This is a genomic window from Thiogranum sp. (assembly GCF_058323355.1).
The window spans coordinates 1-57,032 of sequence record NZ_JBTTIO010000002.1 but is presented as its reverse complement, the minus strand read 5'-3'; the positions used below and the strand labels follow the sequence as shown (position 1 = coordinate 57,032).

The 57,032-nt window shown below is 58.0% G+C and carries 62 protein-coding genes and 1 tRNA gene (1 of these 63 running past the window's edge); 25 read left to right on the top strand and 38 right to left on the bottom strand.

The features are described 5' to 3' along the window. The 4 genes in view from ACW81B_RS00480 to ACW81B_RS00465 are tightly spaced (at most 53 nt apart) and all read left to right on the top strand, a layout consistent with a single transcriptional unit that may run on beyond the window. Positions 1-545 carry the 3' portion of an HvfX family Cu-binding RiPP maturation protein gene (locus ACW81B_RS00480; RefSeq protein ID WP_491578227.1) on the top strand. The gene continues 46 nt to the left of window position 1, outside the view, so only the last 545 of its 591 coding nucleotides appear in the window; the start codon falls outside the window, past its left edge; it ends in the stop codon at positions 543-545. A 47-nt stretch (positions 546-592) separates the two neighbouring features. Continuing rightward, the gene (gene gnd, locus ACW81B_RS00475; RefSeq protein ID WP_491578226.1) at positions 593-1,609 is read left to right on the top strand and encodes a phosphogluconate dehydrogenase (NAD(+)-dependent, decarboxylating); all 1,017 of its coding nucleotides are present in this window, start codon (positions 593-595) and stop codon (positions 1,607-1,609) included. A 53-nt stretch (positions 1,610-1,662) separates the two neighbouring features. Then, complete coding sequence (locus tag ACW81B_RS00470; protein ID WP_491578225.1) at positions 1,663-2,571, top strand: phosphate/phosphite/phosphonate ABC transporter substrate-binding protein; 909 nt, start codon at positions 1,663-1,665, stop codon at positions 2,569-2,571. A gap of 2 nt (positions 2,572-2,573) precedes the next feature. Beyond that, the gene (locus tag ACW81B_RS00465; RefSeq protein WP_491578224.1) at positions 2,574-4,031 is read left to right on the top strand and encodes a sensor histidine kinase; all 1,458 of its coding nucleotides are present in this window, start codon (positions 2,574-2,576) and stop codon (positions 4,029-4,031) included. A 101-nt stretch (positions 4,032-4,132) separates the two neighbouring features. Here the strand turns inward: ACW81B_RS00465 and ACW81B_RS00460 are convergent, their stop codons facing one another. From ACW81B_RS00460 to aroC, 3 genes are all read right to left on the bottom strand, one after another. Next, positions 4,133-5,320 (bottom strand): hypothetical protein, encoded by a 1,188-nt coding sequence (locus ACW81B_RS00460; RefSeq protein ID WP_491578223.1) that lies wholly within the window; start codon positions 5,318-5,320, stop codon positions 4,133-4,135. 126 nt (positions 5,321-5,446) lie between these two features. After that, positions 5,447-6,592 carry an MFS transporter gene (locus tag ACW81B_RS00455; RefSeq protein WP_491578222.1) on the bottom strand — a complete coding sequence of 382 codons (1,146 nt, stop codon included), beginning with the start codon at positions 6,590-6,592 and terminating at the stop codon, positions 5,447-5,449. A gap of 30 nt (positions 6,593-6,622) precedes the next feature. Then, the gene (gene aroC, locus ACW81B_RS00450; RefSeq protein ID WP_491578221.1) at positions 6,623-7,723 is read right to left on the bottom strand and encodes a chorismate synthase; all 1,101 of its coding nucleotides are present in this window, start codon (positions 7,721-7,723) and stop codon (positions 6,623-6,625) included. Between the two features lie 140 nt (positions 7,724-7,863). On the opposite strand from aroC, the gene ACW81B_RS00445 reads away from it, so the two are divergent. Then, positions 7,864-8,052 (top strand): hypothetical protein, encoded by a 189-nt coding sequence (locus ACW81B_RS00445; protein WP_491578220.1) that lies wholly within the window; start codon positions 7,864-7,866, stop codon positions 8,050-8,052. A 134-nt stretch (positions 8,053-8,186) separates the two neighbouring features. Here the strand turns inward: ACW81B_RS00445 and hemN are convergent, their stop codons facing one another. From hemN to prmB, 3 genes are all read right to left on the bottom strand, one after another. Further along, a complete protein-coding gene (gene hemN, locus ACW81B_RS00440) occupies positions 8,187-9,566 on the bottom strand; it encodes an oxygen-independent coproporphyrinogen III oxidase (RefSeq protein ID WP_491578219.1) in 1,380 nt (459 codons plus the stop codon). An 88-nt stretch (positions 9,567-9,654) separates the two neighbouring features. Next, on the bottom strand, positions 9,655-9,966 hold the full coding sequence (locus tag ACW81B_RS00435) for a hypothetical protein (protein WP_491578218.1): 312 nt from the start codon (positions 9,964-9,966) through the stop codon (positions 9,655-9,657). 16 nt (positions 9,967-9,982) lie between these two features. After that, complete coding sequence (gene prmB / locus ACW81B_RS00430) at positions 9,983-10,903, bottom strand: 50S ribosomal protein L3 N(5)-glutamine methyltransferase (RefSeq protein WP_491578217.1); 921 nt, start codon at positions 10,901-10,903, stop codon at positions 9,983-9,985. A gap of 49 nt (positions 10,904-10,952) precedes the next feature. On the opposite strand from prmB, the gene ACW81B_RS00425 reads away from it, so the two are divergent. From ACW81B_RS00425 to ACW81B_RS00380, 10 genes are all read left to right on the top strand, one after another. Further along, the gene (locus tag ACW81B_RS00425) at positions 10,953-11,588 is read left to right on the top strand and encodes an SCO family protein (RefSeq protein ID WP_491578216.1); all 636 of its coding nucleotides are present in this window, start codon (positions 10,953-10,955) and stop codon (positions 11,586-11,588) included. A gap of 41 nt (positions 11,589-11,629) precedes the next feature. Further along, positions 11,630-12,055, top strand: coding sequence for a copper chaperone PCu(A)C (locus ACW81B_RS00420; protein ID WP_491578215.1), 426 nt, complete (start codon positions 11,630-11,632; stop codon positions 12,053-12,055). Between the two features lie 5 nt (positions 12,056-12,060). Further along, positions 12,061-12,936: an archaetidylserine decarboxylase gene (asd, locus tag ACW81B_RS00415; RefSeq protein WP_491578214.1), complete on the top strand. Its 876-nt coding sequence runs from the start codon at positions 12,061-12,063 to the stop codon at positions 12,934-12,936. Positions 12,937-13,002: 66 nt separating this feature from the next. Continuing rightward, positions 13,003-13,398, top strand: coding sequence for a hypothetical protein (locus ACW81B_RS00410; RefSeq protein WP_491578213.1), 396 nt, complete (start codon positions 13,003-13,005; stop codon positions 13,396-13,398). Continuing rightward, positions 13,310-14,065, top strand: a complete 756-nt coding sequence (locus ACW81B_RS00405) for a sigma-70 family RNA polymerase sigma factor (protein WP_491578212.1) — start codon at positions 13,310-13,312, stop codon at positions 14,063-14,065. Before ACW81B_RS00410 ends, ACW81B_RS00405 begins: the two co-directional genes overlap by 89 nt. Continuing rightward, entirely contained in the window at positions 14,052-14,495 is a 444-nt protein-coding gene (locus tag ACW81B_RS00400) for a hypothetical protein (protein WP_491578211.1), read from the top strand. Before ACW81B_RS00405 ends, ACW81B_RS00400 begins: the two co-directional genes overlap by 14 nt. An 8-nt stretch (positions 14,496-14,503) precedes the next feature. Further along, a complete protein-coding gene (locus tag ACW81B_RS00395; RefSeq protein ID WP_491578210.1) occupies positions 14,504-14,851 on the top strand; it encodes a DUF3106 domain-containing protein in 348 nt (115 codons plus the stop codon). A gap of 79 nt (positions 14,852-14,930) precedes the next feature. Then, entirely contained in the window at positions 14,931-15,731 is an 801-nt protein-coding gene (gene suhB / locus ACW81B_RS00390; RefSeq protein WP_491578209.1) for an inositol-1-monophosphatase, read from the top strand. A 141-nt stretch (positions 15,732-15,872) separates the two neighbouring features. Beyond that, positions 15,873-16,082 (top strand): hypothetical protein, encoded by a 210-nt coding sequence (locus ACW81B_RS00385; protein ID WP_491578208.1) that lies wholly within the window; start codon positions 15,873-15,875, stop codon positions 16,080-16,082. A 167-nt stretch (positions 16,083-16,249) separates the two neighbouring features. Further along, on the top strand, positions 16,250-16,588 hold the full coding sequence (locus ACW81B_RS00380; protein WP_491578207.1) for a hypothetical protein: 339 nt from the start codon (positions 16,250-16,252) through the stop codon (positions 16,586-16,588). A 23-nt stretch (positions 16,589-16,611) separates the two neighbouring features. On the opposite strand, the gene secF is transcribed toward ACW81B_RS00380, so the two are convergent. The 5 genes from secF to queA form a co-directional block, all read right to left on the bottom strand. Then, positions 16,612-17,550 carry a protein translocase subunit SecF gene (secF, locus tag ACW81B_RS00375; RefSeq protein ID WP_491578206.1) on the bottom strand — a complete coding sequence of 313 codons (939 nt, stop codon included), beginning with the start codon at positions 17,548-17,550 and terminating at the stop codon, positions 16,612-16,614. Between the two features lie 21 nt (positions 17,551-17,571). After that, positions 17,572-19,422, bottom strand: coding sequence for a protein translocase subunit SecD (gene secD, locus ACW81B_RS00370; protein WP_491578205.1), 1,851 nt, complete (start codon positions 19,420-19,422; stop codon positions 17,572-17,574). A gap of 31 nt (positions 19,423-19,453) precedes the next feature. After that, positions 19,454-19,780, bottom strand: coding sequence for a preprotein translocase subunit YajC (gene yajC / locus ACW81B_RS00365; protein ID WP_491578204.1), 327 nt, complete (start codon positions 19,778-19,780; stop codon positions 19,454-19,456). Between the two features lie 89 nt (positions 19,781-19,869). Beyond that, a complete protein-coding gene (gene tgt / locus ACW81B_RS00360) occupies positions 19,870-20,985 on the bottom strand; it encodes a tRNA guanosine(34) transglycosylase Tgt (RefSeq protein ID WP_491578203.1) in 1,116 nt (371 codons plus the stop codon). A 22-nt stretch (positions 20,986-21,007) separates the two neighbouring features. Then, on the bottom strand, positions 21,008-22,042 hold the full coding sequence (gene queA, locus ACW81B_RS00355; RefSeq protein ID WP_491578202.1) for a tRNA preQ1(34) S-adenosylmethionine ribosyltransferase-isomerase QueA: 1,035 nt from the start codon (positions 22,040-22,042) through the stop codon (positions 21,008-21,010). Positions 22,043-22,108: 66 nt separating this feature from the next. Between queA and ACW81B_RS00350 the strand changes: the two genes are divergently transcribed. After that, positions 22,109-22,195: transfer RNA gene (locus tag ACW81B_RS00350), tRNA-Leu, on the top strand. A 24-nt stretch (positions 22,196-22,219) separates the two neighbouring features. Next, a complete protein-coding gene (gene glgP / locus ACW81B_RS00345; RefSeq protein ID WP_491578201.1) occupies positions 22,220-24,778 on the top strand; it encodes an alpha-glucan family phosphorylase in 2,559 nt (852 codons plus the stop codon). 9 nt (positions 24,779-24,787) lie between these two features. Here glgP and ACW81B_RS00340 read toward each other — a convergent pair whose 3' ends face one another. From ACW81B_RS00340 to glgC, 4 genes are all read right to left on the bottom strand, one after another. Continuing rightward, a complete protein-coding gene (locus tag ACW81B_RS00340; RefSeq protein WP_491578200.1) occupies positions 24,788-25,153 on the bottom strand; it encodes a DUF6455 family protein in 366 nt (121 codons plus the stop codon). A 114-nt stretch (positions 25,154-25,267) separates the two neighbouring features. Further along, positions 25,268-26,734 carry a 4-alpha-glucanotransferase gene (malQ, locus tag ACW81B_RS00335; protein ID WP_491578199.1) on the bottom strand — a complete coding sequence of 489 codons (1,467 nt, stop codon included), beginning with the start codon at positions 26,732-26,734 and terminating at the stop codon, positions 25,268-25,270. A gap of 21 nt (positions 26,735-26,755) precedes the next feature. Then, positions 26,756-28,471 carry a glycoside hydrolase family 57 protein gene (locus tag ACW81B_RS00330; RefSeq protein WP_491578198.1) on the bottom strand — a complete coding sequence of 572 codons (1,716 nt, stop codon included), beginning with the start codon at positions 28,469-28,471 and terminating at the stop codon, positions 26,756-26,758. Then, positions 28,461-29,729: a glucose-1-phosphate adenylyltransferase gene (gene glgC / locus ACW81B_RS00325; RefSeq protein WP_491578197.1), complete on the bottom strand. Its 1,269-nt coding sequence runs from the start codon at positions 29,727-29,729 to the stop codon at positions 28,461-28,463. Before glgC ends, ACW81B_RS00330 begins: the two co-directional genes overlap by 11 nt. Before the next feature lie 99 nt (positions 29,730-29,828). Here glgC and glgB point away from each other — a divergent pair, with 99 nt between their 5' ends. The 5 genes from glgB (at position 29,829) to amrA (ending at position 35,884) form a co-directional block, all read left to right on the top strand. Then, positions 29,829-32,027 carry a 1,4-alpha-glucan branching protein GlgB gene (gene glgB, locus ACW81B_RS00320; RefSeq protein ID WP_491578196.1) on the top strand — a complete coding sequence of 733 codons (2,199 nt, stop codon included), beginning with the start codon at positions 29,829-29,831 and terminating at the stop codon, positions 32,025-32,027. Positions 32,028-32,194: 167 nt separating this feature from the next. Then, a complete protein-coding gene (locus ACW81B_RS00315; protein ID WP_491578195.1) occupies positions 32,195-32,962 on the top strand; it encodes a phosphate/phosphite/phosphonate ABC transporter substrate-binding protein in 768 nt (255 codons plus the stop codon). A 71-nt stretch (positions 32,963-33,033) separates the two neighbouring features. Continuing rightward, positions 33,034-34,410, top strand: a complete 1,377-nt coding sequence (locus ACW81B_RS00310; RefSeq protein WP_491578194.1) for a sensor histidine kinase — start codon at positions 33,034-33,036, stop codon at positions 34,408-34,410. 110 nt (positions 34,411-34,520) lie between these two features. Then, positions 34,521-35,309, top strand: a complete 789-nt coding sequence (amrB, locus tag ACW81B_RS00305; protein ID WP_491578193.1) for an AmmeMemoRadiSam system protein B — start codon at positions 34,521-34,523, stop codon at positions 35,307-35,309. Positions 35,310-35,320: 11 nt separating this feature from the next. Further along, a complete protein-coding gene (gene amrA / locus ACW81B_RS00300; protein ID WP_491578192.1) occupies positions 35,321-35,884 on the top strand; it encodes an AmmeMemoRadiSam system protein A in 564 nt (187 codons plus the stop codon). A 12-nt stretch (positions 35,885-35,896) separates the two neighbouring features. On the opposite strand, the gene ACW81B_RS00295 is transcribed toward amrA, so the two are convergent. Further along, positions 35,897-36,817, bottom strand: coding sequence for a pentapeptide repeat-containing protein (locus ACW81B_RS00295; protein ID WP_491578191.1), 921 nt, complete (start codon positions 36,815-36,817; stop codon positions 35,897-35,899). A 92-nt stretch (positions 36,818-36,909) separates the two neighbouring features. Here ACW81B_RS00295 and fliK point away from each other — a divergent pair, with 92 nt between their 5' ends. Both fliK and ACW81B_RS00285 read left to right on the top strand, forming a co-directional pair. Then, positions 36,910-38,454 carry a flagellar hook-length control protein FliK gene (gene fliK / locus ACW81B_RS00290; RefSeq protein WP_491578190.1) on the top strand — a complete coding sequence of 515 codons (1,545 nt, stop codon included), beginning with the start codon at positions 36,910-36,912 and terminating at the stop codon, positions 38,452-38,454. Then, on the top strand, positions 38,451-38,738 hold the full coding sequence (locus ACW81B_RS00285; RefSeq protein WP_491578189.1) for an EscU/YscU/HrcU family type III secretion system export apparatus switch protein: 288 nt from the start codon (positions 38,451-38,453) through the stop codon (positions 38,736-38,738). The genes fliK and ACW81B_RS00285 overlap by 4 nt, the downstream gene beginning before the upstream one ends. Before the next feature lie 6 nt (positions 38,739-38,744). On the opposite strand, the gene ACW81B_RS00280 is transcribed toward ACW81B_RS00285, so the two are convergent. From ACW81B_RS00280 to ACW81B_RS00175, 22 genes are all read right to left on the bottom strand, one after another. Then, positions 38,745-39,140, bottom strand: coding sequence for a DUF2802 domain-containing protein (locus ACW81B_RS00280; protein WP_491578188.1), 396 nt, complete (start codon positions 39,138-39,140; stop codon positions 38,745-38,747). 9 nt (positions 39,141-39,149) lie between these two features. Next, complete coding sequence (locus tag ACW81B_RS00275; RefSeq protein ID WP_491578187.1) at positions 39,150-39,326, bottom strand: hypothetical protein; 177 nt, start codon at positions 39,324-39,326, stop codon at positions 39,150-39,152. A 36-nt stretch (positions 39,327-39,362) separates the two neighbouring features. Further along, a complete protein-coding gene (locus ACW81B_RS00270; protein ID WP_491578186.1) occupies positions 39,363-39,845 on the bottom strand; it encodes a chemotaxis protein CheW in 483 nt (160 codons plus the stop codon). An 87-nt stretch (positions 39,846-39,932) separates the two neighbouring features. After that, complete coding sequence (locus ACW81B_RS00265; protein WP_491578185.1) at positions 39,933-40,589, bottom strand: chemotaxis protein CheW; 657 nt, start codon at positions 40,587-40,589, stop codon at positions 39,933-39,935. After that, a complete protein-coding gene (locus ACW81B_RS00260) occupies positions 40,586-41,386 on the bottom strand; it encodes a ParA family protein (RefSeq protein WP_491578184.1) in 801 nt (266 codons plus the stop codon). Before ACW81B_RS00260 ends, ACW81B_RS00265 begins: the two co-directional genes overlap by 4 nt. Next, positions 41,383-42,333, bottom strand: a complete 951-nt coding sequence (gene motD, locus ACW81B_RS00255; protein WP_491578183.1) for a flagellar motor protein MotD — start codon at positions 42,331-42,333, stop codon at positions 41,383-41,385. The genes ACW81B_RS00260 and motD overlap by 4 nt, the downstream gene beginning before the upstream one ends. A 15-nt stretch (positions 42,334-42,348) precedes the next feature. Beyond that, on the bottom strand, positions 42,349-43,089 hold the full coding sequence (locus ACW81B_RS00250) for a flagellar motor protein (protein WP_491578182.1): 741 nt from the start codon (positions 43,087-43,089) through the stop codon (positions 42,349-42,351). Positions 43,090-43,092: 3 nt separating this feature from the next. Continuing rightward, entirely contained in the window at positions 43,093-44,166 is a 1,074-nt protein-coding gene (locus ACW81B_RS00245; protein ID WP_491578181.1) for a protein-glutamate methylesterase/protein-glutamine glutaminase, read from the bottom strand. Between the two features lie 114 nt (positions 44,167-44,280). Next, positions 44,281-46,308, bottom strand: coding sequence for a chemotaxis protein CheA (locus tag ACW81B_RS00240; RefSeq protein WP_491578180.1), 2,028 nt, complete (start codon positions 46,306-46,308; stop codon positions 44,281-44,283). A 12-nt stretch (positions 46,309-46,320) separates the two neighbouring features. Continuing rightward, positions 46,321-47,091 carry a protein phosphatase CheZ gene (locus tag ACW81B_RS00235; protein WP_491578179.1) on the bottom strand — a complete coding sequence of 257 codons (771 nt, stop codon included), beginning with the start codon at positions 47,089-47,091 and terminating at the stop codon, positions 46,321-46,323. 4 nt (positions 47,092-47,095) lie between these two features. After that, a complete protein-coding gene (cheY, locus tag ACW81B_RS00230; protein ID WP_491578178.1) occupies positions 47,096-47,479 on the bottom strand; it encodes a chemotaxis response regulator CheY in 384 nt (127 codons plus the stop codon). 78 nt (positions 47,480-47,557) lie between these two features. Then, positions 47,558-48,289 carry an RNA polymerase sigma factor FliA gene (locus tag ACW81B_RS00225; RefSeq protein ID WP_491578177.1) on the bottom strand — a complete coding sequence of 244 codons (732 nt, stop codon included), beginning with the start codon at positions 48,287-48,289 and terminating at the stop codon, positions 47,558-47,560. Then, complete coding sequence (locus ACW81B_RS00220; RefSeq protein ID WP_491578176.1) at positions 48,286-49,173, bottom strand: MinD/ParA family protein; 888 nt, start codon at positions 49,171-49,173, stop codon at positions 48,286-48,288. Before ACW81B_RS00220 ends, ACW81B_RS00225 begins: the two co-directional genes overlap by 4 nt. Further along, positions 49,160-50,416 carry a flagellar biosynthesis GTPase FlhF gene (gene flhF / locus ACW81B_RS00215; protein ID WP_491578175.1) on the bottom strand — a complete coding sequence of 419 codons (1,257 nt, stop codon included), beginning with the start codon at positions 50,414-50,416 and terminating at the stop codon, positions 49,160-49,162. Before flhF ends, ACW81B_RS00220 begins: the two co-directional genes overlap by 14 nt. 61 nt (positions 50,417-50,477) lie before the next feature. After that, on the bottom strand, positions 50,478-52,601 hold the full coding sequence (gene flhA, locus ACW81B_RS00210) for a flagellar biosynthesis protein FlhA (protein WP_491578174.1): 2,124 nt from the start codon (positions 52,599-52,601) through the stop codon (positions 50,478-50,480). Between the two features lie 2 nt (positions 52,602-52,603). Continuing rightward, positions 52,604-53,797 (bottom strand): flagellar biosynthesis protein FlhB, encoded by a 1,194-nt coding sequence (flhB, locus tag ACW81B_RS00205; protein WP_491578173.1) that lies wholly within the window; start codon positions 53,795-53,797, stop codon positions 52,604-52,606. Position 53,798: 1 nt separating this feature from the next. Then, the gene (gene fliR / locus ACW81B_RS00200) at positions 53,799-54,578 is read right to left on the bottom strand and encodes a flagellar biosynthetic protein FliR (protein ID WP_491578172.1); all 780 of its coding nucleotides are present in this window, start codon (positions 54,576-54,578) and stop codon (positions 53,799-53,801) included. 14 nt (positions 54,579-54,592) lie between these two features. Next, a complete protein-coding gene (gene fliQ / locus ACW81B_RS00195) occupies positions 54,593-54,862 on the bottom strand; it encodes a flagellar biosynthesis protein FliQ (protein WP_491578171.1) in 270 nt (89 codons plus the stop codon). Positions 54,863-54,878: 16 nt separating this feature from the next. Then, positions 54,879-55,622 carry a flagellar type III secretion system pore protein FliP gene (fliP, locus tag ACW81B_RS00190; RefSeq protein ID WP_491578170.1) on the bottom strand — a complete coding sequence of 248 codons (744 nt, stop codon included), beginning with the start codon at positions 55,620-55,622 and terminating at the stop codon, positions 54,879-54,881. Next, positions 55,619-56,062 (bottom strand): flagellar biosynthetic protein FliO, encoded by a 444-nt coding sequence (gene fliO / locus ACW81B_RS00185; RefSeq protein ID WP_491578169.1) that lies wholly within the window; start codon positions 56,060-56,062, stop codon positions 55,619-55,621. Before fliO ends, fliP begins: the two co-directional genes overlap by 4 nt. 10 nt (positions 56,063-56,072) lie before the next feature. Continuing rightward, positions 56,073-56,489, bottom strand: coding sequence for a flagellar motor switch protein FliN (gene fliN, locus ACW81B_RS00180; RefSeq protein ID WP_491578168.1), 417 nt, complete (start codon positions 56,487-56,489; stop codon positions 56,073-56,075). A 23-nt stretch (positions 56,490-56,512) separates the two neighbouring features. After that, entirely contained in the window at positions 56,513-56,842 is a 330-nt protein-coding gene (locus ACW81B_RS00175) for a FliM/FliN family flagellar motor switch protein (protein WP_491578167.1), read from the bottom strand. 6 nt (positions 56,843-56,848) lie between these two features. Here ACW81B_RS00175 and ACW81B_RS00170 point away from each other — a divergent pair. After that, positions 56,849-57,032: hypothetical protein (locus ACW81B_RS00170; RefSeq protein WP_491578166.1), on the top strand; the 184-nt coding region annotated here is incomplete at its 3' end.

Sequence of the window (57,032 nt, the reverse complement as noted above, 5' to 3'; positions counted from 1 at the left end):
CCTTTGACTTCCTTGGACCTCTCGCACTGCGGCTGTACCTGGTGCCGATTTTCTGGATGGCGGGCAGCAAAAAACTGGCTGACATGGACAACATCATTGCCTGGTTCGGCAACCCGGACTGGGGACTCGGTCTGCCCTTCCCGGAATTCCTGGCCTGGGCAGCCGCACTCACCGAGGCAGGCGGCGCCATTCTGTTACTGATCGGCTTCGCTGTACGCTGGATTTCCATTCCGCTGATGGTCACCATGGTCGTAGCCGCCGTCTCGGTTCACCTGCAGCATGGCTGGCTGGCGATTGCCGAAGGGACAGGCCCGTTCGCCACAGAACGCACCATCGGCGCTATCGAGCGTCTCGATGTCGCCAGGGAAATTCTCCGGCAGCATGGTAACTACGAATGGCTGACAGAGAACGGTAATTTCGTGATACTGAACAACGGCATTGAATTCGCCGCTACCTACTTCATCATGTTGCTGGTACTGTTCTTCATCGGCGGCGGCCGCTATGTCAGCATGGACTACTGGGTACGTAAGGCCTTTATGCGCTGATACAGTATCATGTCGCCTGACATGCACAGCAACAAAGGGAATAGACAATGCAACTGGGAATGATCGGACTCGGGCGCATGGGCGCCAACATGGTTCGGCGATTGCTTGCCGGTGGGCACGAGTGTGTCGTGCATAACCGCAGCCGTGGTCCTGTTGAACAGATGGTCAGTGAAGGTGCGATTGGCTCCGTAGACCTCGATGACTTTCTGTCGAAACTCGACAGTCCACGTATCGTCTGGCTGATGGTGCCGGCAGCTGTCGTCGACCGGCAAATTGATGCGCTGGCTACGCGACTGGATGCCGGCGACATCATCATCGACGGCGGTAATTCGTATTACAAGGATGACATTGTCCGGGCACGTCAGTTAAGCGAAAAAGGGATTCACTATCTCGATGTCGGCACCAGCGGTGGTGTGTGGGGACTGGAACGCGGTTATTGCCTGATGATCGGCGGTGACGATACAGCCGTTAAACATCTCGACCCGGTGTTCGCCACACTGGCGCCCGGCAGCGGAACGATCGAACGTACGGCGGGACGCGAGGGTGAACGCTCCACCTCGGAACAGGGCTACCTGCACTGCGGGCCGGCCGGTGCCGGACATTTTGTAAAAATGGTTCACAATGGTATCGAATACGGACTGATGGCCGCCTACGCGGAAGGTTTCAATATTCTCAGGCACGCCGGTATTGGCAAACAAAGCCATGACATGGATGCCGAGACTTCGCCGCTGCGTAACCCGGAAGAATACCAGTACGACATTGATCTGCCCGAGGTCGCCGAGTTGTGGCGACGCGGCAGCGTGGTTTCCTCCTGGCTGCTGGATCTCACAGCCACGGCACTGCGCGACGATGCCGAGTTGAGCGACTTCAGTGGACAGGTGTCGGATTCCGGGGAGGGCCGCTGGACCAGTATCGCCGCCATCGAGGTCGGCGCTCCCGCACCACTGCTGACAACAGCCCTGTACAGCCGGTTCAACTCGCGTGGCGAAGCGGATTTTGCCGACAAGATCCTGTCCGCCATGCGTTTTCAGTTTGGCGGACACCACGAAAAAAACAGCGGCTGACCAAAACAGGATCCGGTTTCGCTCACAACAGAATATCCGGCTATACTTTGCGCATGATGACCGAAGCCTCTACCTGGGCGGCCACCAGCCGCGTGCCCTGTATCGCCAGGATATTTTTCATTGCCCTGCTCTTCCTGCTACTGGTCAGCCCGGCCAGGAGTGGCACGAACACCGCTGAGCCGATCCGCTTCGGGGTACTGTCGATCGCACCACCGGCACGCATCCTCGCAAAATGGCAGCCCTTTGCAGATTACCTTGGCGAAAAACTGAAGCAACCTGTCGAAATTGTCGTCCCGCGTGGATTCGGTCGCATGAAAAATGCGGTGCAAAAGGGGCAGATCGACTTCTTCTACATCAACTCACATGTGTTTTACCGCCTCAAACAGGCCGGCCACGCGACTGGCGTTGCCCAGATGCAGAACATCGACGGTAAAATCACCAGCCGCAGCGAGATATTTGTTCGCAGCGACAGTGATGTTTCCAGCATAGAGGACCTGAAAGGCAGGGACATCGCTTTCATCAGCCCGATGGGCGCCGGGGGCTATCTGGCGCCGCGCGCTTACCTGCGTTCGAATGGCGTCCTGAGCGGTGACGAAGTCACCGAAACCTTTACCAAAAATCTCTCTTCATCAATCCACAAGGTGTTACTGAAAGAAACCGGTGCAGCCAGCATGTGCGGCGTCAACTATCGCCTGATGAGCGAGAAGGTTGACACAGGGGAACTGAAAATTATCGCGGTCAGTGATGAGTACCCGGAAAATCTTGTTGCGGCGCGTGCGGATATTGACCCGGAATTGCTGGAACGCTTCCGCAATATCGTCGTAACCCTGCAGGACGACCCTGAAGGGTCGGCTGTGCTGGCCGCTATGACCTCCATGAAAATCAAGCGCTTCCTGCCTTATGACCCTGCCGTTGAATCCCTGACCCGGAAGCTACTGGAACAGGCCGGCCTGACCCACTGATTATGCACTGGGGATTATATCCGCGACTCGCCGCCAGTCTCGGCGCACTGCTTGTACTCGCTCTGCTCAGCCTCGGCTACATGCTGCTGTCAGATGCCGCCGAACGCCTGGAAAACGAGCGACTGATGGTCGCGCGCACCCTGGCCCGCACTCTGGCGGAAGGCAGTGTCGACGCCCTGGCATCGCAAGACTATGAACTGCTGGAGCGCTGGGTGACATCGGTACTACCGGATGACAACTATGCCTACGCCTTTCTCTCCAGACCGGACGGCGTCGTTCTGACGCACACACAACTCAGCAAAATCGGCCATCGTATAAACACCGACAAGTTCACTGAAGTTTCCCCCGGTGTGTTTCGAAGCGAATTTAGTGGCCGAACCGTGCAGGAAGTGGTGTACCCGGTAACCATCGGTGATAACAAACTGGCAGATGCTCATATTGCCTACTACCTGGAGACCACCAACCTGCTGGACAACGATATCACTGCCAGGATGCTGGGGTTGCTTGCGGTTTTCCTGCTACTGTTACTCGGCGCGACCGCACTCATTCTCCGCCGTTATACCCGTCCACTGAGCGACCTGACAGATTCCATTACCACCGTCTCCCTCGATGCCGCAGGTACAGAAAAACTGGACGCCAGGCTATTGCAAAGAACCGATGAAGTCGGCGCACTGGCACGCGAATACAATGCCATGCTGGAACGCCTGGGCGCGGCATACGTGGAACTTCAGAACGAGGAACAGCGCCTGCGCGAACGTGTGGAAGAACGCACCCACGAACTGAGCCAGTCCAACCAGGAACTGGAATCCTTCAGTTATTCCGTCTCACACGACCTTCGCGCACCACTGCGCGCCCTGGCCGGTTACAGCCAGTTGCTGCTGGAGGAGTATGAGTCGTCTATCGATGACCAGGGCAGACACGCACTGCAACGTATCCGCGACAATACCTTTCACATGGACAAGCTGATCACCGATCTGCTGGCGCTGTCGCGGGTCACTCGCCAGCAGATGCGCCTCGAACCTGTCGACCTGTCAGCCATGGCGGAAAACATCAGCCGTGAAATGCAACAACAACACCCCGAGCATAAGGTCGAAGTGCAGATCAACCCAACGCGGAGAGTCATGGGTGACCCGGGGCTGCTCCACATAGCCCTGCTGAACCTGTTCGGAAATGCCTGGAAATATACCGGCAAAACAGCATCCCCGCACATCGAGTTTGGTGAACTGGAAGAACAGCCAGGCCATTTTTATATCAGGGACAATGGCGCAGGGTTCGACATGCGCTTCGTCGACAAGATATTCGGTGTATTCCAGCGCCTGCACCGGGCCGAAGAGTTCGAGGGCACGGGGATCGGGCTGGCTACCGTGGAGCGCATCATCCACCGCCACAGAGGAACGATACGTGCAGAATCAAAACCCGGACAAGGCGCTGTCTTCACCTTTACTCTAGGGAAGCTCTGATTAATTCGAAATCGTCATTCCGGCGCAGGCCGGAATCCAGAACATTCAACACCCTGGATCCGGGCCTGCGCCGATGAGATGACGAATTAATCAGACTCTCCCTAGAAATATCGCGATAATCGCAGTGTCACATGGTTATCCTGTTTAAACGCTGACAGCACAGGACTACGACTCGTATTCAGGAACCAGCGGCTCTCCAGTTCCAGCTTCCAGCGATCCCCCAGGCGGCGCTCGGCTTCCACTGAAAACTGGTAGGCCCGGTCATTGCGGTCCACCAGCACGCCGGCCAGCAGCTCGCTGCTCTGGGTATCGTTCAACGCCAGCCGCGCCCCGGCAAAGATATCATCATCCAGCACAATCGGCGGCGCAACATCAAAGGCTTCGTCGCGACCATCACGCGAGTATTCCAGTAACAGGCCCAGATCGGCTGTGCTGTTCACAATCTGGTACAGCGTGTACTCAAAACCACCGACTGCCGCGAGAAAATGTTCACCATTTTGTGAGCGCCACAAACCTTCGAACTTCCATAACCAGCTGCCCGTGGTGTACTGGATATCCACACTGGCCTGATCGATGATGTCATAGATGGCAAAAAAGCGGGTAAATGTTGCATCGGGAATAAACCGCGGCTCACGCCCGGTACCGTGGAAAACCGACAGGCCAAAATCCCAGTCGCCAATATAATGCGAGTAGCGTGCAGCAAGATCGATATTCCGCTGCTCACGACTGTTGCTGTACAACGCTTCCCCGTCGATGACCAGCGGAAAACGAAAGCGGCCATGCTTGCCGGGAAAGGTCCGTTCCCGGAAACCCGGCAGGACAAACAGCTCCAGGTCGCCCCAATCACGCTGGAATGCCAGCCGCAGCATGGGCTGACCCAGTTTATCTTCACCGTCGATATTACCGATCTGGTCGGTCTGGTTGATGATGTCAACCAGATGATTCGACTCCGTCACGCCCCAGAACACCCGGTTCACGCCCGCCAGGAATTCCCAGTCGTCGCCGATGCGTAACCACCAGGCCTCGCGCAGGTCGGCGCGTGTACGCCGCTCATCCTGGCTGTCGAGGTGGGCAAAGGGAATAAAGCCGTACTGGTTACGCCGGTCACTGGTTTCGTAACGAAACTCCGGCTGGCCGATCAGCGCGGCCTGTATGCCGTCGAACTGGTCAGGGTAGGCCGCATTGGAGACAAACCCTGTTGCCTCGGCCGCCAGATACCCGGAAATCTGCATCTCTCCGGCCTGCACCTGAGCCGACAGGCACAGCAATAACAATAACCCTCTGTACATTTTTCCCCTTTCCCCGCTAATGACAGGAGGCCTCTTGATTAACTCCTGTTCCGTCATGCCGGCGCAAGCCGGAATCTACCATATTCAGTATTCTGGATGCCGGCCTGCGCCAGCATGACAGAGTAATCAGAAACGCTCCTGCTTTCCCGACTCATGAATACCCCGCCAGACCACGAAACCGGCGAGCAGCGCAGTCAGTGCAGCGCCGACGTACATCCACTGCGCACCGACGCCTTCCCACATATAACCGGCCAGCAGACTGCCGATGGCGCCACCGGCGCCGAAACTCAGACTGCTGTAGAGGGCCTGGCCGCGTCCCTGGTGACGACCGACAAACAGGCGGTGCACCAGATGTATCGCCACCGCATGATACACGCCGAAACTGGCGGCATGCAGTGTCTGGGCAAAAACCATCACCAGCGCCTGTTCAACAAACAGTGCCAGCAGTAACCAGCGAACCGCGGTCAGCACCGTTGCCGCCAGCAACAGGCGGCGCGCCCCGAAACGCGGCAGCCACAAGTGCATGCGCAGGAATACACCGATTTCGGCGATCACACCCAGCGCCCACAACTGGCCGATGGCCGACTCACTGTAACCGTGGTCAGCGAGATACAGGCTGTAGAAAGTGTAATAAGGCCCGTGACTGGCCTGGATCAGGAAACACACCAGCAATAGCGAAATTACCGCGGGCCGTCTCAATACATTCAGGATCGGTTCGTGGTCCATTGCCTGGTGGCCCGTCGCACGTTCCGGTACGGCAAGGCTGCTGAACCAGATCGCGGCAAACAACACGACCAGCACCGAAGGTAACAGCCCGGTGCCGGTAACGTCGAACAGGAAACCCAGCCCGGCCACCGCAACGATAAAACCGATCGAGCCCCACAGGCGGATGCTGCTGTAGCGGTGTGTTTCCTTGCCGAGATGGTTGAGCGTGGTGGCTTCGAACTGGGGCAATGCCGCGTTCCAGAAAAAACTGAACACTGTCATCACCAGCGCCAGCCAGCCGTAGCCCTGCACAAAAAACACGGCGGAAAAAGCCAGCGCTGCCAGCAGGCTTGCCACGCGAATAATCATCATGCGCTGACCGGTATGGTCGGCAATCCAGCCCCAGATATTGGGTGCGATAATCTTGGTTGCCATAATGATGGCAACCAGTTCACCGATCTGCACGGCACTGTAACCCTGCGACTTGAGGTACAGGCCCCAGTACGGGATCAACGCGCCAAGCGAGGCGAAATAGAAAAAGTAGAACCCGGAAAGTCGCCAGTACATGGCGTCAGGCAACCCGGACAGCCACCAACATCACTCGGGGGCAGCAGGAATGACAGGGGTTGCAGACTGCACGTCTGCATTCTGTGCGCGATGGCGCAGCAGGTGGTCCATCAACACAATTGCCAGCATGGCTTCAGCAATCGGCGTGGCGCGGATACCGACACAGGGATCGTGGCGGCCGGTGGTAATCACTTCAACCGGGTTGCCGTGCACATCCACCGAACGCCCGGGCAGTCGCAGGCTGGAGGTCGGCTTCAGGGCAATACTCACGAGGATATCCTGACCCGATGAAATACCGCCCAGCACGCCGCCGGCATGATTGCTGAGGAAGCCTTGCGGGGTCATCTCGTCGCGGTGTTCAGTACCCTTCTGCGCCACACTCGCAAAACCTGCGCCGATTTCAACACCCTTGACCGCGTTGATACTGACCATGGCGTGCGCAATGTCCGCGTCCAGCCGGTCGAATACCGGCTCGCCCAGGCCCGGGATCATACCGCTGGCCACCACATTCACGCGCGCACCGACCGAATCGCCGGCCTTGCGCAGTGCATCCATGTAGGTTTCGAGTTCCTGCACCCGCTCCGGGTCGGGACTGAAGAAGGGATTCCGGCCAACGGCATCCCAGTCTTTCAGTTCCAGCGTAACAGGGCCAAGCTGGGCGAGATAGCCGCGGATTTCAATACCGCAGGACTCGCGCAGATATTTCTTTGCCACTGCGCCCGCCGCGACCCGCATGGCGGTCTCGCGCGCAGACGAGCGGCCACCACCCCGGTAGTCGCGGATGCCGAATTTCTGCTGGTAGGTATAGTCCGCATGGCCGGGGCGGAAGCGGTCCATGATGTTTGAATAGTCTTTGGAACGCTGGTCGGTATTGTGGATGATCAGGCCAATCGGCGCGCCGGTGGTTTTGCCCTCGAACACACCCGACAGAATCTGCACCTCGTCGGCCTCGCGGCGCTGGGTGGTGTGACGTGAGGTGCCGGGTTTGCGGCGATCCAGGTCGGTTTGAAGATCGGCTTCCGACAGTTCCATGCCGGGCGGACAACCGTCCACGATACAGCCGATGGCCGGCCCGTGACTTTCACCAAAACTGGTGACGGTAAAGAGTTTTCCGATGCTGTTCCCCGACATGGGAGCTTATTGTACAGAACTTTAGGCGCAGGGGAATCGCGTGCCGGAAGGCGCAGAACCGGCAGGGTTAAAGGCACAGGGCGTTACGCCGTTATTCTTCCCGTAATGTTCAACCATTCCGATCAGACAAGGGGAATACAGTGAGCCACCGGGGAAACGCCATTGGCGCCTATCTAGGCAAACCGATTTTCGAATCGATTGAATTACAGGACGAGCCCTATGTGTTCGACCGCATTGCGCAGTATGAAGACGATGAATTCCCGCTCGACCGCCTGAGCGAAAATGAAGTGCTGGTGGAACCCGGCCTGATCTACCGCCACAAGGACTGACGCACTTCTTTTGCCAGGAAGGCTCTGACATTCGCCCGTCATTCTGGCGTATGCCAGAACCCAGTGGTTTCAACCAGGATGGATACCGGCCTGCGCCGGTATGACGGGCTGATCGGAAACTACCTGGATCAACTTCAGATCAACTTCGAGAAACGCCCTTCCTGATCGGCCCGGTAGCGGTCGAACACCTTGCAGATATTGCGGATCAACAGGCGGCCGCGCTCGTTGACATTGATGTGGCGTGTATCGATTTCCAGCAAACCGTCTTCCTGCATCGACTGCAACTGTGCAAGCTCGGGACGGAAGTAGTCATCGAAATCGATCCCGAACTCGCTTTCCACCCGCCGCATGTCCAGTCTGCCGTGGCAGATCAGCCGCTGGATCACTTCCGCGCGTAAACGATCATCATCGTCAATGGCCACACCGCGCGCAACCGGCAGGCGTGCTGCATCGAGATCACGGTAGTAATCCTCTACATGGGTGTGATTCTGGGTATAACCACCCGGCATGGAGCTGATGGCACTGACGCCCATGGCGATAAGATCCGATTCGGCGTGTGTTGAATAACCCTGAAAATTGCGGTGCAGGCTGCCTGTGCGTTGCGCCTGTGCCAGTTCGTCGTCACGCAGGGCGAAGTGATCCATACCGATGTACTGGTAACCGGCAGATGTCAGTCGCTCGATGGTCAGCGCCAGAATGGCCAGCTTCTCGTCGGCATCCGGCAGGTCTTCGGTGTTGATACGCCGCTGCGGTTTGAAACGCTCCGGCAGGTGCGCATAGTTGAACACCGACAGGCGTTCCGGGCGTGCGGCAATCACCGCATCCAGGGTGGCGGAAAAACTGTCCACGGTCTGTAACGGCAGCCCGTACATCAAATCCATGTTGGTGGAACGGAAACCCAGCCGGCGCGCCTCGTCGAGCACGGCCAGCGTCTCGTCCAGCGGCTGTATCCGGTGTACCGCTTTCTGTACGTCAGGATTGATGTCCTGCACACCCAGGCTGAGGCGGTTGAAACCCAGCTCCCGCAGCGTCGCCAGGGTGTCCTTGCGCAGTTCGCGCGGATCGATTTCGATGGAATATTCGCCGCTGTCATCCTCCGTGAGCTGGAAGTTCTCACGCAGCACGCCCATCAGTTCACCAAGTTCCTGCTCGTTGAGGAAAGTCGGCGTACCACCACCGAAGTGCAATTGCTCGACACGTCGCTGCGGATCGACCCGCGAGGCCTGCAGGCGAATCTCCCGGTACAGGTAATCCAGGTAGTGGCGGGCACGGCTGCGATCCGCGGTGACGATTTTGTTACAGGCACAGTAGTAGCAGACGTGGGCACAGAACGGGATATGCACATACAGCGACAACGGCCGACCGCTTTCATTACTGGCGCGCACCCAGCGGTCGTGGTCGGCCGCGCCCACCTGCGGACCAAATTCCATGGCCGTCGGGTAGGACGTATAACGCGGGCCACTGCCCGCGTAGCGCCGAATCAGGTCGGCGTCGAAATCGACCGTCTGCTGCATGTGTTTCTCCACAAGATTACCTGTCAGTGTAGGCTGCAAGCCTGTGAGTCACCTTGACCTGGGTCAAGGCCGAAGTCACACCCTGCCCTCAATCCACTTCCAGCCCCTGGCGGTGCGTTTCGTTGATTTTCAGCAGCAACTGCTTGAATGGCAGGATACGCTCATCCTGGTTCGACACCACCTTGACGAAGCGCAGATCCTCCTTGCCAAACTGGTAACTGCCATCCGCCATGGACGCCCGCAGCGCGCGCACATCGCGCTCCAGTTCTTCGAGAAACTCGGTGGCCGCACCCAGTGAATCCATATCGTACTCGGCAGCCGCGCGCAGATCCTCTATTTCAAACAATGCCTGATCAACCAGATCAACGTACTCTTCAGCGGTTTTTGGTCTTCCCAACATGGATTAACCTCCATTCCTAACTACACAAAACACTTCGAAATATTCCCTGATTTTCGCGCACCTGGCTGGCATCGAGCAGGAACACACCGTGACCACCGCGCTCAAAATCGAGCCAGATGAAGGGCACATCGGGGAAACATTCCACCAGCATATCCTGGCTGTTGCCGACCTCAACCACCAGTATCCCGTCGTCGGCCAGCCAGTCAGCCGCCTGCGCCAGCAGACGCACCACGATGGCCAGTCCGGCATGCTCGGCACGCAGGCCGAGTTCCGGCTCGTGTTGATATTCCTCCGGCAGTGTCTGCATCTCTTCGTCGGACACGTAGGGTGGATTGCTGATAATCAACTGGTAACGCACCGGTTCCAGCGCCTCGAACAGGTCGGACTCAACAACGGTCACCCAGTCCTCCAGCTCGTGGCGCTCGACATTCTGCCTGGCCACCGCCAGTGCCTCCGGGGAAATATCCACCATATCAACATCGGCATTATCAAAATGCGCGGCGCAGGCAATGCCGATACAACCGCTGCCGGTACACATATCCAGCACCCGCTCGACGTGTTCCGGCTCCAGCCAGGGGGTAAAACCCCGCTCGATCCATTCCGCCATCGGCGAGCGCGGCACCAGCACCCGCTCATCGACATAAAAGGGCATGCCGGCAAACCAGGCTTCACCCGTCAGGTAGGCGGCCGGTTTGCGTGTCCGCACGCGTTTATCCAGCAATTCCAGCACCGTGCCGCGCTCGGCTGCGGTCACACAGGCGCCAAGGTAATGGTCGGGAAACCCGACCGGCAGGTGCAGCGCATGACTGACCAGCACCAGCGCCTCGTCAAAGGCATTGTCGGTGCCATGACCGAATACCAGCCCGCTTTCACGAAAACGGCTCGCGCCCCATCGCACCAGATCCCGAATGGTTTGTAACTCTGCCTGATCGGCCATGAAAAATAATTCCTGTCGCCGGGGCCGCGCCAATGGAATAATACGCCCCATGTTAACTATAAATGTCACGACCCGCGTCGCGAGGCGCATTATACCGGTACTGGCTACCCTGTTGTTGCTGGTAGCCTGTCAGCAGCCCCCGATCCCGCAACTGGCCGGCGCCACCCTGTTACCTGCGGCCCGTGAACTGGCGCCTTTCACACTGGTCGACCATCATAACGCACCGTTTACACAGGATTCACTGCGTGGCCAGTGGAGTTTCGCCTTTTTTGGCTATACCCATTGCCCGGATGTCTGCCCCAATGCGCTGGGTATGCTGAAGCGGGTCGAAACCCTGCTGGAAGCCGCCGGTGAAACGCCGCTGCCACGGGTATTGTTCGTCAGCGTGGACCCGGAACGGGATACACCGGAGACACTGGCCAGCTATGTTTCCTACTTTCACCCGGCTTTTGTCGGTGTGACGGGTAAAGACCCGGAACTCATGCGCGTCACACGCCAGTTGGGGATTCTTTACGGGCGTTCCCCGGGCGACAACGACAAGGATTATCGGGTCGACCACAGCGCGGCAATCATCCTGTTCAATCCTGAAGGCCATTACCAGGCACTGTTTAATGTGCCGCACGACCCTGAAAAGATGGTTGCAGATTTTGTGGCTATTCGCCGCTGGTACGAGGCAAGCCAGTGACACACCGACTGAATGCTGTCACGGGCAGGAGAGGGGGTTGCGTGAGAAAGTGGTGGATACCGGTTCTCTGCGCGGCGCTGTGGGCAGGCCTGGCCCAGGCGGCAGACAACCCTGAAATCAGTAACGCCTGGATCCGTGAAGCACCACCCGGTGCCCCCATGCTGGCCGGCTACCTGTGCCTGTACAACAAAACTGACACAGCGATGACATTGCTCGGCGTGGAAAGTCCGGGCTTCGAACATATCATGATGCACCGCACGCAAATGGTCGATGGCATGGCACGCATGCAGCACCAGGACAGGGTGGTAATCCCGGCAGGGAAACAGGTCTGTTTTGAACCCGGCGGCCTGCACCTGATGATGCCTGCACCTGAACAACGCCTGGTTGCCGGTGACCGGGTCGAGCTGGATCTGCTGTTCGCCAATGGCTCACGCCAGCCAATACAGGTTCCCGTCAAGGCACCCTGATAGACATGACATCCACACGCACTGCCTGCTGGCAGGACTATCTCAAATCACTTCCCCTTTACCTGTTGCCCCATCACGCCATTTCCCGGCTGACCCTGCGCCTGACGCGGATCAGAGTGCGCTGGTTCAAAAATGCCTTTATCCGCTGGTTTGCTGAACGCTATGACATAAACCGGGAGGAATCACTGCACCGGCAGGTGGATGATTTCGAGCATTTCAATGCCTTCTTCACCCGCGAGCTGGCACCCGGCACGCGTCCTGTCGAAGGTGACGAGTGTACCGTGGTCAGCCCGGCAGACGGGCATATCAGCCAGCTCGGCGGTATCGACCACGACACAATATTCCAGGCCAAGGGCCACGGCTTCCGTGTCATCGAATTGCTCGGTGGCGATGCCGATGCAGCCCGGCTGTTCCATAACGGCAGTTTTATTACCGTCTACCTGTCACCCCGTGACTACCATCGTGTACATATGCCGCTGACCGGCAAACTGCGCAAAACGATCTACGTACCCGGCCGCCTGTTCAGCGTCGCCCCGCACACCACTCGCGTGGTACCACGGCTGTTTGCGCGTAATGAACGGCTGGTGGCCATTTTCGACACCTGCGCCGGCCCCATGGCCATGGTGCTGGTTGGCGCCATCAACGTGGCCGCCATCGAAACGGTGTGGGCCGGACTGGTGACACCGCCGCACCGCCGCCAGGTTGAAATCAGCGACTTCACCGATAGCGACATTTCCCTGCAACGCGGCAGTGAAATGGGCCGTTTCAATATGGGATCCACAGTCATCCTGCTGTTCGGGGAACATGCCGTGCACTGGCAGAACATGCTGGTCGCCGAAGCGCCGCTGCGCATGGGCGAGGCCATCGGCTCGAAAGCATAGCCCGCTGTTAACCTTACCGCTGGCACCCCGTTAGTCGTCTATCAGGAACCCCTGGAGGACGACACCATGAACCCGATAACCCACGCGATTCCTGTACTGCTCATGGGCCTGTCCGGCCTGACCCTGAGCGGTGCCAGCCAGGCTGACAGCAGTTTCAGTCTTTTCTTTTCAAGCGGTTACGCCGCGCCGTATGTCAGCTATGCCTATCACGACAGTTACCGGCCCTACCCACGGCACTACCGCCCACCCGTGCATGTCGATACCTATGTGGAAAAACACGTGTACAGGAACTACGAGGCTCACCGGCGAAGCTACCGTGACCACGATAACCGCCACGGCTACGATGGGCGCCGTAACGAGCACAGGAAATATCGTGGTCGCAACGACCGGCATTCCCGCGGACACAGTGAAAGACATGTTCGACGTCACCACACAAGCTACGCCAGCACCCTCCATTACTGAGCAGACAGCAATCCTGTATGCTGACCAGACACTGGAGAATCCATCCTTGAATCCACTGGAGGCAGGCGTTCCTGCGTATAAATTCGTGTCTGTCCAGACATCGCTGAACGCGTTTCTCGACGGGGTGCAGAACAAGGCCTACCAGGTCGCCTATGGCGCATTGTGGGAGCGCGAGGCTGCGCTCGATGTGGTCCAGGAAAGCATGCTGCGTTTTGTCGAGTACTACCGGAAAAAACCGCAAAAGGAATGGCCCGCCCTGTTCCGCACGGTACTCAACAGCAAGATCAACGACCAGCGCCGCAAACGCCTGCTGGGCAGTACCACGCGCAAACTGCTATCACTCACCGTGCCCGGGCTTTCACGCGACAACGCAGATACCGGCATGCTGGAAAATGACCTGCCCCAGCCAGCGCACGAACAGGGATTCAGCCAGCCGGAAGCCTCCACCAGCGATGGCGAACTGAAGCGGCACATCGAGTCCGCGCTGGGTAGACTGGCGGAACGCCAGCGGCAGGTTTTCCTGCTGCGCGAACAACTGGGACTCAGCATACGCGAAACCGCCGAGACACTGGGCGTCTCGGAGAACAGTATCAAGCAACATCACTTCCGCGCCCTGCGCGCCATGCGCAAGTCACTTGCAGAGGTATGGGAACATGAACATGCATGAAACGCACCCGGACAGCGAACAACTCGACAGCCTGCGTGCAGGCCTGCTGGACGACAGGCCACAACTGAAGACCGATATCGAGAACCATCTTGGCAACTGCGCATCCTGCCAGAAGCGATACGACCTGGCAGGCTGGCTGCAACCGGGCAGACTGCCCGTCGACATGCCTGTTGAGCAGCTGGACCAGGCCCGCCACCGCGCACTGGAACCGCGCGCACTCCGCCAGCGCATACTGCCTGTCGCCATTGCCGCAGCACTGGCGCTGGTGACCGTGGTACTGGTGAAACCAGCACTACAGGACCGGGGGGACAGCGCGCCGGCTACCCGCATGGCGCAAACACCAATGGAGGCCACCCCGGTACTCTATGAGGACCTGGACTTCTACCTGTGGCTGACCGACCATAAGGAAAACAGCGACTCCAGCACCTGACCCCGGCCATGATCAACAGACGAAAGATATTACTCGCAACAACCCTCGGCGCGTTGCTGCTCGGTAGCACGGCACACGCCGCCATTAACCCTGAACGTCTCTACCTCGCGGCAAACGGGCATATCCCCTGGCAATCGTTGAGCAAAGAGGAACAGAAGGCGTTACAGGACTACCGGGGACACTGGAATGAGTATGATAGCGACCGCCAGCATCGTATGCGCGAAGGCGCCCGGCGTTACCAGCAGCTGCCCCCGGAAAAACGCCGCAGGATAAAACAGAAGCGCCACGAATATGAGCAGCTTTCCCCGCAGGAACGGCACCGTCTGCGCGAGGAATACCGGCGCCGGCACAAATAGGCCGCCGCAGCGATTCACAGTCCGCCAACAACCCGGTACAATCGCCTGCCGTTTGACGCCAGAAAGCCGGTAATTTCCTATGCACCCCATGCTCAATATCGCGGTAACCGCCGCACGCAACGCCGGCGATATTATCGTCAAGCACCTGAACCACCTGGACCGGCTGACCGTAACCAGCAAGGATCGCAACGACTACGTCTCCGAAGTGGACCGGCAGGCAGAAGACGAGATCATTGCCGTCATCCGCAAGTCCTTCCCCGACCACGGCATACTGGCGGAAGAAAGCGGCCAGCACCTGGGCAAGGACGAATACCAGTGGATCATCGACCCGCTCGACGGCACGACCAACTTTTTACACAGCTTCCCCCAGTTTGCCGTGTCCATCGCGCTTCAGCACAAAGGGAAGCTCGAACAGGCCGTTATTTACGACCCGATGCGCCAGGAGCTGTTCACGGCAAGCCGGGGTGGTGGCGCCTTTGTTGATAACCGGCGTATCCGCGTCAGTAACCAGAAAGGCCTGCAGGGCGCCCTGCTCGGCACCGGCTTTCCCTACAAGGACATGCAACACCTCGATGCCTACCTCGACATGTTCCGCGCCATGATCACCGATGCCGCCGGCATTCGCCGCCCGGGCTCTGCAGCACTGGACCTGGCCTATGTCGCGGCCGGACGCTTCGATGGCTTCTGGGAAATCGGGCTGAACCCGTGGGATATCGCGGCCGGCATCCTGCTGGTACGCGAGGCTGGCGGGCTGGTAGGTGACCTGAGTGGCGGACATTCACACCTGGAAAGCGGCAACATTGTTGCCGCCGCGCCCAAACTGTTTCCGGCCATGTTGAGGGCAATACGCCCTCATCTGACCGATGCACTGAAAAGCTGAACCGGTCACAAAACGCAAACATTCCGCTGCGCGGACAACTCAAGAACCCGTCATTTTCGCCGCTACATTTTTCAGCGGCAGACGTGCTGTTGCCTGCCGAAAAATACAACAAAACTGTACAACAGGATACCCTCTCCCCGCATGATGAAGTTCAGCGACAAGGCATTAAAGCTAATTGGGCGGAAACTGTTGAGCAGCATGGAAGCATCATCGAATCAGGATAGCTCGACATCTGCCCTGGCAACTCCCCTGGCGGCGCAGGAACGCGCCCGAAATCTGGCCATGAGAACAAAACCGGACCCGCAGAAAGCCAGCGTTATCCCCTTCCGGAACAACGACAATGACAATTAGGGAAGCCCTGATTCATTCGAAATCGTCATCCCGGCCTGCGCCGGGATGACGCATTGATCAGGCCTTCCTTAACAGGCTGCCCGGGAAGCCGGAAACACTGCTTTACCCTTCGTCCGAATGTGTGATATACACATAATTGCCGATTTTGGCTGTATCGGAACGAACGTATGAAACGCGCTGTGCTCACTCTGTTGATCCCCCCGTTTGCCGCCTGCCGGTTCGGTTGCGCCGGCTGTTGTGCAGCACCCATCGGTGTCTTCTGGCTGGCCAGTATTACCAGCATCGTCTACGGCCTGGTCGGTGGACCCACCAACCTGATGGGACCAAGCCTGAACACCATACTGCTGGGTATAGCCATGTGGGGGGTCGCGTCAGTGTGGGCCGCCATCACCATTCGCGGTGCAGACGATGACAAATGCGCACGCCGCACCAGCACCGTGTGCAGCAAGATCATGCCGGGCAGTGACGAAAGCGACCCGTTTGACGAAGTGCGCAAGGCACGCTAGCAGGCTGCCCGGCAGAACAGCCCTCAGGGCCGGTCATCCACCTCACCCGCACCCTCCTTTGGTACCGGCATCAGGTCGGCCTTGCTGACACCCAGCGCCAGTGCCGTCGAACCGGCAACAAAGATGGATGAATAGGTTCCGATAAACACGCCGACAATCAGTGCCAGCGCAAAGGCGTGAATGATTTCACCACCAAGGAAAAACAGCGCCAGTAACACCAGCAGGGTGGTAATCGATGTCATCAAGGTTCGTGACAGCGTCTGGTTGATCGATGTGTTCATGACTGTCACCGGCGTCCCCTTGCGCATGCGACGGAAATTCTCACGTATACGGTCAAACACGACGATCGTATCATTCAGCGAATAACCTATGACTGCCAACAGGGCTGCCAGCACGGTCAGATCGAATTCCACCTGGATCAGCGAGAACACCCCCAGGGTGATAATGACGTCGTGCACCAAAGCCGCCACGGCGCCAAGTGAGAACCGGTATTCAAAACGCAGGGTGACATAAATCAGGATGCCGATCAGTGCGTAGAGCATGGCCAGACCACCCTGCTCCGTCAGTTCCTCGCCAACCTGTGGCCCGACAAACTCCACGCGGCGTTTCTCCACGGCCGCATCCGCCGCCTGCAGGGCTGACAGTACCTCGTCACTCAGTTCAGCGCGGTCACGCCCTTGCTGGGGTGCGATGCGGATCAGGACATCCCGCGAGGTACCAAAATGCTGTACCTGTGCGTCGGGGTAACCGGCATCGGCCAGCACCTGGCGCAGTTCGCCAAGATTCGCAGTCTCCGGGTAGGCGACCTCGATAATCGTACCGCCGGTGAAATCGATGCCGAAGTTCAGCCCGCGTATAACCAACGAACCCACCGATATCAGAATCAACAGCGTCGAAAACACCATGGCGAGCTTGCGCTTACCCATAAAATCGATATGCGTCGCTTTACCGAGAATTCGCATAATTCTGTTCCTTATGGAAAATCAGATAGACAGTCGTTTCAGGCGACGGCCACCGTAAGCCAGGTTAATCACCGCGCGCGTACCCATGATCGCGGTAAACATGGATGTCAGGATGCCGATGGACAAGGTCACCGCAAAGCCCTTCACCGGGCCACTCCCGAAACTGAACAATACAACGGCCGCAATCAATGTGGTTACATTGGCATCGGCAATCGTTGACAGCGCTTTCGCATAACCGGCGTGGATACTCGCCTGTGGCGTATTACCGTTGCGCAGTTCCTCGCGAATACGCTCGAAAATAAGCACGTTGGCATCCACCGCCATACCCACTGTCAACACAATACCTGCGATACCCGGCATGGTCAGTGTGGCCTGCAACATCGACAGAATGGCAATAATCAGCACCAGGTTCATCGCCAGCGCCAGGTCAGCCACCAGGCCGAATGCCTTGTAGTACACCGCCATGAATACCAGTACCAGGATGAAACCGATGACGACTGATTTGAAACCCTGTTCAATATTGTCGGCGCCCAGGCTCGGGCCGATGGTGCGCTCCTCGATAATCCGGATGGGTGCGGCCAGCGCACCGGAACGCAGCAACAGTGCCAGCTCATGCGCTTCCTGCGGGCTATCCAGCCCGGTAGTCTGGAACCGCTTGCTGAATACACCACGTATCGTGGCAACACTGATGATCTCCTCAACCTTGCGGTTGACCACCACGGGCTTGCCATCAACCATGCGTGTCGTCGACTTGTTCTCGATGAACACGACCGCCATGGGTTTACCGACATTTTCCCTGGTAAAGTCCAGCATCTTGCGGGCGCCTTTACCGTCCAGCGTCACAGTCACCTGGGGCTGGCCGCCCTGGCTGTCGAAACCGGAGCGCGCATTGATAATCTGGTCGCCGGTCACGATGATACGGTTCTTCAGCAGGTAGTAACGCCCGTTCCGGTCCCTGTACAATTTTGAGCCGGCCGGAACCTTGCCGTTCACCGCATCGTCGACATCGTGCTCGGTATCGACGGCACGATACTCCAGCGTTGCCGTCGCACCGATAATACGCTTGGCTGCCACGGTATCCTGCACGCCCGGCAACTGGACCACGACCCGTCGGTCACCCTGCTGCTGAATGACCGGCTCTGCCACACCCAGTTCGTTGACACGATTACGCAGCGTTGTGATGTTCTGTTGCAGCGCGAGCTTGCGGGTTTCACGCATCTCGTTCTCGCTGAGCGTAACCTCAAGTGTAAATGTTTTGCCTTCATCGACTTGTTTCAGTTCAAGATCACGATACTCCTCGTGGATCAGTTCGCTGCCTTTCTCACGATCTTCTGCACTGCGGAAGCTGACGCGCAGTTTGTCGCTGTTCGGGCGAATGCTGAGGTAACGTATCTTGTCCTTGCGCAATATTGTCCGCAGGTCAGAGGCATAGCGTTCCAGCGCCTTTTGCAGTGCGGCATCCATATCCACTTCCATCAGGAAATGCACACCACCGCGCAGGTCAAGACCAAGATACATGGGCTGTGCATTGATTGCCTGGAGCCAGGCCGGTGTCGACGGGGCAAGGTTCAGGGCCACGGCATAATCCACACCCAGCACATCCTTGATCTGGTCGGCTGCCGCCAGCTGGTCTTCGGTGTTGTTAAAACGCGCCAGCAACCGGCGCTTGTCGACCTCGATCGACTTGACCGGAATTTTCTTCTCCGATAACCGGACCTCGATCTGGCCCCTGACCGTGTCGGCAAGTTCACCCCGGGTGGCAGATACCTGTACCGCGGGATCGGCTTCATAAAGATTTGGCAGGGCGTACAGGAAGCCAATGATCATCACGACGACAATCAGCAGATATTTCCAGGCCGGGTATTGATTCATGACGGGAACAAACCTTGTTTTATCGTTGGTATCAGGATGCCCTGGCAGTGCCCTTGGGCATCAGGGTAGCGACGGCCTGGCGTTGCACCTTGACCTCGACATTATCCGCAATCTTCAGGGTGACAAAATTTTCGTCCACCTGGGTGATGCGCCCGAGCAAGCCGCCATTGGTGACTACCTCATCTCCCTTGGCCAGCGCCGCGACCATGGCCTTGTGCTCCTTGGCACGCTTGGTCTGGGGGCGAATCAGCAGGAAGTAGAACACCACGAAGATCAGCAACAACGGCAAAAACTGCATAACCGGGTCGGGCTGCTGGGCTGGCGCGGCGGCCAGCGCATCACTGATAAAGAAACTCATAGTTAATACCTGTGTCCTGTTGGGTTTGATCCCGCCCGCCGGGTCCATCCATCCGGCCCCGCGCGCGTCCGGGAAATTCAAGCGCGCTATTATGGCACAGGCGGCACGGATTGGCCTGTTTTCGCGTAAAAATTCGCGACAAAGGCTTCCAGCCTCCCCGTCTCGATCGCTTCGCGCAACCCGGCCATCAAACGTTGATAGTATCGCAGGTTGTGTACGGTATTGAGATGGGAACCCAGAATCTCGTTGCACTTGTCCAGGTGGTAGAGGTAGGCGCGACTGTAATGCCGGCAGGTATAGCAGTCGCATTCCGGGTCCAGCGAACCGGTATCTTCACGGAACCTTGAGTTACGCAAGCGCAAAACCCCTTGCGAAGTAAACAGGTGTCCGTTTCGCGCATTGCGGGTCGGCATCACACAATCGAACATATCCACACCGCGCCGCACCGCCTCGACAATATCTTCCGGCGTTCCCACCCCCATCAGGTAACGCGGCGCATCGGTCGGCAAGGCCGGATCCAGTGCATCCAGCACCTGGATGCGTTCGTCGTGTGGCTCGCCCACGGACAGACCACCGATGGCGTAGCCGTCAAAACCGATGTCAGTCAGCCCCTGCAGTGATTCCAGCCGCAGTTCCGGGTACATGCCACCCTGCACAATGCCGAATAATGCCGCGCCTGAGTCGCCATGCGCTTCGCGACTGCGTTGCGCCCAGCGCAGTGATAACTGCATGGAATCACGCGCCTGCCCGATAGTGGCGGGATAGGGTGTGCATTCGTCGAAGATCATCACGATATCAGCGCCCAGTGCACGCTGAACGGCCATGGATTCTTCCGGCCCCAGGAACACCTTGTCACCGTTGACCGGAGAACGAAACTCAACACCCTGTTCGGTGATTTTGCGCATTTCACCCAGGCTGAATACCTGGAAACCGCCCGAGTCGGTCAGGATCGGCCCCTGCCAGTTCATGAAATCGTGCAGGTCCCCGTGGGCGCGAATGATATCGGTACCGGGTCGCAGCATGAGATGGAAGGTATTACCGAGCAGAATCTGCGCCCCGCCCTCGGCGACCTGTTCCGGCCGCATACCCTTTACCGTGCCGTAGGTGCCCACCGGCATAAAGGCCGGCGTGTCCACCACGCCGCGTTCAAACCTGAGGCGCCCGCGACGCGCACGGCCATCCTTGCTGATCAGTTCGTATTGCATGGTTTTCCGTTTGCAGTGAATGTCATTCTGTCGGCCGGTGTTGCAGGAACATGGCATCGCCATAGCTGAAAAAACGGTAATGCTGCGCTACCGCATGACGGTACGCTGCCATTACCGGCTCGAAGCCGGCAAACGCGCACACCAGCATCAGCAGGGTTGATTCCGGCAGGTGGAAGTTGGTCAGCATGGCATCAACGGCGCTGAACCGGTAGCCGGGGGTGATAAACAGACGGGTGTCGCCACGGAAAGGTCTGAGCACACCATCCTCTACAGCACTCTCCAGGCTCCGCACGACTGTGGTACCAACCGCCACAACCCGACCACCGCGGGCACGTGTCTGCTCAATGGCCTCACACACCTCTGCGTCCACGCTGACCTGTTCGGCATGCATGACATGTTTCTCCAGCTGTTCCACCCGCACCGGCTGAAATGTACCGGCACCCACATGCAGCGTCACGTAAGCCGTGCGGATGTTCCGTGCCGCCAGCGCATCGAGCAGCGTCCGGTCAAAGTGCAGGCCGGCCGTGGGTGCGGCGACCGCACCCGGGTGGCGGGCGTAGAGTGTCTGGTAGTCCTCACGATCCACCTGTTCATCGGCGCGTTCAATATACGGTGGCAGTGGCACATGCCCCCAGCGCTCCAGTAAATCCAGCAACGGTGTATCCCCGGCGAAACAGAGGCTGAACAACTCACCCTCCCGGCCCGTCACTTCAGCCTCTATGACACCATCCGCCAGAAACAGACGACTGCCGGCTTTTGGTGATTTACTGGAACGCACGTGCGCCAGTGCCCGTCGCTGGTCCAGCACACGCTCAATCAGGACTTCAACCCTGCCGCCACTGGCCTTGCTCCCGTGCAGGCGCGCGGGGATCACCCGGGTATTGTTGAATACCAGCAGATCGTCCTCATTGAGCATCTGCGGGAAATCCGCCATGCTGCGATCGCGAATACCCCCGTCCCGGCCAAGATCCAGCAAACGGCTACTGTGCCGCGGCCGGGCCGGGTGGCTGGCAATACGCTCAGGCGGCAGCGTGTAGTGGAAGTCCCGGGTTTTCATGGCGCGGCATGTTACCACAGCGCTTGCTTGCGACAGGCTCAGGAATCCTTATACTGGCGCGCCTGTGCCGGGGTGGCGGAACTGGTAGACGCGCCGGATTCAAAATCCGGTTCCTTTACGGGAGTGTGGGTTCGATTCCCACCCTCGGCACCACCTTACACATTGATGGGAGACACCATGCCCGGAACCCGTTTTGCCCTTGAAGTACAACCCGAGCTTCCGGAAAAGCTGGCGCGCCTCAGCGAACTGTCCAACGACCTGCTGTACAGCTGGGATCGCAGCGTGCGTTCGCTGTTTTTCCGCCTCGACCCGGCACTGTGGGACAGTTGCGGGCATAACCCGAAAGTCTTCCTGCGCCGTGTCTCGCAACAGCGGATCAACGAGGCCGCCGAAGACCGTATTTATGTCGAAGCCTATAACCGCGTACTGTCAACCTATGACACCTACCTGGGTGAACGCCAGCGCAAAAGCATCGATAAATACCTGAACCCGAAAAAAGACCTGGTCGCCTATTTCTGCGCCGAGTTCGGCCTGCACGAAAGTCTGCCCATCTACTCCGGTGGCCTGGGGATTCTGGCTGGCGACCATTGCAAGGCGGCCAGTGACCTGGGTATCCCCTTTGTTGCGGTCGGCATGCTGTATCGTCAGGGCTACTTTATCCAGACCATCGACGAACACGGCAACCAGATCGCGCACTACAATACGACTGAATTCGGTCAACTGCCCCTGACACCGGCCTGCAACGAAAACGGTGATGAACTGCATGTTGTGGTTGATTTCCCCGGTCGTCCTGTACAACTGAAAATCTGGCAGGCGCGTGCCGGACACATCAAGCTGTATTTACTGGACAGCGACCTGCCGGAAAACAGTGAAGCCGATCGCGCCATCACCTACCAGCTCTATGGTGGTGACATCAATACCCGTATCCAGCAGGAAATCGTGCTGGGTATCGGCGGGGTTCGCGCACTGCGGGTGCTGGGGCTCGAACCCACGGCGTGGCATATCAACGAAGGCCATGCCGCATTCCAGGTACTGGAACGCTGCCGCGAACTGGTCGCCTCGGGGCTTGATTTTGCCAGTGCGATCGAACAGGTCGCAGGCGCCACCGTATTCACCACGCATACACCGGTACCCGCCGGTCACGACATCTTCGACCACAGCCTGATCGCCAGTTATTTCAGTGACTACATCGAGCAGCTTGGCCTGTCCATGGAGGCATTCCTGAAACTGGGAACCAGTCCCTCTAACCAGGGCGGCTTCAACCAGACGGTACTGGCCCTGCACGGTTCACGCTTCCATAACGGCGTCAGCAAGATCCACGGCGAGGTTGCGTCACAGATGGAAGGTTATGTGTGGCCACAGATTCCCTACCACGAAAACCCGATGCGCCATGTCACCAACGGCGTACACGTGCAGACCTTCCTTGCCCACGAGTGGAGCAACCTGTACGACATGCGTTTCGGCATGGAATGGCGCAACGAGCTGCTGAACGAGGAATACTGGGAGCGTATCAACGAAATTCCCGACCACAGTTTCTGGAGCCTGCGCCAGTCACTGAAATCCGAGCTGCTGAACCAGGTCCGCCGACGCGTGATTTTGCAGTGCCGTCGCAACCGTTGTGGTGAGGCCCACATCGACCGCATTACCCGACTGCTCAGCCCGCACGAGTCGGATATCCTGACCATTGGCTTCGCACGCCGTTTCGCCACGTACAAGCGCGCCACCCTGCTGTTCTCCGACCCGGAGCGTCTGGCACGCCTGCTCAATGACCCCAAACGGCCGGTGCTGCTGGTGTTTGCCGGCAAGGCGCACCCCAGCGACCTGCCCGGCCAGCAGTTGATACAGGTCATCCACGAATTTTCGCGACGGCCGGAGTTTGTCGGCAAGATCCTGCTGCTGGAAGGCTACGACCTGTCGCTGGCACGTCGACTGGTATCGGGTGTCGATGTCTGGTTGAACACGCCGGAATACCCGATGGAAGCCAGCGGCACATCCGGGCAGAAAGCCGCCCTCAACGGCGTCATTAACCTGAGTGTACTGGATGGCTGGTGGGGCGAAGGCTACAACGGCGAAAACGGCTGGGCAATCACCCCGCACGATGAACACTACGACGCCGCGTTCCGTAACCAGGAAGAAGCCAACGAGCTGCTGGATATCCTGGAGCACCAGGTTATACCGCTCTACTATGACCGTAACGGCCATGGCTTCTCGGAAGGCTGGGTACGCATGTCCAAGCAATCCATGAAATCCGCCCTGCCGCAGTTCAACTCGCAGCGCATGGTGATGGACTACATCAAGGGCTTCTATGGCCCCGCCGCTGAGCAGGGACGCAAGCTGTCGAGGAATCGTTCACACGGTGCCAGAGAACTGGCCGCCTGGAAAGAAAAGATAAAACGCCTGTGGCCCACGGTGACACTGCGACGTACCGATCACTCACCCCAGGCCGTCAAGGCAGGGCAACGCTTTCGCATCGAAGTGGCTGCACAACTCGGGGAACTGACGCCTGACGATGTCCGGCTCGAGTGCCTGATCGGCAAGGAAGACGAGCACCAGGACTTTATCGCAACGGAATATTTTGGCTTTAACGCCGAAGGGCAAATGGATAACGGTGAGACGCGTTTCGTGCTGGACCTTGATCCGCCACTGCCCGGGCTGCAACATTTCCAGATTCGCATCTACCCCTGCCACCCGTTGCTCAGCCACCGGTTTGAAACCGGTTGCATGATCTGGCTGTAGATCATTACATCAGGCTGCCGGGTCGGGGGTTTCCCTGACCTTGCGGAGTGCCTCGTCGTTTTCACAGAATTCAGACGGGTCGCCAACACCCTCGTTCAGTAGCTTGTCACAGGCGACTGTACTGGCACATTCGGAACAGCGTTTCATCTGCTCGCGGATACCCGGTATCGGCTGGGTATGTAAATAAACGTCCGGGTCAATGTGGTGGATACCCAGCATCCTGGCCAGACGCAATTTCGACAGTTGTCTGGCGATACCTTGCCGATAACGCTTGCCAACCTGCAGGTTGTGGATAATAGCCATCACCAGGAGCACGACGAAAGCCGCTGTTAATACAGCAAAAAGCCCCGCAATGGCGGCAGAAAAATAATTCATTTCAACTAACCTGCAAATTCTACTGATGTGGATATCGGCATTTCAGCAGAATTCTTCGCCGCTTTACATGATCTCCATCAAGTAAGTGGCAGAACCCCCCTGGCTTCCTGTACGTCAGGCGCGCCCGTACAACTGCACCCAGGCTTTCAAACGCTCGCCGTGTTCCGGCAGCAACTGCTCCCATTCAAACCGCCACTGCCAGTTGCCCTCGGTGACCCCCGGGATATTCATGCGCTGCGAGACACCCAGTGCCAGCACGTCCTGCATGGGCAACACGGCAATCTGTGCGACTGAAGCCAGCGCCGCACGCACCAGCGGCCAGGGCATGGCGGCTGTTTCGATACCAAGATAGTCATGTACAAAGTTGCGCTGCTGTTCCGTCAGCTCCTCGTACCAGCCCAGTGTCGTGTTGTTGTCATGGGTGCCGGTGTAAACCACGGACAACGCCTCGTGGTTATGTGGTAAATAGGGGTTATCGGATGACCCGTCAAAGGCAAACTGCAGAATTTTCATGCCTGGCAGGCCAAACTGCTTGCGCAGTGCCGTAACTTCCGGGGTGATAACGCCCAGGTCCTCGGCAACCAGCGGCAGGCTGCCAAAAGCCTGCCGGAGTGCTTTAAAAAATTCAGCGCCCGGCCCGGCTACCCAGCGCCCCTCGACAGCCGTGTCACAAGCCGCGTCAATTTCCCAATAGGCCTCGAAACCACGGAAGTGGTCAATACGCATCAGGTCGAACAGTTCCAGCTGGGTACGAATACGATCCAGCCACCAGCGGTAACCGTCATCTGCCAGTGCCTGCCAGTTATAGTGCGGGTTACCCCAACGCTGGCCGGTTTCCGAGAAATAATCCGGCGGCACACCGGCAACGACCTTCAGACCGCCGGTTTCATCCAGCAAAAACCACTGGCGGTCAGCCCATACCTCGGCGCTGTCGTAGGCGACAAAAATGGGTATATCACCAAACAGCAACACACCATTGTCGTTGGCGTAGCGGCGCAACTCCGTCCACTGGCGGAAGAACAGGAATTGCTCAAAGCGCACCTGTTCAATGGCGCCGGCAAGCCGCCTGTGCGCTTCTTCCAGCGCATCCGCCTGCCGGTCGCGCAGCGGTTGCGGCCAGTCAAACCAGGCACTACCGTTGAACTCGTCCCGCAATGCCTGGTACAGCGCAAAGTTGTCCAGCCAGTAGGCATGTTGCTCATTAAAAGCATCGCGTTCCGCACGCATTGCATGATCGGCGTGGCGCAGAAAACCGTTATGTGCCGCAACCAGGCGGGCCTTGCGCTGTACCTCGACATCCTGCTGCGGATCAAGCCCGGCCTCGTCCAGCCAGCCGGCCTCGACCAGTCGCTGCAGGCTGATCAGCCGGGTATTGCCGGCATGCACCGAGGAGCACTGGTAAGGTGACAGGTCACTGTGCGTCGGGCCAAGCGGCAACATCTGCCACAGGCTGACGTTGCAATCCGCAAGGAATTCGACAAAACGCCAGGCTTCCATACCCAGTTCGCCATTGCCAACACTGCCTGGCAGAGAAGTCGGGTGCAGGAGTATACCGGCACGCCGACGTTCAAAAGGATTCATACTCCCCCGCCTCCCTGCGGTTCAGTCTCGCGCCTGACCGTGACGCATGACTCCACCCAGGGTGGGTTTTCCGGAACCCCGTGCAAAGGTGTGCGCAAGATACTCCGGCGCTTCCTGCCCGATCAGCTGATACAGGTTGGAAAGATGCATACGGAACAGGCTTTCAAAATCGCTGACCGAGTCGGCCGGGTTATAGTCACCGAACCACCAGAACCAGTCGGAGCCTTCACAAATTGCCAGCTGAAGTTCTGCCGCAACGATCTGCTCGCTGTCCAGCTTGCCGGAAGCACAGGCCGTGTCGAAGGCACGCTTGGCATCGCCCAGCATATCCCAGCCACGGTTCTTGTCACGGTCACCGATCCAGGTGGAAAAGGTCCCGTACACCCAGGAGCCACTCACCATTGTGGACAGGGCGTCAATCTCGACACCGTCATCGAGACACTCGGTGAAGGTCGATAACCTCAGTGTGGGGTGCACCGCCAGCGTCTTGTACAGTGCGCGTAAAAAATAGTAGCCATTCTCCGGGAAATGCTCCCAGGCATTTTCGCCGTCGAGGATAATCGGCAGCGCCAGCTTGCGTCCGGCATTAGCCTCGGCAATTTCTTCCAGGTGATGAACAAAGTTGGCCACTGCGTCATCGGCGTGCCAGGTGGAATATTCGAAACCGATCTTGTCTGAAAGCTGGTCGTCGCGAAAGAAACACGTCAGTTTGCCCTTCCCGGTCCGGTAGCCTTTCAATACGGCATCCGCCGCGCCTGCGGCCTCATCGCCGTCACTCTCACGCAGGCTGTTGCGCAGCACGGTTTCCCCGCTGGCTGACCAGCGAAAACCGTGTTTCTCAAGCAACGCCAGTGTCGGCCTGCTCACACTGCCTTCTGACGGCCAGCAACCCGTCGGCTTACGCTGGAAATATTGTTCAAAAACGTTTAGCCCTTCACGAATATGCCAGTTGACCCGCTCCTCACCACCCGGATAAGCACCCAGTTCCGGCAGCCCGGTATCCGGCATGGCCTCCCTGGCGCTGCTGATATCGAGAAGCAACGGCATAATAGGATGCGCATAGGGTGTCATGGACAGCTCGACCTGGCCGCGATCGGCCAGCAGGGCATAGCGCTCAATCACGCCGGACAACAACTCACCGATCAACACCAGTAATTCACGCCGGTCGTGAAGAGAGAAATTATTTCCCTGCTCCTGCCAGCGCTGCACGCGAATATCGTCACGACGTACTGTTTCTGCCATCCAGCCCAGGTGGTACCAGAACACCAGGTCGGAAAGAAACTGGTCGCCGACATAAACCATATCATCGAAGTGCCTGGAAAAATGATCGGCCAGGCTGGCAAGACGTTTGTAGGCCGGGAAACGGTCAATGACGCGCGTACGGTTAACGCGCAGACAATTGTTGACCAGCTCGGCACGCTGCTGGATGTGTGACGGCAACACGGGCGTGACCAGCGCGGCCAGCAAAGGGTCGCGGATGGCCTTGTGGTCACGCAGGTAACCGCTCACCTGCGCGGCGTAGTCATCGAGCTGCTCCAGCAGTACAGGTGCAAAATTGACAACCGCCCTGGCGCCAGGCACGGCCTCGATGTGTGCAGCCATATCGACATAGTCTTTTATGGCGTGCAGGTAGGTCCAGGGTAATTTGTATTCGCCACTGATGAGGTCACAGTACTGTGGCTGGTGCATATGCCAGCACAACACCACGCGCAACCCGTCTCCGTCTCTAGCGGACATGGTGCAGTTCCTGGCCCAGCATTTCCGGCGTCACCAGCACCACGCCACCCGGCGTCACATAAAAGCGCTCTGCATCCGCCGCCGCGTCCTCGCCGATCACCGTGCCTTCCGGGATGCAGCACCCCTTGTCGATGACGGCATTACGTATTCTGCAGCTGCGTTCGACCAGTACATTGGGCAATACCACTGCATGCTCCAGCACCGAAAAAGAATCGACACGGACGTTGGAAAACAGCAACGAATGCCGCACCGTCGCACCGGAAATAACGCAACCGCCGGATACCATGGAATCAACAGCCATGCCGCGCCGGTCATCATCGTCAAACACGAATTTGGCCGGCGGCATCTGTTCCTGGTAGGTCCAGATCGGCCAGTCCTTGTCATACAGGTTCAGTTCAGGCACTACACCGATCAGCTCCAGGTTGGCCGACCAGAAGGCATCGACCGTCCCTACATCCCGCCAGTAGGCCTGACGACCGCTCTGCGCATCACGGAACGGGTAACTGAACACACGATACTGCTTGATGATATCGGGGATAATATCCTGCCCGAAGTCGTGGTTCGAATACGGCTTGTCGGCGTCCTTGATCAGCTGTTCAAACAGGAAATCCGTATTGAAAACATAGATCCCCATCGACGCCAGCGCCTTGCCCGGCTCGCCGGGCAAGGGCGTCGGCTGCCCGGGCTTCTCGTCAAACCTGAGCACCCTGCCATCCCCGTCGACCGTCATCACGCCGAAAGCGGTGGCTGTTTCCAGGTCGACTTCCAGGCACCCCACCGTCATGTCCGCGGAATTCTCGACGTGTTGCGCAATCATCGGGCCATAATCCATTTTGTAAATATGATCACCCGCCAGGATGAGTATATATTCAGGATTATGACTGCGAATGATGTCAAGGTTCTGGTAAATCGCATCGGCTGTACCGGCATACCAGGATGACTCGATACGTTGCTGTGCCGGCAGCAACTCGACAAACTCACCGAACTCGCCACGCAGGAAACTCCAGCCCCGCTGCAGATGCTGCAACAGGGAGTGCGCCTTGTACTGGGTCAGCACACCGACACGGCGTATGCCCGAATTGAGACAATTGGAAAGCGGGAAATCGATAATGCGGAACTTGCCGCCGAAGGGCACGGCCGGCTTGGCGCGCCACAGGGTCAGTTGTTTGAGGCGTGAGCCTCGCCCCCCGGCCAGAATCAGTGCCAGCGTATCGCGCGTCAGGCGGCTGACGAAACGCGGCGTGGAAACAGCATCCATTTAATTCCTCCGAACCGGCTAAACAGGATTATGGCTATGGTACCATCTGTACAGCCCACGGAAAGCCAAACAGGTTTTATGAACAGAGACACCCGGTCTATGGCGTCGAAAGCCAATCCTGCTGCCGCAGACGCACCTCCTCTCCCCGAAGCGTTGCAACGCATTATTGACGCGCGGCACCACGACCCCTTCGAGGTGCTGGGACGGCACGATGAGGATGGGCAGACTGTCGTACGCGCCTTCATTCCCGGGTGCGAGGAAGTCCACCTGCACGATTCCGCTGCCTCGCTGCAACGTATCGAGGGCACCGACCTGTTCGAATGGCGCGGCGACGGCCACAACCTGCCACAACACTATCGACTGACATGGACCGACAAGGACGGTGTCGAATGGTCGGAATATGACCCCTACTGTTTCCCGACACAGATCGGCGACCTCGACCTGCACTGGTTTGCTGAAGGGCGACACCTGCACGCCTACCGCTTTCTTGGCGCGAACTTCCGTGAAATCGATGGTATCGACGGTGTACTGTTTGCCGTGTGGGCTCCCAACGCCGAACGTATCAGCGTGGTCGGTGACTGGAACCACTGGGACGGACGCCGCCACCCGATGCGGGTGCGCGGCGGCAGCGGTGTCTGGGAGTTATTCATTCCCGGCGTCAGCGCCCACAGCTACTACAAATTCGAGATCCGCAACCGGGAACACGGCACCATCCACATCAAAAGCGACCCCTACGGCAAGGCTTTTGAATTACGCCCGGGAAATTCCTCTGTTGCCATGCGCCCCGCTGAACACCGCTGGCAGGACCAGACCTGGATGGAAGCCCGGCGCAGCAACGACTGGCTGCACACGCCAATGTCGATCTACGAAGTCCACCTGGGATCCTGGCAACGCGACCGGCAGGGCCAGTTCCTCAACTACCGTGAACTGGCTGAACGGCTGGTCAAGTGGGTCAGTGAACTGGGTTTCACCCATATTGAACTGCTGCCCGTCACCGAGCACCCTTTTGATGCCTCCTGGGGGTATCAGACCACCGGCTATTTTGCCGCCACCAGCCGTTTCGGCAGTGCCGAGGATTTTTGCTGGTTCGTCGATTACTGTCACCAGCACGGTATCGGCGTACTGCTCGACTGGGCACCAGGACACTTCCCCAAAGACGACTGGGCGCTGGCGCGCTTCGACGGCAGCCCGTTGTACGAACACGAAGACCCGCGCCGTGGTGAACACCGCGACTGGGGCACACTGATCTTCAATTATGGCCGCAACGAAGTGCGTAATTTCCTGTTGTCGAGTGCTGTCTTCTGGCTGGAGGAAATGCATATCGACGGACTGCGCGTCGATGCCGTGGCCTCCATGCTCTACCTCGACTATTCACGCGATCCCGGTGACTGGATACCCAACGAATACGGCGGCCGCGAAAACCTCGAAGCCATTCACTTCCTGCGCCACCTGAATGAAATCACCCACAGCGAACAGCCCGGCAGCATTGTCATTGCCGAGGAATCCACCGCCTGGCCGCAGGTGACGCGACCGGTGGATGTCGGCGGTCTTGGCTTCAGCATGAAGTGGACCATGGGCTGGATGCACGACACGCTGCAATACATGAGCAAGGAGCCGGTACACCGCAAGTTCCACCACAACCAGCTCACCTTCGGCCTGTTGTACGCCTTCAATGAAAACTTCGTACTGCCCTTCTCGCACGATGAAGTCGTGCACGGCAAGGGCTCAATGCTGGACAAGATGCCCGGCGACAGCTGGCAGCGTTTCGCCAACCTGCGACTCCTGTACACCTTCATGTATACCTACCCCGGCAAAAAACTGCTGTTCATGGGCAGTGAATTCGGCCAGTACGCCGAATGGAACGCCGAAGCAGAACTCGACTGGCAGCTGCTGGAAGATGCGCGCCACGCCGGTCTCAAACAACTGCTTGGCGACCTCAACCGCCTGTACCGTTACCAGCCTGCACTGCATCAATACGATTTCGAAGCCGAGGGGTTCCGCTGGATCGACTGTAACGATGCCGACCGCTCTCTGCTCAGTTACGCACGACGCAGCGACGGGCAACTCTCTGTGGCCCTGATGAATTTCACGCCCGTGCCACACCAGCGCTTTCGGCTTGGCGTGCCCGAGCACGGCAACTACCACCTGGCGCTGAACTCCGACGCAGGCTTCTACAGCGGCAGTGACATGCCGGTGCACAGTGATTACCAGAGTGAATCCGTACCCTGGATGAACCAGCCTGTCTCGATTGTTGTCGATATTCCACCACTGGCGGGACTGATTCTGCTGAAAAGCTGACAGCCAGCGTCTTTTCATTATACTTGGGTGCTATAACAGGAACACAAGGACGGGGTACACAACGCATGGCATACATGGCGAGGGCCGCACAAATACTGACCCTCATACTGTCGCTGAACTGGCACAGTATTTCACATTCTCAGGACAGCCCGCCATTAGAGTTTGGCGTGTTTCCTTTTCTCCCGCCCGCACAACTGGAAGACCTTTATGTTCCTGTGGCCATTGACCTGTCCCGGGCAATCGGGCGCCCGGTGCAGTTCCGTACCCGACCAAGCTTTGCTGAATTTGATGAGGAGATTGCGCAACAAACCTATGACCTGATTTATGCACAACCCTTTTCCTACGCACGCCTGGCGCGCCGCAACGGGTATGAAGCGATCGTCCGCACACAAACCTCTATCAGGGCTTTTTTTGTTACCAGCGAAAACTCACCGGTCAAAACCGTAGATGACCTGCGCGGCAGGATACTGGCGACACCACCGGCCAGTGCAGCCGTCACCCTGCTGGCTCGCCAGTTGCTGGTGGATCACCGTCTGAAGCCCGGCAGTGATGTCAAAATTGACAACCGGAGCAGTCACCTCTCCTGCATACGGCAAGTCAGAATTGGCAAGGCCGATGCCTGTGTAACAGCAAATCAACCGCTGAGACTGTTCGAAATAAAAAGCGGCACACAACTTCGCATAATCACTAAAAGCAAACCGATACCGGCCCCGACATACGCCATACACCGGCGGGTCGATCGTGCGACCCGTGATAAACTGGTGCAACGTATTCTGCACTGGCATCGAAACGAAGCGGGGAAACGGATACTGAAACACCTCCATCATGGCTCTTACATTCCCAGTGTTGACAGCGACTACGACCCGCTGCGCGAGATCCTGGACACAATAAAAACAACGGCGCCCACAGCAGTTCCGGAACAATCATCCCGATAAGAATGTTTCCCACTATCTGCGCCATACGGACCTGACCGGTGAGAATCTCGCTGAAATACCGCATCGCGGGAATGATCTTTGTACTGGAAGCCGTGATGATGGCTGTCGTGCTCTGGGCTACGCTGGGTTACACCATTGACAATTCAGTCCGGCAGATCGAATCCGCCCGACAGGTCACGCTCAATATTGTCAGCAGCATTGCGCGGGTAGCGCTGTTGTACGAGGACTATGACAATATCCAGGGCTATGTCGAGGAACTGCCCCGCAATGCGGAAATACTCACAGCCATGCTGGTTGATGACCGCAACATTATCGTGGCCAGCAGCAACCTTTCCGATATCGGCAAATCACTGCCTGCGCTGGAAGACAGTGACATCACCAGCTGGAAAGTCATGCAAATCAGCAACCCGGCCGGCATACTGGGCAAACTGGCCGTCCAGTTCTCGGACGAGGAAACGAATGCCATCCATCGTCGTGCATTTACCCACGGCGCACTCATTGCCATCACGGGCATGAGTATCATCGCCATTATCAGCATCGGCTTCGGGCACCTGTTAACGCGGCGGCTGGGCACTGTGGTGCATGCCGCCGAGCAGGTTGCGGCGGGCAACTACGATGTCAGAACCGGGTTGTCCAGCCGCGATGAAGTCGGCCAGGTTGGCCGGGCGTTTGATACCATGGCGGAGGTTATCGCGGCTGAAAAACGCTCACTGTCCAGGGCCAATGAGGTACTGGAGCAGCGTGTTGAAGAACGCACCCGGAAGTTGCAGGAAGCCAACAAGGAATACGAAGCCTTCGCCTACGCCGTGTCACACGATCTGCGCTCCCCGCTGCGCAGCATGAACGGTTTTTCCGAAATCCTGCTGGAAGATTACGCGGATACGCTTGACAATACAGCAAAAAACCATCTGCAACGTATCAAGAACAGTACGCTCAGAATGAGCCAGCTCATTGATGACCTGCTGACTCTGTCACGCGTCAACCGCGCTGACATCAGTCACCAGGAAATAGACCTGAGCGCCATCTGCCAGGAGGTTGTCGATGAGCTGAGATCACAGGCGCCAGAGCATGACATACAGGTCGACATCGAAGCCGGCATGACCGCAAAGGGAGATCCACGACTGATCCACGACGCAATGATGAACCTGATTGGAAATTCCTGGAAATTTACCGGGAAAACACCACAGGCCCGTATCCGCATCAGTACCGAAAAGCTCGACGGGCGTACGGTATACAAGGTGGAAGACAATGGCACCGGCTTCGATGAAAACTATGCCGACAAGCTTTTCATTCCCTTCCAGCGCTTACATTCCGACCAGGATTTCCCCGGTACGGGAATCGGCCTGTCGACGGTACTTCGCGTCATCAAGCGCCATCACGGTAAGATCTGGGCAGAGAGCAGATCCGGCGCAGGCGCGATATTCCGTTTCACCCTGGGCGAAGACTGACATCGTCCTGACGCCAATATCTCGTCGTTCGCCTGCACTTGCATTTTGTATCCGCTGGACGTATTTAATAGATACAGGTTCATCGGATGTGTCCAACGGAGGGTCGCCGAGTGCCCCAGATACGAGAAGCCGCAGTAGCCGGTATGTTTTACCCCGACGACCCGTTGTTGTTACAACAACAGGTAGAGGGGTTACTGGCGCGTGAAGCACCAGTGAAAATACGCCCCAAGGCGCTCGTTGTTCCGCACGCAGGGTACGTCTACTCAGGCCCGGTCGCGGCCAGCGCCTACTCGCTGTTACCCGCTTACCGGGACAGCATCCGGCGGGTCGTTCTGCTGGGTCCGGCGCACCGCGTGCCGTTTACCGGCATTGCCGCCAGCAGTGCACAATATTTCTCCACACCACTGGGTATGATGCGGGTTGACCAGCAAGCCATGGACAGCATCCTCACCAAACCCCAGGTTCGCGTACTGGACGAAGCGCACCAGGATGAACACAGTCTCGAAGTGCAACTGCCGTTTCTGCAAACGGTGTTGAATAAAGATGTCGGGCTGGTACCACTGCTGGTGGGGGACGCCCGTCCGCAGGATGTCGCCGACATTATCGAAACACTCTGGGACGGCCCTGAAACCCTGATTCTGATAAGCTCCGACCTGAGTCACTACCATGACTATCACACCGCCCGGCACCTGGACCAGGCAACGTCCATGGCCATCGAACAACTCAACCCTGATGCCATCGATTACCCGCAGGCCTGTGGACGTACGCCACTCAATGGTTTGCTGTTTGCGGCACGGCACCACAAACTTCACGCCAGGGTACTGGATGTTCGCAACTCGGGCGACACCGCCGGCAGCCGTGACCGGGTGGTCGGCTATGGCGCCTATGCCTTTGCGTGATTGATCCAGGCATGCTGTCCGATACCCAACGCAGGCAACTGCTCGACATCGCCTGGCAATCAGTGCGGCATGGGCTGACCCGGGGAAACCCGCTGCAGGTGGATTCATCCACCCTCGATGAAACATTGTCCGCTCCCGGCGCCAGTTTCGTCACCCTGCATCGCCACGGCCAGCTTCGCGGCTGTATCGGCAGCCTTGAACCCCGCCAGCCACTGGCGGTCGATGTGGCGCAAAACGCCTTCTCCGCTGCCTTTCGCGACCCACGGTTTCCGCCACTGACGCAGCAGGAGCTGCAAGGTCTGACACTGGATATTTCTGTTCTCGGCACACCCGAAGCCCTGACATTCTCATCCGAACAGGATTTGTTGCGTCAGCTGCGCCCGGGTATCGACGGCCTTATCCTTGAACAGGGGGCGCGGCGCGGCACCTTTCTGCCCTCGGTATGGGAATCACTGCCACAACCGGCCGATTTCCTTAACCAACTGAAACTCAAGGCGGGACTACCCGCACATTACTGGTCGGATGACATCAGGGTATGGCGCTACAGTACGGAGAGTTTTGGCGACGATTCCTGATCGGGGCAATCGCTAGCGTCGTGCAAATACACAACGCCCTCTTGAACCGGGAAGACAGCTACGCTCATCGATCCAGATGGCGTTATCCAGCACGGCTCCACTCAGATCCGCACCCTCGATCACCGCGCCGGTGAGATTGGCATAGGCCAGATTGGCTCCAACCAGGCGGGCAGCACGCAGGTTGGCGCCACGCAAGGTCGCACCAAACAGGCTGGCGTGAGACAGGTTTGCCCGTTCAAGGTTGGCAAGGTCGAAACTGGCATACTCGAGCGTGGCGCCGCTCAGGTTAGCCCGGGACAGTTGCGCCAGTTCCAGTTTCGCATTACCCAGTTTCGCACCGACCAGATCAGCCCCGTCAAGCTTTACCCCGGAAAGATTGCAATGCTTCCAGTTCACACCGGGGCGGGGCCTGGAACTGCAATCCGGGGGCACATCCTCGGGTTGTGCCTTTTCCAGCAGGAAACTGACCGCTAAACCGATGAGTACCAGGACGGTAAAAAATACCGGATAACGATATAACTTGCCGTTGCGGTGAGCCGCATGCGCCACCTTGTATTTCAACTGTCGGTGACGCAGGGCGGCGTCACTTTCACCACGCCGCCGCTCCTGCCCGCTGCGCCGTTCCCTGACCGCCTCGGGAACATCGGGATCACGGTCACGACGGTCGCCCGGGGTACGTTCATCTTCGCGCATCCGCGCTATCAGCAATAACTGGCGATTCTCTTCCGTAGGCGGCAATTTCATGACCTCCGGAATCAGCTCGGGATAATCGCCCATGGCAGCCCACTCACCGCCTTCCGGCTTCAGTTCGTCTGTGTCACGGATACGCCCCAGCAGGATATATCGACTGATCTGGCGGTCCGGGTAGGGCCCCCGCACCACCCTGTTGCGGCGCGTAAACCACAGTACCCGCCTGATCCTGTCTGTACTCATGATGCCCCTTTTCCGTTATCCCGCTTTGCGTTCACTTCATGGCCTGAATGATGCAGTATAGATGCCAGTTTTACGCCACAGGGCCAGACAGCATGGAAACACCGGGGCCAACATCCGCCTCACCGCCAGTATCCGCTACAGGTGCCGCGGCTGCGGCTGTTCGCTGGCAGGTCGGCCAGCTGCTACAGGCGACTGTTGCGGAAAATATTGCCGGCAGGATTCTGCTCTCTATCGGTAATCGGCAGGTCAGCAGCGAGACTTCACTGCCTCTCGTAAAAGGCCAGCAGCTGACGGTTCAGGTTCGCAGCCTGGGGGACTTTCCCCTGTTGCGCATTACCTCGGGCCCGGTCACTCCACCACTGGCACAGGCTATCCGCACCCTGCTCCCACAGCAGGACAGCATGGTACCGTTACTGGCCAGCCTCACCCGGCTGGCGCAAGCGCAGCAACCACCCGTTCCACCGCTGATACGTGAGTTGATCCGTGCCATGGTGGGTAATTTGCCGGACATCACGGCAGCCACCCGCCCGCACACCTTGCGTAGCGCTATCGAACGCTCATCCGGCCTGTTGCTGGAACGCAAGCTGGCACAGCAAGCCACGCCGGCTGGCGGGAAGACAGCAAATCCCGCACCACTGGCCGCCATTGAGAAAGACTTCAAGGCCAACCTGCTGCAACTGATCGATCGCCTGAGAAACTGGCCAGGCAGCGCGCCTGCGCCCAGGCCAGCGGGCGCGGCAAACCTGCCGCCAACGGCCACGCCGGCAGGTCATCCTGCACCGGCAACGCCAGCTGTGTCACGGACACTGACCCGGACAGCACCTCGCCCTGCTACAGTGTCCCGCAGCGACAACAGTCCTGCCGCAAACTCCGTGCTGACGCGTGGCAACAGTCCCGGCAATCCTCAACAAACCACATCGAATAGCGGCGCTGAACAACTGCAGCGTGCCGTACAGGCGGGCACACGAGTCCCTGTGCCCGGCGCACAACCGGCATCGACGCTTGCCCCGGCAACCGCGACAGCCACCACGCCAGCCCCCGCCGGCACAAACCCTGCCCCACTGTCCACGACCCTGCCCGGCACTGCACCCCCCCCCTTCCCGGGTACCGCTCCGGCACCCCAGGCGGCTGCCCAGGCAACCATCGACCTGGCCAATCGCATCGGTAACCTGCGTACCGACCTGCTGCAGCAGACAGAAGCCGCACTGGCCCGCGTGCAGTTACACCAGCTGGCCAGCAGCCAGCCGCGTGACACCGACCGCAGCCTGTTTGAATGGCTTTTTGAACTGCCTGTACGACGCGGTGAAGACATTGACCTGTGGGCGATGCGCTTTACCCGGGAGAAACCGGCGTCCGGCTCACGAAAACAGAACGCGCAACACAGGTGGTCTGTACAACTGGCATTCGATCTGCCGGGACTGGGGCCGGTACAGGCACAGGTCACGCTGCACGGTGAACGTGTATCGACCCGTTTCTGGACCGGGGATGAAAGTGCATTACCCCTGTTCCGTGAAAACCTTCAGTCGTTACAAAAAATGTTTGGCGACGCGGGACTGGAAGTCGGGGAACTGGACTGTGTAGCCGGGCCTATGCCTTCCGATGCCGAGACGCCATCACTGATCAGGGACAAGGCATGAGCCAGCAAAACAAACCTGTACCACTGGCTGTTGCACTGGAATATGACGGCGACAGTGCGCCACGCGTGACGGCAAAAGGCCGCGACCTGCTGGCCGGGAAAATCCTGGAGATTGCCCGCCAACATGGCATACCCATACAGGAAAACCAGCCACTGGCCTCTGTACTCGCCAACATTGAACTGGGTGAAGAAGTACCGGAATCGCTGTACCTGGCGGTCGCCCAGGTTATCGCCTTCGCTTACTACCTGTCAGGGAAAGTACCGGAAGAAGCGGGTACGAAATAACCGTTTTCAGGCCGCGCCACGCTGCATCATAACCAGCAACTCGGCTTCGCCACGCGTCAGACCACAGGTATCCACCAGTTCCTCGATATTGGCGCCGTTGTTGACCAGCTGACTGGCCTGGTTGTAGGGGCGGCTGCCGACGGCGCGCATTTCCAGTCCGTTCTGGCGTTCAATAATGCGCTGCATCTGGTGTTCCAGCCGCAACACATGTTCACCCGCACCCACAGATGCATTACACAATGCCGCCAGTTCCTGCTCCAGCTGATGAATACGTTCACGGGCACTGGCGTGTTGATCGCGGATTTCTGTCTGTTCGTTTCTGAGTTGAAACACCGTGATAACCTGAAGCGATATACAGCCCAGCAGGCCGACGACCAGGAATGAAAGAATCAGGGTTGTCATCGCGTCACCTCAGGCATACTCATCGATTCGGGAACCATCGTCCTTGCGCGGCTTGCGTTGCTCCTGTCGTTCCCTGCGTTCAGCATCCGGCTTGCGTCGTGGAGCCTTGTTACTCTCACCCGGCCGCGAGCCTGGCTGTCCTGGCAGGATACGGTAGGCTGGTGGCAGGCTCCCGATATCACCCATGTCAGCATGTCCGCGAAAACCACCGGCATCAACCAGTCAGAGACTGGCCAGCTCGTCCCACTCTTCGTCGGTGAGCAGTTTGTTCAGGTCAACCAGGATCAGCAGTTCATTATCGCGACTGGTGACCCCCTGGATATAATTGGCGCTTTCGTCGCTGCCGACATTCGGTGCGGACTCGACCTCGGACGTTGCGACATCAACCACCTCGGCCACACAGTCGACCAGGATGCCTACGACATGCCGGTTGGTCTCGATAATCACAATACGGGTCGAGTCGGTCATGTCGGAGGTAGCCAGGCCCAGGCGGATACGGGTGTCGATAACCGTCACAACATTGCCGCGCAGATTAATAATACCGAGCACATAATGTGGCGCGCCGGGTACCGGTGCGATCTCCGACACACGCAGGACTTCCTGTACCTGCATGACGTTGATGCCATAGGTCTCATCCGCCAGGCGGAATGTAACCCATTGAACTATCTCGTCTTTAGATTTATCTTTAGCAACTGCGTTGGACATGTCCGAACCTCATTGGTGTTTGATCGTAACCGTGAAGGGCCGTCAATATTCGGGCGCCATCAGCTCTGTCATGTAAAAATGCAGGTTTCATGCCATCCCATCGGCAAGCTGCCGGGCCAGCTCATCGATATCCAGCAGGGCGCACATCCGTTCAATCACCGTGCCGGCCAGCCATCGTCGTTTGCCGGCCGCTGTACGCCATTTCACCTGCGTGGATTCCAGTTCGATGACATCGCCGATGCTTGAGCAGGCCAGTGACCAGCGCCCCTCGTCAATCACCACCAGGTGCGACGCGCGCGCGCTGCTGTCTTCACCGAGCCGTGCGACACGATCCTGCGGCAATACGAAACGCGCCGTATCGACCACTTTCGACTGCACACCCTGGTAGGGGGTCACACCGAGGAACAGGGCGGAATGCCCCGGCATTTGGGTCAGTTCGTGTTCATTCGGCACAACGCCCTTGAGCTTTGCCAGGGGTACAGCCAGTGTCAGCCCGGCCACTTCGAACAACAACGCCTGGAAGCGTGCTTGCGCCCATTCGGGGACACCGTCAGCGCGTAATTCAGGTTCTGCTTCCAACACCGGTGGCGCAGTGATTTCAACAGGCGCCACGATTTCCGTTTTCGTCTGAACCTCAACAGCTTGCCCGGGCGGTACCTGCGCATCGCCCAGCAATGCGTCGAGGTAAGCGCCCAGTGCCAGTTGCTGCGCCAGCAATGCATCGCCTCTGGTATCGGTTTTCACTGCGATGCCACCTTTGCCAGTGGCTCTGGCGTGACTTGCAACCAGCGCACCAGTGAGGCGTAGGCTTCCGTACCGCGCGCGGACGGATTATGGAGATTGACAGGCACACCCGCACGGCTGGCTTCGCGGAACTGGGTATCGACCGGAATAACACGTGACCACAGGTGGTCACCATACTGGTCACGCATGGCACGCAAGGCATCCGTCGAGGCGCGTGTACGCCGGTCAAAAAAAGTTGGAATGATAGTATAGGCCAGCTTCCCGCCTCGCGCCCTGCCGATCATCTGCAATGTGTGCAGCATGCGCTCCAGCCCCTTCAGCGCGAGAAATTCAGTCTGCACCGGGATCAGTAATTGCTGGCAGGCAGCCAGTGCATTCACCATCAGAATGCCCAGCATCGGTGGGCAATCCATCAGCACATAGTCAAAACGGTCGGCCAGACGCCTGAGCGTTTCGGATATCACCAGCCCCATACCGTCACGGGCACCGAGTTGTCGATCCAGCGTTGCCATGGCGGTAGATGCCGGCATCAGTGTCATGCCATCAACACCGGTGGGATGCAACAGACTGTCCAGTGAATCAACTGTCCTGCCACCGGCCTTGCTGTTGAACAATGTATACACACTGCCTTCGACAGTATCCGGGTCGAACCGGAAATAGGCGGTCAGTGAACCTTGCGGATCGAGATCCATCAACAGCACGCGTTTGCCCTGCTGCGCCAGCAGTCCGCCAATACTCACCGCAGTGGTGGTTTTCCCGACACCGCCCTTCTGGTTGGAAACCGTCCACACGATCATGGCAGCCGACCCGCATCACGCTCCGCCTGCAGGTGCTCCATACCCTGGCTGACACGTGGATCGGCACCGGACATGATGACCAGCACCACGCGACGGTTGCGCGCCCGGCCTTCCGCTGTGTCATTACTGGCTATCGGCCGGTATTCACCATAACCGATAGCCGCCATACGTTCCGGCTTTACACCGAGACGGGTAAATAAATGCACCACGCTGGCAGCCCGGGCTGCCGAGAGTTCCCAGTTGGAACGGAACTCGAAGTTGTCGATGGGGACGTTATCCGTAAAACCTTCGACGTGAATCGTGTTGTTCAAAGGCGCAAGCTTTTCTGCCAGCTTGCGTAACACCGGCTGTGAAGCGGATGACAGTTCTGCATGCCCCGAGCCGAACAGGATACTCGACTTGATCTCCACCTCGATCCAGCGCTTGTCACGCCGTACATCGATCAGGCCGGCATCAACCAGGTCGGACATGGCTTTCTCGATGGAGTCGGCCAGTGCTTGCGAGGCAGCATCGATCTCATCCTCCTGACCTGCCACTTTCTCTTCAGCCTCGCGTGCTGCCTTGTCACGGTCTTCCTTCAGTTTCTTTTCCAGTTTTTCGCGTATAACATGCTCCGGCAACGGAATTCTGAACAACTCGATGATCGGCTTGTTACGGTCCAGAGGCGTTTCGGATTGCAGGGGCGAACGTAACAACTCGCCGACCTGTATCGGCTCCAGGCTGCGTGTTGGATCGGAAAATGCCGCAACCATCGAGTCTGACAGGACACGGTACTTGCCTTCGTTAACCGATGAGATAGAGTACATGACCACGAAAAAGGCGAACAGCAGGGTAATAAAATCCGCATAGGAAACCAGCCACCGTTCGTGGTTCTCATGTTCCTCTACGCGTTTCCTTCTTGCCATGCGTCGTGTCTCGCGGTAATCGTAACCTGACCCGGGATTCATCTTTCCCGGCACCCGTTACAGATAGTACCCCTGCAACTTGGTTTCGATGTTGCGTGGATTCTCACCCTCGGCGATGGAGATCACACCTTCCACAATCATTTCACGGAACTGGCTCTGGGCATGGACCTGGCTCTTCAGCTTGTTGGCCATGGGGAGAAATAGCAGGTTGGCAAAACCCACGCCGTAAATGGTGGCAACAAATGCCGTCGCAATGCCACCTCCCAGCTTTGAGGGGTCGGCCAGATTATTCATAACATGAATCAGACCCATCACGGCGCCGATAATACCAATGGTAGGACTGTAACCCCCCATGCCATCGAAGACCCTGGCGGCCTGTGTATCCTGGTGTTCCTTGCTGTCGATTTCCACTTCAAGGATTGAACGGATCACTTCCGGTTCACTGCCGTCGACCAGCAGCTGCAGTCCCTTGCGGGCAAACTCGTCCGGCTCTTCCTCGGCAATCGCCTCCAGACCCAGCAGACCTTCGCGGCGGGCGATATTACTCCAGTTGACGATCTTTTCCGCGGCTTCCTCGGGTTGCAGTTTCACCGGGAAAAGAACCCACAGGGAGATTTTCATGGCACGAACAAAGGTACGGATAGGGGTCTGCACCATGACCGCACCCAGCGTGCCGCCGGCAACGATAACGAATGCAGTCAACTGTACCAGTGAAGACATGTGCCCGCCTTCCAGCACATTGCCGCCGAGTATGGCCACCAGTGCCAGCAGCAGGCCGGTGAGTGTCAGGATATCCATGACCTAGCGACCCACCGCCTGTATAAGACCGGGCCCGATATCATGCAACGCCATCACCTGGTCGCTCAGCCCGGCCTCGGCCACAGCCATTGGCATGCCATAAATCACGCTGGTCGCCTCGTCCTGGCTCCAGATTGTAGAGCCTTGCCCCTTGAGCGTACGGGCACCCTCTCGACCATCCGCGCCCATGCCGGTCAGGACAACACCAAGCGCCTTTCCGCCAAACACCCTGGCAACAGAATCAAACGTTACGTCAGCGCAGGGCTTGTAGTGTAAATCCGCACGACCGTCACCGATCACTACCCGGACTTCACCCGCTGTCTGCCTGAATGTCATCTGCCGGCCGCCCGGCGCAATCAGCACCTGGCCCGCACATATGATGTCACCGTCCTGCGCCTCTTTTACCGAAACGGCACACTGCTGATCGAGCCGTGAAGCAAACGCCGGTGTAAAACTCGCCGGCATGTGCTGGACAACCACTACCGGCAGGCGGAAGTCGGCAGGCAGTTTAGTGAGCACCTGTGCCAGCGCAACCGGACCACCGGTGGAACTGGCAATTGCCACGACCTGGAATCTGCCGCGACGTACAGGGGCCGGAGCACGGGCTGCGGCCGCCGGCGCAGCAGCAGGCCGGGATCGTGCGACACGCGGCGATGAGCGGACCGCCCTTGCCGGTGACCCCTGTTTTGCCACATCGTGAATGCGCCGGCACAACAGCAACTTCGCCTGGTCACGGTCCCTGGCGATATCTTCAAAGCGCTTGGGGAGAAAATCGACAGCACCGGCTTCCAGCGCATCGAGTGTCGCCTTCGCACCATCGTGCGTCAGCGAGGAGAACATCAATATCGGCAAGGGGCTTGAACGCATGATATGGCGAACGGCCGTAATGCCGTCCATGACCGGCATCTCGATATCCATTGTCACGACATCAGGCTTCAGCGCAGCGACCTGCTCAATGGCCTGCTGGCCATCGGCGGCCGTGCCAACCACCTTCAGCGCGGGGTCTGCCTCGAGTATTTCAACGATGCGCCGGCGGAAAAAGCCGGAATCATCGACAACCAGTACACGCGTTACCATGGACCCTGTCCCTTGAATCCTGCACCGAACGGTGCACAACTGTCATTGATCAATCTGTGTTGCGGCAAAACTGCCCTGTATTCCCTGTAACAGCAGTTCACACCCCATCCCTTTTTACATATGAGTCGAGTAGGCTTTCATTAAACTCGGCACATCGAGTATCAACGCGATACGCCCGTCACCGGTTATCGTCGCGCCGGCAAAACCTGCGAGTCCCTGCAGGAATGCACCCAGCGGTTTGATCACGACTTCTTCCTGACCTACCAGCTGTTCGACAACAAAGCCAACCTTACGGCCACCTACATTGACAACAACCACGTGGTTGACAGTGTCTTCCTGCGGTGCATCGCCGTTCGTTACCAGCCAGTCACGCAGGTAGAACAACGGCATTGCCTTGTCACGAACCATAATAACCAACTGTCCATCGACGATACTGGTGCGCCCGGTATCCAGGTCAAATATTTCATTGACGCTGCCGAGTGGCAAGGCGAACGGCTGGTCACCCAGCTTGACCATCAGGGTCGGCATAATGGCCAGAGTCAGCGGCACGCGAATGGTCAGGCGACTGCCCTTGCCAGGCTCCGAGTCGATTTCCACGCTACCGTTGAGCTGGCCTATGCGGGTCTTGACCACATCCATGCCAACACCCCGGCCGGACACATCGGAGATTTCCTCCTTGGTGGAAAACCCCGCAGCAAATATCAGGTTGTAACATTCCTTGTCATCCAGACGGGCCGCGGAGTCGGCATCCATCATGCCTTTCTCGACCGCCTTGCGGCGTAACAGATCGGCATCCATGCCCTTACCGTCATCCTCGATGGACAACAGGATATGATCGCCTTCCTGTTCGGCGGCCAGCACGACTGTGCCCTGCCTGGCCTTGCCCGCGGCTTCTCGCTCCTCGGGTGTTTCGATACCATGGTCGACTGCGTTACGCACCAGGTGAACCAGTGGGTCGGCCAGCGCCTCGACAAGATTTTTATCGAGATCGGTATCCTCTCCCTGCATTTCCAGGTTGACTTCCTTGTTGAGGCTGCGGGCAAGATCACGAACCACGCGCGGGAAACGGCCGAATACCTTTTTGATGGGCTGCATACGTGTCTTCATCACCGCTTTCTGCAGATCCGCCGTCACCACATCCAGGTTGGCAATCGCCTTGGAAACGTCCTCGTTGGCCAGCGATTCCTTGAGGTTGGAAAGACGGTTGCGGGCCAGCACCAGTTCGCCAACCATGTTCATGATTTCGTCGAGACGACTGGTGTCGACACGCACCGAAGTCTCCGCCTTGCTGGCAGGCGCCCTGGCAGGTTTGGCCTTCACCTGTTTTGCTGCAGGTTTGCTGGCGGCGGCTCCCGGTGCTGCGCCGGTTGATTTCGTCGCATCCGTGGCCACAACAGGTGCTTTGCCGGCACCGTGCAACTGATCCAGCAATGCATCGAACTCCTCTTCCGTGATCTCATCACTCTCCGGTGCGGCTGCTGCGGTATTATCGCTCGCTGCAACACCATCCGACTTGCTCCCGGCGTTCGCCGGCGCAGCAGGACCTTTTCCGTCGCCGTGCAACTGGTCCAGAAGTGCTTCAAATTCTTCTTCGGTGATATCATCACCGCCACCGACACTGGCGCTTTCCCCTGTCGTTGATTGCGTGTCAGCGGCCTGCTCGAGCATTGCCTCGAATTCACTATCGGCCTCGTCACCGGCCGTTACCTCAGCATTCCCCGCAGTGGGAGCTACTGCGGGTTCTGCGGAACCCGCAGGCACGGCAAGCGCTTCCAGCGCGCTGAGCAACGAGGCATCTGCGGGTGTTGGCATCTCACCGCCCTGCACCTCGGCAAACATACTGTTCACGACATCGAGCACCTGCAGAACGGTATCCATCAATTCACCGTCAACAGAACGCTCTCCGTTGCGCAACACGTTAAACACATCCTCGGCGCGGTGGCAGACATCCACCAGGCCATCCAGGCTCAGGAAACTGGCGCCGCCCTTGATGGTATGAAAACTCCGGAACACGCCATTGAGCATGTCCATGTCATCAGGGCTCTGTTCGAGCTCAACCAGTTCCTCGTTGAGACGTTCCAGTATTTCGCCTGCTTCTACCAGAAAGTCCTGCAGAATCTCGTCGTCGGTATCAAGACTCATTTTGCTGTTCCCTCAAAAGCCCAGACTGGACAGTAAATCATCAACTTCATCCTGGCCGGAGACTGATTCGCCACCAGCCTCCACGCCCGGCACCGCAGGGCCGACACCTTGCATCATGTCATTATTACCCTTCGTCTTTCCAACAGACTTCACTTCGGGCTTTGGCTCGCTTTCAACGCCACCAGACAACCGCACCAGTTCAACCAGGTTGTCCTCGACCTCCTGCACCAGGGTTATGACGCGGCGCAGAATCTGCCCGGTAAGATCCTGGAAATCCTGCGCCATCATGATGTCGGACAGTCCCGTATGGATATTCTCGGTACTCTGCGTGGTGATGGTAAGGAATTCGTCGATTTCCTTGCTCATGGCACGAAATTCATTAACGTCCATTTCCTTGTTACGGAAACGGTCCCATTTTTCATGCAGCGTACTGGCACGCAGCTTGAGATCTTCCGAAACCGGCAGGGCATTCTCGACAGCAGTCAGGGTGCGGTTGGCCGAACTCTCGGTCATTTCGATAACATGGTTCAGGCGGGCCTTGGCATCGGGTATATCAGACTCGGCAAGCGACTGCATACGGTCGTCCACAACAAAACTGTTGATCGCATCGTGCAGCTGGCGTGTCATCTTGCCAAGTTCCTGGAACAGGCTCTGCTCACGCATGCGACCCAGTTGTTCGATAATTTTTTCCGCCTGCGTCTCGTTGCCGGATTCCAGTTCATTCACCAGCGCACGGGCATTATCCAGCAGGGATTCGTTTTCCACTTCGCTCACGGCTTCCATGCTGTCACCCTGCTGTTGCTTCGATGCGTTCGAAAATCTTATCGATCTTTTCCTTCAGTGTGACCGCAGTGAATGGTTTGACAACGTAACCATTTACCCCGGCCTGGGCCGCCTCGATAATCTGTTCGCGCTTGGACTCGGCCGTCACCATGAGCACCGGCAGAGACGCCAGCTTCTCGTCCTGGCGTACCGCCTTCAGCAGGTCAATACCTGTCATACCGGGCATATTCCAGTCGGTCACCAGGAAATCGAAGTTACCATTCTGCAACATCGGTAACGCCGTATTGCCGTCATCGGCCTCCTGCGTATTATTGAACCCCAGGTCGCGCAACAGGTTCTTGATGATGCGCCGCATCGTGGAAAAATCATCCACGATGAGAATCTTCATGTCAGTGTCCAAGGGTATTCTCCCATCTCACGCTGTTAGTCATATGCTGTTTCGGCAAGTGCCGGCCTTTCCTGACCATTACTTACCCGTCCACTCTCCCATACGGGCCCTCAGGCGGATCAGTGCCTGGCCATGAATCTGACAGACACGGGACTCGCTCACGCCGAGCACTTCGCCGATTTCCCGCAGGTTCAGTTCTTCGTCGTAATACATGGCCATCACCAGCCGTTCCCGCTCCGGCAGCCCGGAGATCGAATGCGCCAGGGCCTCCTTGAAATCAGACGTTTGCAGGCAGTCGAGTGGTTCGTTACGCGGTTCACCCGAAGACTGCTGCGGAGATTCCTCGCCGTTGATACCGGCATCATCGATGCTGAATACCCGGCACCCCGTTGCATCCTGGAGAATGCGGTGGTATTCGTTCAGGCCGATGCCAAGCTTCTCGGCCACCTCGACATCCCGCGCATCGCGGCCTTCCTCGTTCTCGATGGCGCGCACGGCCTCGGCAACCTGTCTTGCCTTGCGATGTACCGAACGTGGCGTCCAGTCGGTTCGACGGATTTCGTCGAGCATGGAACCCCGGATACGGATACCCGCATAGGTTTCGAAACTGGCCCCCTGTGTGGCGTCGTAGTTGCGGGACGCTTCGAGCAGGCCGATCATCCCGGCCTGTATCAGGTCATCGGCCTGAACACTCGGCGGCAACCGGCTCATCAGGTGGTAGGCAATTCGCTTGACCAGGGCAGCATGCTTGGTGACCAGGTCATCACTGTCAGGATCAGGGGTGGCGACGTACATAGCAGCTCCATTCATACCGGCATCTCCATGTGTCCGTTGTGCGACTGGATAAGACGTTCTACAAAAAACTCCAGGTGTCCCCCGGCAGCACTCGGCACAGGCCATTTATCGGTTTTCTGTGCAAGATTCTTGAAAGCCATCGAAGAACGGCTGCGCGGGTAGGCCTGCACCACGGCACGCTGTTTGCGCACAGCTTTCTTCAGATAGTCATCGTGGGGAACAGCCCCCATAAACTCCAGCGTTACATCGAGGTAACGATCGGTAACCCGTGAAATCTTGTTAAACAATTCCCTTCCCTCCTGGGCACTGTGGGCCTGGTTTGCGAGCACCCGGAAGCGCTGAATGCCATATTCGACGTTCAACACCTTGATGAGCGCATAGGCGTCCGTTATTGATGCAGGTTCATCACAAACCACCACCACAACCTCCTGGGCGGCGCGACTGAAACTGGTAACACTTTCATTAATGCCGGCGGCGGTATCGATAATCAGGATATCGACATCATGGCTCAGTTCGCTGAAGGCCCTGATCAGGCCGGCATTTTCCATGGTGGACAACTCGGACAGGCGTTTCACGCCGGACGAAGCCGGAACCACCATGATCCCCGACGGCCCGGTGATAATCACCTCTTCCAGTGAACGTTCGCCGTCGATGACATGAGAGAGATTCTTGTCAGGATGCAACCCCAGCAACACATCGATGTTGGCGAGGCTGAGGTCGGCATCGAGCAGCATGACCTGTTTGCCTGCATCCGCCAGGGCGACAGCCAGGTTGACCGATACATTGGTCTTGCCTACGCCGCCCTTGCCGCTGGTCACTGCAATCACTCTGACTGGATTCGGTTGTGCCATACGTCGTAACCCGGCTGCCTGATCAACCCGCATTTCAGACATGAACATTTGCCCGGTACCCTCCAAATGTTTCAGCCATTACCGATTCCGGGGGAAGCTCGCGTTCGCCCGCCAGCGCTGTGGCCTGCTGGACAAGCTCGCTGACACGCGCAATCTGCATGTCTTCCGGAACCCGCTGGCCATCGGCAACAAAACGCAGCGGCAGTTGTTGTTCGATGACGGCAGACAGCACACCGCCGAGACTGGCAGCCTCATCGAGCTTGGTGAGAATCGCACCTTCCAGCGGTACACCGGAAAACGCCCGGATGGTTTCATCCAGCACCGAAGGGTGTACCGTGGAAGACAGTACCAGCAGGGTGCGGATCGGCAGGCCGGTATCGGCCAGTGTGGCAAACTGCTCCGTGAGCCGCACATCGCGCTGACTCATGCCGGCGGTGTCGATCAATACCAGGCGTTTGTCCGACAGGCTGTTGAGTGTGGAGCGCAGTTCGTTATGATCGGATGCCACCTGTACCGGGATACCCAGCAGACGGCCGTAGGTCATCAGTTGTTCATGGGCGCCGATGCGGTAACTGTCGGTGGTAACCAGCGCAACATGACGCTGACCATGCCGCAGTACATAGCGCGCCGCCAGCTTGGCGATGCTGGTGGTCTTGCCCACGCCGGTGGACCCCACCAGCGCAACGATACCGCCCTTGTCCATAAAATCATTGTCGGCAACCGGCACACTGGCTGCCAGTTCCGCCATGGCCAGTTTCCAGGCATGTGCTTCGTCCCGTGCATGCACGGCAGGTGCAGAGATACGTTCAATCAGTTTGCTGCTGAGCTCCATACTGCCAAGACGTCGCATGACATCGGTATGCAGGGGCGCGCGGCGTTTCATATCGCCCCAGGCCAGGTGGGCCAGCTGGTCTTCCAGCAGACCGCGCAGCTGGCGGATTTCATCGCGCATGGCGACGATGGAAGGGTCCTGCGACCAGTCAATTGACGGTGGGGCTGCGGTGTGCTGCGTCACCGCTTCTGCACGCCGTGTGCAGGTGCCGGCAACGCTGTCGCTGACTGTGGCTGCTGCTTCGCCAGCCGTGTCCTGGTCCCGGGGTGCTTCAGGCTGCGCCGCTGTTGTGTCTGCTCCACCACCCAGCAAGGATTCGTCATAATCGACCGAGGCGATAATTTCGATGCCACCGTCGACCTGGCGGTTGGAGAGAATGACTGCATCGGGTCCCTGTTCTTCACGAACCAGGCGGATGGCCTGGCGCATGTCCGGTGCGAAAAATCGTTTCACCTTCATACCTGCACCTCGTCAATGTGTTTTGCCATCCACTCTGTATTCACGCGCCTGGTATCCTTGTTCATGTTGCCGTACTCCCCGCCTGAACACCGAGACTCGGTGTATCGGTTCCGATATTGGCAACAACCTTGATCTGTTTGTTGTCCGGTATCTCGTTATAGGCCAGCACATTCAGCATCGGGATGCTGTGGCGGACCAGTCGGGCCAGCCAGGCCCGTATCGCCGGTGTCACCAGCAGGATGGCCGGCTGTCCTGCCGACTCCTGCCGCTGCGCACTTTCCGCCAGCGACTGGTGCATTCGTTCGGCCAGGCCGGGTTCGATTCCGGCGCCACCTTCCGGGATAGCCTGAATCGAGGATTGCAATATCTGTTCCAGAGATGGATCCAGCGTAATGACCTGGAGTTCCGGCCCCATCCCGTTGATATGCTGGACAATTGAACGACCGAGCGAGACACGCACGGCTGCCGTCAAAGCGCCGGGATCTTGACTCCTGGCGCCGGCTTCGGCCAATGTCTCTGCGATAGTGCGTATATCCTTGACGGGGATGCGCTCTTCCAGGAGGTTTTGCAGCACCTTCAGCACAATGCCGATGGACAGCGTCTTGGGCACCAGATCCTCGACCAGTTTGGGAGCATTCTTTGCCAGCACATCGAGCAACTGCTGGACTTCCTCGTGGCCGATCAACTCATGGGCATGGCCCTGCAGCAACTCACTGAGATGCGTGGCCACGACCGTACTGGCATCGACCACGGTGTAACCCAGCGTGGTGGCATTGTCGCGCTCGGCGGGAGATATCCACACGGCTTCCAGGCCAAATGCCGGATCGCGTGTCTCTATGCCCTGCAGGGTGCCATACACCCGGCCCGGGTTGATGGCCAGTTCACGGTCCGGGTAAATCTCCGCCTCACCCACCGGTACACCCATCAATAGAATCCGATAAGCATTCGGGGCAAGCTCCAGGTTGTCGCGGATATGTACAGGCTGAATCAGGAAACCGAGCTCCTGTGACAGTTTCTTGCGCACGCCCTTGATGCGATCCATCATCTGCCCGCCCTGGGTACGGTCTACCAGCGGGATCAGGCGGTAGCCGACCTCGAGCCCGATGATGTCAACCGGTCCAACGTCTTCCCAGCTCAGGTCACGTGATTCTGATGGTGTTTCCTGTTCAACCGGGGCTTCCTCGGCCACCACAAGTTCCTGTTGCTGACGTTTCCAGGTGTAATACGCCCCGGCGCCGGCACCGATACCCAGTGTCAGGAAAGCAAAATTGGGCATACCGGGGATCAGCCCCATAAAGGTCATGATGCCGCCCACGACGCCCAGTACCATCGGGTTGCCAAACAACTGGCTCATCACCTGATCGGACATTTTTGTTTCGCCGGAAACGCGGGTCACGATAATGGCCGTCGCCGATGACAGCACCAGTGAAGGGATCTGGGCGACCAGACCATCACCAATGGTCAATAATGTGTAGTTGCGCAGTGCCTCGGATACCGGCAGGTCAAACTGCAGGGTCCCGATAGCCAGACCGCCAATGATATTGATGAACAGGATCAGGATGCCTGCAATGGCATCGCCACGAACAAACTTGGAAGCACCGTCCATGGCGCCGTAGAAGTCGGCTTCACGCGTCACTTCTTCCCGGCGCACACGCGCTTCCTCCTGGGTCAGCAGACCGGCATTCATGTCGGCATCGATGGCCATCTGCTTGCCGGGCATGGCATCAAGGGTGAATCGTGCACTGACTTCCGAGACACGCCCCGCACCCTTGGTGACCACCACAAAGTTAATGATCACCAGAATGGAAAACACCACCAGGCCGACGGCATAGTTACCACCCACCACAAAGTCACCGAATGACTCGATCACCTTGCCTGCCGCAGCGGTACCGGTATGGCCATTGAGCAGAACCACGCGGGTCGAGGCCACGTTGAGCGCAAGCCGCAACAGTGTCGATACCAGCAGGACAGTGGGGAAAATACCAAAATCAAGCGGCCGCAAGGCATACACGGTCACCATAAGGATTACCAGCGACAGTGTGATGTTGAAAGTAAAAAACATGTCCAGTGCAATTGGCGGCAGTGGCACTATGACCATCGCCAGCATCATGACCAGCAGCAGGGGTGCGCCGAGTCCGTTGCGTCCGATATCCCGCAGATTGAGAGTGGCTGCTTGAGTTGCCATGTCTAGTTACCTTCTGTTGTAGAGTCGGGATTGCTTTCATCACCGTTTGTGTTATCAGCCTGTCCAGGCCCCTGGAAGAAATCGTCCGGAACCGGGATATCGCCTGGCCGGTCAGGGACAGGTGCGCCATGCACACTGGCCTTCAGCTGGAAGATGTAGGCAAGAATCTGCGCTACGGCGAGGTACAACCCACCGGGTACTTCCTGGTCAATCTCTGTACTGTAATAAAGCGCACGCGCCAGTGGCGGTGCTTCAAACAGCGGCACCTTGTTGGCCACCGCCACGGTACGGATCTGGCTGGCAACCAGTTCCACGCCCTTGGCAACCACCAGCGGCGCAGCCATGGTTTTGGCGTCATAGCGTAGTGCAATGGCATAGTGGCTCGGGTTGGTGATAATGACATCGGCTTTAGGGACTTCCGCCATCATGCGACGCTGCGAAATCTCGCGCTGCATGTTGCGTATCCGTGACTTGACCTCGGGCTTGCCTTCTGTGTTCTTGTTCTCGTCCTTGAGTTCCTGGCGGGTCATCTTGAGGTTTCTGGAGTGATCCCACAGCTGGAACGGGATGTCGATGCCCGCGATCAGAAGCAGCGAGGCACTCAGCACAATGAAAGAATGGGTCAGAATCCGCCCTGTATGGCCGAGTGCATTTTCAATTGACTCTCGTCCCAGGCCCATCAGCTCCGGCAAATAGCCCATCAGCAACCAGGCACCTACACTGCCGATAAGAATAAATTTGGCCAACGCCTTGACCAGCTCAATCAAACCGCGCACAGCAAAGATGCGTTTCAAACCCGAGATCGGGTTCAGCTTGTCGAACTTGAATGCCAGTGACTCGGTACTGAAGTTCCACCCGCCCAGCGCAGCCGGCGCCGCGACAGCCGTAATCACCATAACCAGCATGAACGGCAGTAACAGCAAAATGCCCTGGTAGATACCTTGCTGAAGAACTTCCAGCATGGCCCAGGGATCAAAGGCCTTCTCCCGCTCGAAATCGAGCCCCAGGCTCATGATCTTGCCGAGTTCCACCACCATGGTTTCTCCCATCATCAGCAAGGTAATCGAAGCGATAAGCAGCATCGCCATGGTGGTCAGTTCCCTTGACCGGGGAACCTGGCCTTTGCCGCGCGCCTCCTCTCGTCGTTTGGGGGTCGCTTCTTCTGTTTTTTCCTGACCGTCCTCATTCTCGGCCACGCTAGCGTCCTCCGTGGCCGAAGCTGCTTGCCGCGCCAAAGGCGCCATCCATCAGGTGCTGCATCTGCGGCAACAGGTTGGATATGGCAAACATCAGCACAATGAAACCGAGTGTCAGGGTCACCGGGAAACCGACACCGAACACATTAAGCTGAGGTGCAGAACGACTGACCACACCAAAAGACAGGTTAACCAGCAGGATGGATGCCACCGCCGGCAAGGCCACCAGCATGGCATCGGCGAACATGCGTGTTCCCCAGGACGCGACACTACGAATTTCTTCACGTGTGAGACTGTCCGTACCAATCGGCAAAGACTGGAAACTGTCCGCAAGGATGCGGATCAGCGCAAGGTGCCCGTTCAGGGCGAGAAACAGTAGTGTAGCCAGCACAACATAGTATTGACCGATGACCGGCACATTGACGCCGTTTTGCGGATCGACCATTTGCGCAAACCCCAGCCCCATGCCCATGGCAATGGTTTGCCCGGCGATAACCAGCGTGGCGAATACCAGTTGCAGGCTGAAACCGATGGCCATACCAATCAGCATCTGTTGCACGGTAACCAGTACACCGGATGCCGACAGGGGATCGGCAACGGGAACAGGCGGAATTAACGGGATAATGATCCAGGTCATCAGCAGGGCAATCACCAGACGGACCCGTACAGGCACCATGCGTGCACCAAAAATCGGTGCAATCGTCAGCATGGCTGCGATGCGCACGAAAGGCCAGAATAAGGTGGCAATCCAGGTTGATATGTCTGCAGTGGTGAACAGCATCACGATGATCCCGTTCAGCCGATTCTGTCCGGGATGCTCTCGATAATGCCGGTGGCAAAATCGAGCAAGGCGCTTAGCATGGAGGGCCCGGCAAACATCAGCACGACCACCACAATGGCCAGCTTGGGCACGAAAGTCAGTGTCATTTCGTTGATCTGTGTAGCGGCCTGGATCATACCGACCAGTAAACCGACCACCAGCGCCGAGAGTAATAATGGTGCAGCCAGTGTAGCCGTGATAACCATGGTCTGGGTGCCAACTTCAATAACGGTTTCCGGTGTCATATTTTTCTACTCCGGGTCAGACGACGAAACTCGCCGCCAGTGTGCCCATGATCAACGACCACCCGTCAATAAGGACAAACAGCATGATCTTGAAAGGAAGGGAAATAATCATCGGCGACAGCATCATCATGCCCATCGACATCAGCAGGGTTGCCACCACCAGATCGATGACCAGGAACGGTATCAGTACAAGAAAGCCGATCTGGAAGGCTGTCTTCAGTTCGCTGGTCACAAAAGCCGGCATCAGCAAGGTAAACGGAACATCATCAGGTGTTTCAAATTCGCCACTGCGTGAAATATCCGAGAACAGCATCAGATCCTCGTCACGTGTCTGTGCAAGCATGAAGCCACGCAGAGGTATTGCGGCTTTCTGTAATGCCTCGTTGGCGGGAATCTGTTCTTCCAGGTAAGGTTCGACTGCATCGTCATAGATGTTGTCGAATACCGGCATCATGATGAACAGGCTGAGGAACAGCGCCAGCCCGATCAACACCTGGTTGGATGGCGATGACTGTGTACCCAGCGCCTGGCGCAGTATGCCCAGCACAATGAGAATACGGACAAAAGAAGTCATCATCATCAATGCGGCGGGCAACAGGCTGAGCGCTGTCATGAATGCCAGCACCTGCAGGGTAACGGAATAGGTTTCGCCACCATTGCCGGCCGGCTCGACCGTCAGGGCGGCAAAGCCGGGGGCGGCAGACACCAGTGAAGGCAGGCTCATCAACAGGGAAAGCAGTAGCGCGAATCGAAGCTTCATTTTGCACCACCCTTACCCATCATGCGCCCGAGCTGGTCGGCAAATCCGCCGCCCGCCGGATGATCATGCGCTTCAAGCGGTTCATCGAGTACATGAAGTGTCTGTATACGACCGGGGGCCACGCCGACCAGCAGCTGTGTTTCACCGACCTGTAACAACACGACGCGTTCACGTGTCCCCATTGACAGGCCACCGAGGATTTTCAGGCCGCCACCGGCAGCCATCTGGAATTTACCCGTGCGCTTCAATATCCACGCCAGCCCCACAATGACACCAAGTACCACAATCATTCCCAGCGTCAGCTGCCACAGGTTGCTCAGTGCCAGGGGATCTGAACCAGAGGCAGGTGATGCACTACCGGCCTCCTCCGCAGCACGGGCTGATGTGCTTGCCAATAGACCCGCCAGCACAAGTATCCTGCTCTGCATGGTTTGAAACATCCGTTAAATCCTACCTGAGCTTCTTGACCCGCTCGGCGGGGCTGATGACATCCGTCAGACGGATACCGAACTTCTCGTTGACGACAACAACCTCACCGTGCGCAACCAGGGTGCCGTTGACCAGTACATCCATGGGCTCACCGGCCAGTCTGTCCAGTTCCACCACGGAACCCTGGTTCAACTGCAACAGGTTGCGAATACTGATATGCGTGCGTCCGATTTCCATGGAGATAGTGACCGGGATATCCAGAATGACATCCATATTGGCTTCATCGCCGGCCGGCCCGCCCGAGGTGTCTTCGAGATTATCGAACTCGGCCGCGGCCGAATCCTCGCCGCCTTCCGCTTCTGCAACAGCCTGTTCCGCCATGGCATCAGCCCAGTCGTCAGTTGCTTCCGTTTCCTGGCTTTCGTTTTCTTCACTCATTGGCCTCTCCCGCTGCCACTTGCCTAATCGATTCGATCAGGAATAATTTTTTCAACAATCTTGATGGCCCGGCTTCCATTATGGTTACCATACTTGCCACGAAATACCGGTGTCTGTTCTGCTTCCAGTGTCACCAGTTCCGGCAGGTCGACGGGAATCACATCACCGGCCCGCAGGCTGTTGACCTCGCGTAACGACAACGATGTCTCCAGAAGCGTTGAGCTCAATTCAACCCTGGCTTCCTTCATTTCCTCGCGGATGGCACGCGTCCAGCGTTCGTCGCGATCCGAGCGATCACTCTGCACACCGGCATCGAGCAGGTCGCGGATCGGTTCCACCATTGAATAGGGCATGGTGACGTGGAGGTCACCACCGCCACCTTCGAGTTCGACAGCGGCTATATCATCGAGGTGCCGGCCTCGGGCGGGACGGGGATCGCGGATCAAGAGACGTTTGTGGTGGATTTCGACGGCGCCGGGATCAATCCGCCGGTCACGTTCGAGTTCGACAAGTTCGGCGACTTCATCGACGTGGACGGCACGA

Coding starts and splice junctions, on each gene's coding strand:
- gnd (WP_491578226.1), top strand. CDS start 593: ATGCAACTGGGAATGATCGGACTCGGGCGCATGGGCGCCAACATGGTT.
- ACW81B_RS00470 (WP_491578225.1), top strand. CDS start 1,663: ATGATGACCGAAGCCTCTACCTGGGCGGCCACCAGCCGCGTGCCCTGT.
- ACW81B_RS00465 (WP_491578224.1), top strand. CDS start 2,574: ATGCACTGGGGATTATATCCGCGACTCGCCGCCAGTCTCGGCGCACTG.
- ACW81B_RS00460 (WP_491578223.1), bottom strand. CDS start 5,320: ATGTACAGAGGGTTATTGTTATTGCTGTGCCTGTCGGCTCAGGTGCAG.
- ACW81B_RS00455 (WP_491578222.1), bottom strand. CDS start 6,592: ATGTACTGGCGACTTTCCGGGTTCTACTTTTTCTATTTCGCCTCGCTT.
- aroC (WP_491578221.1), bottom strand. CDS start 7,723: ATGTCGGGGAACAGCATCGGAAAACTCTTTACCGTCACCAGTTTTGGT.
- hemN (WP_491578219.1), bottom strand. CDS start 9,566: ATGCAGCAGACGGTCGATTTCGACGCCGACCTGATTCGGCGCTACGCG.
- ACW81B_RS00435 (WP_491578218.1), bottom strand. CDS start 9,966: ATGTTGGGAAGACCAAAAACCGCTGAAGAGTACGTTGATCTGGTTGAT.
- prmB (WP_491578217.1), bottom strand. CDS start 10,903: ATGGCCGATCAGGCAGAGTTACAAACCATTCGGGATCTGGTGCGATGG.
- ACW81B_RS00425 (WP_491578216.1), top strand. CDS start 10,953: ATGTTAACTATAAATGTCACGACCCGCGTCGCGAGGCGCATTATACCG.
- asd (WP_491578214.1), top strand. CDS start 12,061: ATGACATCCACACGCACTGCCTGCTGGCAGGACTATCTCAAATCACTT.
- ACW81B_RS00410 (WP_491578213.1), top strand. CDS start 13,003: ATGAACCCGATAACCCACGCGATTCCTGTACTGCTCATGGGCCTGTCC.
- ACW81B_RS00400 (WP_491578211.1), top strand. CDS start 14,052: ATGAACATGCATGAAACGCACCCGGACAGCGAACAACTCGACAGCCTG.
- ACW81B_RS00395 (WP_491578210.1), top strand. CDS start 14,504: ATGATCAACAGACGAAAGATATTACTCGCAACAACCCTCGGCGCGTTG.
- suhB (WP_491578209.1), top strand. CDS start 14,931: ATGCACCCCATGCTCAATATCGCGGTAACCGCCGCACGCAACGCCGGC.
- ACW81B_RS00385 (WP_491578208.1), top strand. CDS start 15,873: ATGATGAAGTTCAGCGACAAGGCATTAAAGCTAATTGGGCGGAAACTG.
- ACW81B_RS00380 (WP_491578207.1), top strand. CDS start 16,250: ATGAAACGCGCTGTGCTCACTCTGTTGATCCCCCCGTTTGCCGCCTGC.
- secF (WP_491578206.1), bottom strand. CDS start 17,550: ATGCGAATTCTCGGTAAAGCGACGCATATCGATTTTATGGGTAAGCGC.
- secD (WP_491578205.1), bottom strand. CDS start 19,422: ATGAATCAATACCCGGCCTGGAAATATCTGCTGATTGTCGTCGTGATG.
- yajC (WP_491578204.1), bottom strand. CDS start 19,780: ATGAGTTTCTTTATCAGTGATGCGCTGGCCGCCGCGCCAGCCCAGCAG.
- tgt (WP_491578203.1), bottom strand. CDS start 20,985: ATGCAATACGAACTGATCAGCAAGGATGGCCGTGCGCGTCGCGGGCGC.
- queA (WP_491578202.1), bottom strand. CDS start 22,042: ATGAAAACCCGGGACTTCCACTACACGCTGCCGCCTGAGCGTATTGCC.
- glgP (WP_491578201.1), top strand. CDS start 22,220: ATGCCCGGAACCCGTTTTGCCCTTGAAGTACAACCCGAGCTTCCGGAA.
- ACW81B_RS00340 (WP_491578200.1), bottom strand. CDS start 25,153: ATGAATTATTTTTCTGCCGCCATTGCGGGGCTTTTTGCTGTATTAACA.
- malQ (WP_491578199.1), bottom strand. CDS start 26,734: ATGAATCCTTTTGAACGTCGGCGTGCCGGTATACTCCTGCACCCGACT.
- ACW81B_RS00330 (WP_491578198.1), bottom strand. CDS start 28,471: ATGTCCGCTAGAGACGGAGACGGGTTGCGCGTGGTGTTGTGCTGGCAT.
- glgC (WP_491578197.1), bottom strand. CDS start 29,729: ATGGATGCTGTTTCCACGCCGCGTTTCGTCAGCCGCCTGACGCGCGAT.
- glgB (WP_491578196.1), top strand. CDS start 29,829: ATGGCGTCGAAAGCCAATCCTGCTGCCGCAGACGCACCTCCTCTCCCC.
- ACW81B_RS00310 (WP_491578194.1), top strand. CDS start 33,034: ATGATCTTTGTACTGGAAGCCGTGATGATGGCTGTCGTGCTCTGGGCT.
- amrA (WP_491578192.1), top strand. CDS start 35,321: ATGCTGTCCGATACCCAACGCAGGCAACTGCTCGACATCGCCTGGCAA.
- ACW81B_RS00295 (WP_491578191.1), bottom strand. CDS start 36,817: ATGAGTACAGACAGGATCAGGCGGGTACTGTGGTTTACGCGCCGCAAC.
- fliK (WP_491578190.1), top strand. CDS start 36,910: ATGGAAACACCGGGGCCAACATCCGCCTCACCGCCAGTATCCGCTACA.
- ACW81B_RS00285 (WP_491578189.1), top strand. CDS start 38,451: ATGAGCCAGCAAAACAAACCTGTACCACTGGCTGTTGCACTGGAATAT.
- ACW81B_RS00280 (WP_491578188.1), bottom strand. CDS start 39,140: ATGACAACCCTGATTCTTTCATTCCTGGTCGTCGGCCTGCTGGGCTGT.
- ACW81B_RS00275 (WP_491578187.1), bottom strand. CDS start 39,326: ATGGGTGATATCGGGAGCCTGCCACCAGCCTACCGTATCCTGCCAGGA.
- ACW81B_RS00270 (WP_491578186.1), bottom strand. CDS start 39,845: ATGTCCAACGCAGTTGCTAAAGATAAATCTAAAGACGAGATAGTTCAA.
- ACW81B_RS00260 (WP_491578184.1), bottom strand. CDS start 41,386: ATGATCGTGTGGACGGTTTCCAACCAGAAGGGCGGTGTCGGGAAAACC.
- motD (WP_491578183.1), bottom strand. CDS start 42,333: ATGAATCCCGGGTCAGGTTACGATTACCGCGAGACACGACGCATGGCA.
- ACW81B_RS00250 (WP_491578182.1), bottom strand. CDS start 43,089: ATGGATATCCTGACACTCACCGGCCTGCTGCTGGCACTGGTGGCCATA.
- ACW81B_RS00245 (WP_491578181.1), bottom strand. CDS start 44,166: ATGGTAACGCGTGTACTGGTTGTCGATGATTCCGGCTTTTTCCGCCGG.
- ACW81B_RS00240 (WP_491578180.1), bottom strand. CDS start 46,308: ATGAGTCTTGATACCGACGACGAGATTCTGCAGGACTTTCTGGTAGAA.
- ACW81B_RS00235 (WP_491578179.1), bottom strand. CDS start 47,091: ATGGAAGCCGTGAGCGAAGTGGAAAACGAATCCCTGCTGGATAATGCC.
- cheY (WP_491578178.1), bottom strand. CDS start 47,479: ATGAAGATTCTCATCGTGGATGATTTTTCCACGATGCGGCGCATCATC.
- ACW81B_RS00225 (WP_491578177.1), bottom strand. CDS start 48,289: ATGAATGGAGCTGCTATGTACGTCGCCACCCCTGATCCTGACAGTGAT.
- ACW81B_RS00220 (WP_491578176.1), bottom strand. CDS start 49,173: ATGTTCATGTCTGAAATGCGGGTTGATCAGGCAGCCGGGTTACGACGT.
- flhF (WP_491578175.1), bottom strand. CDS start 50,416: ATGAAGGTGAAACGATTTTTCGCACCGGACATGCGCCAGGCCATCCGC.
- flhA (WP_491578174.1), bottom strand. CDS start 52,601: ATGGCAACTCAAGCAGCCACTCTCAATCTGCGGGATATCGGACGCAAC.
- fliR (WP_491578172.1), bottom strand. CDS start 54,578: ATGCTGTTCACCACTGCAGACATATCAACCTGGATTGCCACCTTATTC.
- fliQ (WP_491578171.1), bottom strand. CDS start 54,862: ATGACACCGGAAACCGTTATTGAAGTTGGCACCCAGACCATGGTTATC.
- fliP (WP_491578170.1), bottom strand. CDS start 55,622: ATGAAGCTTCGATTCGCGCTACTGCTTTCCCTGTTGATGAGCCTGCCT.
- fliO (WP_491578169.1), bottom strand. CDS start 56,062: ATGTTTCAAACCATGCAGAGCAGGATACTTGTGCTGGCGGGTCTATTG.
- fliN (WP_491578168.1), bottom strand. CDS start 56,489: ATGAGTGAAGAAAACGAAAGCCAGGAAACGGAAGCAACTGACGACTGG.
- ACW81B_RS00175 (WP_491578167.1), bottom strand. CDS start 56,842: ATGCCCTATTCAATGGTGGAACCGATCCGCGACCTGCTCGATGCCGGT.